This is a genomic window from Cellulomonas olei, from assembly GCF_039548315.1.
Lineage (GTDB): Bacteria > Actinomycetota > Actinomycetes > Actinomycetales > Cellulomonadaceae > Cellulomonas.
In genome coordinates, this window is the sequence record NZ_JBCLVN010000041.1 from 1 (window position 1) to 57,282 (window position 57,282).

At 73.1% G+C, this 57,282-nt stretch carries 56 protein-coding genes (1 of these 56 only partly in view); 52 read left to right on the forward strand and 4 right to left on the reverse strand.

What is annotated here, in order from left to right; translation table 11 throughout:
* The first annotated feature begins 460 nt into the window (after positions 1–460).
* From rpoB to rplQ, 38 genes are all read left to right on the forward strand, one after another.
* Positions 461–3,967, forward strand: a complete 3,507-nt coding sequence (rpoB, locus tag AAHH18_RS12580) for a DNA-directed RNA polymerase subunit beta (protein WP_283319486.1) — start codon at positions 461–463, stop codon at positions 3,965–3,967.
* Between the two features lie 121 nt (positions 3,968–4,088).
* Positions 4,089–7,955, forward strand: a complete 3,867-nt coding sequence (locus AAHH18_RS12585; protein ID WP_343301861.1) for a DNA-directed RNA polymerase subunit beta' — start codon at positions 4,089–4,091, stop codon at positions 7,953–7,955.
* Between the two features lie 428 nt (positions 7,956–8,383).
* Positions 8,384–8,752 (forward strand): 30S ribosomal protein S12, encoded by a 369-nt coding sequence (rpsL, locus tag AAHH18_RS12590; RefSeq protein ID WP_147794366.1) that lies wholly within the window; start codon positions 8,384–8,386, stop codon positions 8,750–8,752.
* 4 nt (positions 8,753–8,756) lie between these two features.
* Entirely contained in the window at positions 8,757–9,227 is a 471-nt protein-coding gene (gene rpsG / locus AAHH18_RS12595) for a 30S ribosomal protein S7 (RefSeq protein WP_222170253.1), read from the forward strand.
* A 42-nt stretch (positions 9,228–9,269) separates the two neighbouring features.
* Positions 9,270–11,387: an elongation factor G gene (fusA, locus tag AAHH18_RS12600; RefSeq protein WP_283319487.1), complete on the forward strand. Its 2,118-nt coding sequence runs from the start codon at positions 9,270–9,272 to the stop codon at positions 11,385–11,387.
* A gap of 119 nt (positions 11,388–11,506) precedes the next feature.
* Positions 11,507–12,697: an elongation factor Tu gene (tuf, locus tag AAHH18_RS12605; protein ID WP_222170252.1), complete on the forward strand. Its 1,191-nt coding sequence runs from the start codon at positions 11,507–11,509 to the stop codon at positions 12,695–12,697.
* Between the two features lie 303 nt (positions 12,698–13,000).
* Positions 13,001–13,954 (forward strand): type IV toxin-antitoxin system AbiEi family antitoxin domain-containing protein, encoded by a 954-nt coding sequence (locus AAHH18_RS12610; protein WP_343301862.1) that lies wholly within the window; start codon positions 13,001–13,003, stop codon positions 13,952–13,954.
* A gap of 467 nt (positions 13,955–14,421) precedes the next feature.
* The gene (gene rpsJ, locus AAHH18_RS12615; RefSeq protein ID WP_012867945.1) at positions 14,422–14,730 is read left to right on the forward strand and encodes a 30S ribosomal protein S10; all 309 of its coding nucleotides are present in this window, start codon (positions 14,422–14,424) and stop codon (positions 14,728–14,730) included.
* Between the two features lie 22 nt (positions 14,731–14,752).
* On the forward strand, positions 14,753–15,412 hold the full coding sequence (gene rplC, locus AAHH18_RS12620) for a 50S ribosomal protein L3 (RefSeq protein WP_343301863.1): 660 nt from the start codon (positions 14,753–14,755) through the stop codon (positions 15,410–15,412).
* Between the two features lie 5 nt (positions 15,413–15,417).
* The gene (gene rplD, locus AAHH18_RS12625) at positions 15,418–16,110 is read left to right on the forward strand and encodes a 50S ribosomal protein L4 (protein ID WP_343301886.1); all 693 of its coding nucleotides are present in this window, start codon (positions 15,418–15,420) and stop codon (positions 16,108–16,110) included.
* Entirely contained in the window at positions 16,107–16,409 is a 303-nt protein-coding gene (gene rplW / locus AAHH18_RS12630; protein ID WP_222170249.1) for a 50S ribosomal protein L23, read from the forward strand. Before rplD ends, rplW begins: the two co-directional genes overlap by 4 nt.
* A gap of 33 nt (positions 16,410–16,442) precedes the next feature.
* Complete coding sequence (gene rplB / locus AAHH18_RS12635; protein WP_222170248.1) at positions 16,443–17,279, forward strand: 50S ribosomal protein L2; 837 nt, start codon at positions 16,443–16,445, stop codon at positions 17,277–17,279.
* 15 nt (positions 17,280–17,294) lie between these two features.
* Complete coding sequence (rpsS, locus tag AAHH18_RS12640) at positions 17,295–17,576, forward strand: 30S ribosomal protein S19 (protein WP_146838615.1); 282 nt, start codon at positions 17,295–17,297, stop codon at positions 17,574–17,576.
* A gap of 56 nt (positions 17,577–17,632) precedes the next feature.
* Positions 17,633–17,998, forward strand: a complete 366-nt coding sequence (gene rplV / locus AAHH18_RS12645; RefSeq protein ID WP_146838613.1) for a 50S ribosomal protein L22 — start codon at positions 17,633–17,635, stop codon at positions 17,996–17,998.
* A gap of 1 nt (position 17,999) precedes the next feature.
* Entirely contained in the window at positions 18,000–18,833 is an 834-nt protein-coding gene (gene rpsC / locus AAHH18_RS12650; RefSeq protein WP_222170247.1) for a 30S ribosomal protein S3, read from the forward strand.
* A gap of 3 nt (positions 18,834–18,836) precedes the next feature.
* The gene (rplP, locus tag AAHH18_RS12655) at positions 18,837–19,253 is read left to right on the forward strand and encodes a 50S ribosomal protein L16 (RefSeq protein ID WP_154728249.1); all 417 of its coding nucleotides are present in this window, start codon (positions 18,837–18,839) and stop codon (positions 19,251–19,253) included.
* A gap of 1 nt (position 19,254) precedes the next feature.
* Positions 19,255–19,494, forward strand: coding sequence for a 50S ribosomal protein L29 (gene rpmC / locus AAHH18_RS12660; RefSeq protein WP_109130752.1), 240 nt, complete (start codon positions 19,255–19,257; stop codon positions 19,492–19,494).
* 7 nt (positions 19,495–19,501) lie between these two features.
* Positions 19,502–19,795, forward strand: coding sequence for a 30S ribosomal protein S17 (rpsQ, locus tag AAHH18_RS12665; protein WP_343301864.1), 294 nt, complete (start codon positions 19,502–19,504; stop codon positions 19,793–19,795).
* Between the two features lie 78 nt (positions 19,796–19,873).
* Positions 19,874–20,242, forward strand: coding sequence for a 50S ribosomal protein L14 (rplN, locus tag AAHH18_RS12670; protein ID WP_213281382.1), 369 nt, complete (start codon positions 19,874–19,876; stop codon positions 20,240–20,242).
* Positions 20,243–20,244: 2 nt separating this feature from the next.
* Positions 20,245–20,592, forward strand: coding sequence for a 50S ribosomal protein L24 (rplX, locus tag AAHH18_RS12675; RefSeq protein WP_146838603.1), 348 nt, complete (start codon positions 20,245–20,247; stop codon positions 20,590–20,592).
* Positions 20,592–21,170: a 50S ribosomal protein L5 gene (gene rplE, locus AAHH18_RS12680; RefSeq protein ID WP_283319490.1), complete on the forward strand. Its 579-nt coding sequence runs from the start codon at positions 20,592–20,594 to the stop codon at positions 21,168–21,170. The genes rplX and rplE overlap by 1 nt, the downstream gene beginning before the upstream one ends.
* Before the next feature lies 1 nt (position 21,171).
* Complete coding sequence (locus AAHH18_RS12685; RefSeq protein ID WP_122147680.1) at positions 21,172–21,357, forward strand: type Z 30S ribosomal protein S14; 186 nt, start codon at positions 21,172–21,174, stop codon at positions 21,355–21,357.
* A gap of 79 nt (positions 21,358–21,436) precedes the next feature.
* Positions 21,437–21,835, forward strand: a complete 399-nt coding sequence (gene rpsH / locus AAHH18_RS12690; protein ID WP_222170245.1) for a 30S ribosomal protein S8 — start codon at positions 21,437–21,439, stop codon at positions 21,833–21,835.
* A gap of 25 nt (positions 21,836–21,860) precedes the next feature.
* Positions 21,861–22,400 carry a 50S ribosomal protein L6 gene (gene rplF, locus AAHH18_RS12695; RefSeq protein WP_283319491.1) on the forward strand — a complete coding sequence of 180 codons (540 nt, stop codon included), beginning with the start codon at positions 21,861–21,863 and terminating at the stop codon, positions 22,398–22,400.
* Between the two features lie 3 nt (positions 22,401–22,403).
* Positions 22,404–22,775: a 50S ribosomal protein L18 gene (gene rplR / locus AAHH18_RS12700; protein ID WP_222170243.1), complete on the forward strand. Its 372-nt coding sequence runs from the start codon at positions 22,404–22,406 to the stop codon at positions 22,773–22,775.
* A 37-nt stretch (positions 22,776–22,812) separates the two neighbouring features.
* Positions 22,813–23,451 carry a 30S ribosomal protein S5 gene (gene rpsE / locus AAHH18_RS12705; protein WP_283319492.1) on the forward strand — a complete coding sequence of 213 codons (639 nt, stop codon included), beginning with the start codon at positions 22,813–22,815 and terminating at the stop codon, positions 23,449–23,451.
* Entirely contained in the window at positions 23,451–23,633 is a 183-nt protein-coding gene (rpmD, locus tag AAHH18_RS12710) for a 50S ribosomal protein L30 (RefSeq protein WP_013117860.1), read from the forward strand. The genes rpsE and rpmD overlap by 1 nt, the downstream gene beginning before the upstream one ends.
* A gap of 2 nt (positions 23,634–23,635) precedes the next feature.
* Positions 23,636–24,337, forward strand: a complete 702-nt coding sequence (rplO, locus tag AAHH18_RS12715) for a 50S ribosomal protein L15 (RefSeq protein WP_283319493.1) — start codon at positions 23,636–23,638, stop codon at positions 24,335–24,337.
* A 214-nt stretch (positions 24,338–24,551) separates the two neighbouring features.
* Positions 24,552–25,850 carry a preprotein translocase subunit SecY gene (secY, locus tag AAHH18_RS12720; RefSeq protein ID WP_343301865.1) on the forward strand — a complete coding sequence of 433 codons (1,299 nt, stop codon included), beginning with the start codon at positions 24,552–24,554 and terminating at the stop codon, positions 25,848–25,850.
* Positions 25,847–26,425: an adenylate kinase gene (locus AAHH18_RS12725; RefSeq protein ID WP_283319495.1), complete on the forward strand. Its 579-nt coding sequence runs from the start codon at positions 25,847–25,849 to the stop codon at positions 26,423–26,425. The genes secY and AAHH18_RS12725 overlap by 4 nt, the downstream gene beginning before the upstream one ends.
* 14 nt (positions 26,426–26,439) lie before the next feature.
* On the forward strand, positions 26,440–27,273 hold the full coding sequence (map, locus tag AAHH18_RS12730) for a type I methionyl aminopeptidase (RefSeq protein WP_343301866.1): 834 nt from the start codon (positions 26,440–26,442) through the stop codon (positions 27,271–27,273).
* A gap of 164 nt (positions 27,274–27,437) precedes the next feature.
* Positions 27,438–35,795, forward strand: a complete 8,358-nt coding sequence (locus tag AAHH18_RS12735; protein ID WP_343301867.1) for an SdrD B-like domain-containing protein — start codon at positions 27,438–27,440, stop codon at positions 35,793–35,795.
* 606 nt (positions 35,796–36,401) lie between these two features.
* Positions 36,402–36,623 (forward strand): translation initiation factor IF-1, encoded by a 222-nt coding sequence (gene infA, locus AAHH18_RS12740; protein ID WP_146838576.1) that lies wholly within the window; start codon positions 36,402–36,404, stop codon positions 36,621–36,623.
* 86 nt (positions 36,624–36,709) lie between these two features.
* Positions 36,710–36,823, forward strand: a complete 114-nt coding sequence (gene rpmJ, locus AAHH18_RS12745) for a 50S ribosomal protein L36 (RefSeq protein ID WP_013117849.1) — start codon at positions 36,710–36,712, stop codon at positions 36,821–36,823.
* 192 nt (positions 36,824–37,015) lie between these two features.
* Positions 37,016–37,396, forward strand: a complete 381-nt coding sequence (gene rpsM, locus AAHH18_RS12750; protein ID WP_122147671.1) for a 30S ribosomal protein S13 — start codon at positions 37,016–37,018, stop codon at positions 37,394–37,396.
* Between the two features lie 93 nt (positions 37,397–37,489).
* On the forward strand, positions 37,490–37,891 hold the full coding sequence (gene rpsK, locus AAHH18_RS12755) for a 30S ribosomal protein S11 (protein WP_222170235.1): 402 nt from the start codon (positions 37,490–37,492) through the stop codon (positions 37,889–37,891).
* 141 nt (positions 37,892–38,032) lie between these two features.
* Positions 38,033–39,043, forward strand: a complete 1,011-nt coding sequence (locus AAHH18_RS12760; protein ID WP_222170234.1) for a DNA-directed RNA polymerase subunit alpha — start codon at positions 38,033–38,035, stop codon at positions 39,041–39,043.
* Between the two features lie 67 nt (positions 39,044–39,110).
* Complete coding sequence (gene rplQ, locus AAHH18_RS12765; RefSeq protein ID WP_222170233.1) at positions 39,111–39,641, forward strand: 50S ribosomal protein L17; 531 nt, start codon at positions 39,111–39,113, stop codon at positions 39,639–39,641.
* An 82-nt stretch (positions 39,642–39,723) separates the two neighbouring features.
* On the opposite strand, the gene AAHH18_RS12770 is transcribed toward rplQ, so the two are convergent.
* The gene (locus AAHH18_RS12770) at positions 39,724–40,809 is read right to left on the reverse strand and encodes a J domain-containing protein (RefSeq protein WP_343301868.1); all 1,086 of its coding nucleotides are present in this window, start codon (positions 40,807–40,809) and stop codon (positions 39,724–39,726) included.
* On the reverse strand, positions 40,797–41,618 hold the full coding sequence (locus AAHH18_RS12775) for a hypothetical protein (protein WP_343301869.1): 822 nt from the start codon (positions 41,616–41,618) through the stop codon (positions 40,797–40,799). The genes AAHH18_RS12770 and AAHH18_RS12775 overlap by 13 nt, the downstream gene beginning before the upstream one ends.
* Positions 41,619–41,796: 178 nt before the next feature.
* On the opposite strand from AAHH18_RS12775, the gene AAHH18_RS12780 reads away from it, so the two are divergent.
* From AAHH18_RS12780 to AAHH18_RS12835, 12 genes are all read left to right on the forward strand, one after another.
* Positions 41,797–42,534, forward strand: a complete 738-nt coding sequence (locus AAHH18_RS12780; protein WP_343301870.1) for an alpha/beta fold hydrolase — start codon at positions 41,797–41,799, stop codon at positions 42,532–42,534.
* Positions 42,535–42,706: 172 nt separating this feature from the next.
* Entirely contained in the window at positions 42,707–43,534 is an 828-nt protein-coding gene (locus AAHH18_RS12785) for a GntR family transcriptional regulator (protein ID WP_283319500.1), read from the forward strand.
* The gene (locus AAHH18_RS12790) at positions 43,467–44,540 is read left to right on the forward strand and encodes a BMP family lipoprotein (protein ID WP_283319501.1); all 1,074 of its coding nucleotides are present in this window, start codon (positions 43,467–43,469) and stop codon (positions 44,538–44,540) included. Before AAHH18_RS12785 ends, AAHH18_RS12790 begins: the two co-directional genes overlap by 68 nt.
* A gap of 96 nt (positions 44,541–44,636) precedes the next feature.
* Positions 44,637–46,157, forward strand: coding sequence for an ABC transporter ATP-binding protein (locus tag AAHH18_RS12795; RefSeq protein ID WP_343301871.1), 1,521 nt, complete (start codon positions 44,637–44,639; stop codon positions 46,155–46,157).
* Positions 46,154–47,227 carry an ABC transporter permease gene (locus AAHH18_RS12800; RefSeq protein ID WP_343301872.1) on the forward strand — a complete coding sequence of 358 codons (1,074 nt, stop codon included), beginning with the start codon at positions 46,154–46,156 and terminating at the stop codon, positions 47,225–47,227. Before AAHH18_RS12795 ends, AAHH18_RS12800 begins: the two co-directional genes overlap by 4 nt.
* Positions 47,224–48,126 (forward strand): ABC transporter permease, encoded by a 903-nt coding sequence (locus AAHH18_RS12805; RefSeq protein ID WP_283319504.1) that lies wholly within the window; start codon positions 47,224–47,226, stop codon positions 48,124–48,126. Before AAHH18_RS12800 ends, AAHH18_RS12805 begins: the two co-directional genes overlap by 4 nt.
* On the forward strand, positions 48,123–48,770 hold the full coding sequence (locus tag AAHH18_RS12810) for a cysteine hydrolase family protein (protein ID WP_343301873.1): 648 nt from the start codon (positions 48,123–48,125) through the stop codon (positions 48,768–48,770). The genes AAHH18_RS12805 and AAHH18_RS12810 overlap by 4 nt, the downstream gene beginning before the upstream one ends.
* Positions 48,767–49,684, forward strand: coding sequence for a carbohydrate kinase family protein (locus tag AAHH18_RS12815; protein WP_343301874.1), 918 nt, complete (start codon positions 48,767–48,769; stop codon positions 49,682–49,684). The genes AAHH18_RS12810 and AAHH18_RS12815 overlap by 4 nt, the downstream gene beginning before the upstream one ends.
* A 4-nt stretch (positions 49,685–49,688) precedes the next feature.
* The gene (locus tag AAHH18_RS12820) at positions 49,689–50,423 is read left to right on the forward strand and encodes a nucleoside phosphorylase (protein WP_343301875.1); all 735 of its coding nucleotides are present in this window, start codon (positions 49,689–49,691) and stop codon (positions 50,421–50,423) included.
* A 28-nt stretch (positions 50,424–50,451) separates the two neighbouring features.
* On the forward strand, positions 50,452–51,306 hold the full coding sequence (locus tag AAHH18_RS12825) for an SIS domain-containing protein (RefSeq protein WP_283319508.1): 855 nt from the start codon (positions 50,452–50,454) through the stop codon (positions 51,304–51,306).
* Complete coding sequence (locus AAHH18_RS12830; RefSeq protein WP_343301876.1) at positions 51,303–52,772, forward strand: aldehyde dehydrogenase family protein; 1,470 nt, start codon at positions 51,303–51,305, stop codon at positions 52,770–52,772. Before AAHH18_RS12825 ends, AAHH18_RS12830 begins: the two co-directional genes overlap by 4 nt.
* Positions 52,772–53,809, forward strand: a complete 1,038-nt coding sequence (locus tag AAHH18_RS12835) for a zinc-binding dehydrogenase (protein ID WP_343301877.1) — start codon at positions 52,772–52,774, stop codon at positions 53,807–53,809. Before AAHH18_RS12830 ends, AAHH18_RS12835 begins: the two co-directional genes overlap by 1 nt.
* A 30-nt stretch (positions 53,810–53,839) precedes the next feature.
* On the opposite strand, the gene AAHH18_RS12840 is transcribed toward AAHH18_RS12835, so the two are convergent.
* The gene (locus tag AAHH18_RS12840) at positions 53,840–54,607 is read right to left on the reverse strand and encodes an ROK family protein (RefSeq protein WP_343301878.1); all 768 of its coding nucleotides are present in this window, start codon (positions 54,605–54,607) and stop codon (positions 53,840–53,842) included.
* 43 nt (positions 54,608–54,650) lie between these two features.
* Here AAHH18_RS12840 and AAHH18_RS12845 point away from each other — a divergent pair, with 43 nt between their 5' ends.
* Both AAHH18_RS12845 and truA read left to right on the forward strand, forming a co-directional pair.
* Positions 54,651–56,024 (forward strand): ADP-ribosylglycohydrolase family protein, encoded by a 1,374-nt coding sequence (locus AAHH18_RS12845; RefSeq protein ID WP_343301879.1) that lies wholly within the window; start codon positions 54,651–54,653, stop codon positions 56,022–56,024.
* Positions 56,021–56,998: a tRNA pseudouridine(38-40) synthase TruA gene (gene truA, locus AAHH18_RS12850; RefSeq protein WP_343301880.1), complete on the forward strand. Its 978-nt coding sequence runs from the start codon at positions 56,021–56,023 to the stop codon at positions 56,996–56,998. The genes AAHH18_RS12845 and truA overlap by 4 nt, the downstream gene beginning before the upstream one ends.
* Positions 56,999–57,071: 73 nt before the next feature.
* Here the strand turns inward: truA and AAHH18_RS12855 are convergent, their stop codons facing one another.
* Positions 57,072–57,282, reverse strand: partial view of a DUF5709 domain-containing protein gene (locus AAHH18_RS12855; protein ID WP_283319515.1) — the 3' portion only. The gene runs 209 nt beyond the window's last position; 211 of the gene's 420 nt are visible here — the last part of the coding sequence; its start codon lies beyond the right edge, outside the window; the stop codon is at positions 57,072–57,074.

Below are 57,282 nucleotides of genomic sequence, written 5' to 3' on the forward strand. Positions count from 1 at the left end.
ATGTGGGCGGGCGCCGGCAGAGCCGGACGGGTGGATGTGCGCGTGAAGGGGCAGGGGAGGGGGCGCCGGGCGGTGCCCCTTCGGAGGCTCCGAACGCGCTCGGAGGTCGGCGCGCGGGATCGTGGTGCTCCGCGGACCACCTCGATCACCCGTCGGAGCCTCCGACGGCGCGGAAGCGGGGGAGGGGAGGGGAAGCGGAGGAGGGGAGCGGGAAGCGGGGCGCGCGCCGGGGTGGGGCGCGCGGCGGGCGACGGCGGCGGTGCCGCGCCCATACCACGGACAGTGGACAGAGCGCCAGGTCTGTACTACGCTAGCGCTTTGCGCTGGCCTGTGCCCGCGATCCCGTATAACCCGCGCCCACCAGGCATCGTAGTACGCGATGCCCTGGGGGCCCGAGGCCGGGGGACCGCGAACCGCCGGGCCCGTCGCAGGGAACTCGATCTGCTGGGAAGGACCCCTCTTGGCTGCCTCGCGCACCTCCTCCGCACCGTCCGAAGCCATCGCGAACCGCACCGCATCCCGCCGCCTCTCCTTCGCCCGGATCGACGAGCCGCTGGAGGTCCCGGACCTCCTCGGGCTCCAGACCGAGAGCTTCGACTGGCTGCTCGGCAACGAGAAGTGGCAGGCCCGGGTCGCCGCCGCTCTCGAGGCCGGCCGCACCGACGTCCCGGAGACCGCTGGTCTGGAGGAGATCTTCGAGGAGATCTCCCCGATCGAGGACTTCGGCGGCACCATGTCGCTGTCGTTCCGCGAGCACCGTTTCGAGCCGCCGAAGTACACGGCCGACGAGTGCAAGGAGAAGGACTTCACCTACGCGGCCCCGCTGTTCGTCACCGCGGAGTTCGTCAACTACACCACCGGTGAGATCAAGAGCCAGACCGTCTTCATGGGCGACTTCCCGCTCATGAGCGAGCGCGGCACGTTCATCATCAACGGCACCGAGCGCGTCGTCGTGTCGCAGCTCGTGCGGTCGCCGGGCGTGTACTTCGAGCGCGCCGCCGACAAGACGTCCGACAAGGACATCTTCACGGTCAAGATCATCCCGAGCCGTGGTGCGTGGCTCGAGTTCGAGATCGACAAGCGCGACAACGTCGGCGTCCGCGTCGACCGCAAGCGCAAGCAGAACGCCACGGTGCTGCTCAAGGCGCTCGGCATGACGGAGTCGGAGATCCGCGAGGAGTTCGCGCAGTTCCCGGCCGTCATCGACACCCTGGAGAAGGACCACGTCCAGACCCAGGACGAGGCGCTGCTCGACCTGTACCGCAAGATCCGCCCGGGCGAGCCGCCCACCGTCGAGGCCGGTCGCGCGCTGATCGAGAACTTCTACTTCAACCCCAAGCGCTACGACCTGGCGAAGGTCGGCCGCTACAAGCTGAACAAGAAGCTCGGCATCGACGTGCCGCTCGCCGACTCGGTGCTGTCGAAGGACGACATCGTCGCGGCGATCAAGTACATGGCCGCGCTGCACGCCGACGTGGCGACCCTCCCGGGCCGCCGGGGCGGCGAGGCGATCGAGGTCCGCGTCGAGACCGACGACATCGACCACTTCGGCAACCGCCGCATCCGCGCGGTCGGCGAGCTCATCCAGAACCAGGTCCGCACGGGCCTGTCCCGGATGGAGCGCGTCGTGCGCGAGCGCATGACGACGCAGGACGTCGAGGCGATCACGCCGCAGACCCTGATCAACATCCGCCCGGTGGTGGCGTCGATCAAGGAGTTCTTCGGCACGTCGCAGCTGTCGCAGTTCATGGACCAGAACAACCCGCTCGCGGGCCTGACGCACAAGCGGCGTCTGTCGGCCCTCGGCCCGGGTGGTCTGTCCCGCGACCGCGCCGGCATGGAGGTCCGTGACGTCCACCCGTCGCACTACGGCCGCATGTGCCCGATCGAGACCCCTGAGGGCCCGAACATCGGCCTCATCGGCTCGCTCGCGACGTTCGGGCGCATCAACCCGTTCGGCTTCGTCGAGACGCCGTACCGCAAGGTCGAGTTCGGCCGCGTGACGGACGAGGTGCACTACCTCACCGCCGACGACGAGGACCGCTACGTCATCGCCCAGGCCAACGCGGTCGTGGACGCCGACGGCAAGTTCGCCGACGAGACCGTCCTGGTCCGCGTCAAGGGCGGCGACACCGAGGACGTCCCTGCCGAGACGGTCGACTACATGGACGTCTCGCCGCGCCAGATGGTGTCGGTCGCGACGGCGCTCATCCCGTTCCTCGAGCACGACGACGCGAACCGCGCGCTCATGGGCGCGAACATGCAGCGCCAGGCCGTGCCGCTGGTCCGCTCCGAGGCGCCGCTGGTCGGCACCGGCATGGAGTGGCGTGCGGCGGTCGACGGCGGCGACCTCATCGTCGCGAGCAAGGCCGGTGTGGTCACCGAGGTGTCGGCGGACCTCATCACGGTCGCGAACGACGACGCCACCACGACGACCTACCGCGTCGCGAAGTTCCGTCGCGCCAACCAGGGCACGAGCTACAACCAGCGCGTGCTGGTCGACGCCGGCCAGCGGGTCGAGGTCGGCTCCGTGCTGGCCGACGGCCCGGCGTCCGACGAGGGCGAGCTGTCCCTCGGTCGGAACCTGCTGGTCGCGTTCATGTCGTGGGAGGGCCACAACTACGAGGACGCGATCATCCTGTCGCAGCGCCTCGTCCAGGACGACGTGCTGTCCTCGATCCACATCGAGGAGCACGAGGTCGACGCGCGCGACACCAAGCTCGGCCCGGAGGAGATCACGCGGGACATCCCGAACGTCTCCGAGGACGTGCTGGCGGACCTCGACGAGCGCGGCATCATCCGCATCGGCGCCGAGGTCTCCGCGGGCGACGTGCTGGTCGGCAAGGTCACCCCGAAGGGCGAGACCGAGCTCACCCCGGAGGAGCGCCTGCTGCGCGCGATCTTCGGCGAGAAGGCCCGTGAGGTCCGCGACACGTCGCTGAAGGTCCCGCACGGCGAGTCCGGCACGGTCATCGAGGTGCGCACGTTCAACCGCGAGGACGGCGACGAGCTGCCCGCCGGCGTGAACGAGCTGGTCCGGGTGTACATCGCCCAGCGCCGCAAGATCACGGACGGCGACAAGCTCGCCGGCCGCCACGGCAACAAGGGCGTCATCTCGAAGATCCTGCCCGTCGAGGACATGCCGTTCCTCCCGGACGGCACCCCGGTGGACATCGTCCTCAACCCGATGGGTGTCCCGGGCCGCATGAACGTCGGCCAGGTGCTGGAGGTCCACCTCGGGTGGATCGCCAAGCAGGGCTGGGACGTGAAGCTGGCCGAGGGCGACCTGTCGTGGATCGACGAGGTCCCCGAGATCGCGAAGTCCTCGGAGCCGGGCACCCCGGTCGCCACGCCGGTGTTCGACGGTGTGCCGGAGGAGACCCTGACCGGTCTGCTCGGCGCCACGTTGCCGAACCGTGACGGCGAGCGGATGGTCGGCGTGGACGGCAAGGCGCGGCTGTTCGACGGCCGCTCCGGCGAGCCGTTCCCGGACCCGGTGTCCGTCGGCTACATGTACATCCTCAAGCTGCACCACCTGGTGGACGACAAGATCCACGCCCGGTCGACCGGCCCGTACTCGATGATCACGCAGCAGCCGCTGGGTGGGAAGGCGCAGTTCGGCGGCCAGCGGTTCGGCGAGATGGAGGTGTGGGCCCTCGAGGCGTACGGCGCGGCCTACACGCTGCAGGAGCTCCTGACCATCAAGTCGGACGACATCCCGGGCCGCGTGAAGGTGTACGAGGCCATCGTCAAGGGCGAGAACATCCCCGACTCGGGCATCCCGGAGTCCTTCAAGGTGCTCCTCAAGGAGATGCAGTCGCTCTGCCTGAACGTCGAGGTGCTGTCGTCCGACGGCGTCTCGATCGACATGCGCGAGAACGACGACGAGGTGTACCGCGCCGCCGAGGAGCTGGGCATCGACCTGTCCCGGCGCCCGAACGCCGCGAGCAGCATCGACGAGATCTGACGCCGAGCGTCCGCCGGCCCCTGGGAGACCAGGGGTCGGCGGGCCGCCCGCACCCCTTGCACCATTCCGTCCGCCGGACCGCGACCACCGCGGGGCCGGCAAGCGAAGGAAGTAGGACCCCTTGCTCGACGTCAACGTCTTCGACGAGCTGCGCATCGGCCTGGCCACGGCCGACGACATCCGTGCCTGGTCGCACGGCGAGGTGAAGAAGCCCGAGACCATCAACTACCGGACCCTGAAGCCGGAGAAGGACGGGCTCTTCTGCGAGAAGATCTTCGGTCCCACCCGGGACTGGGAGTGCTACTGCGGCAAGTACAAGCGCGTGCGCTTCAAGGGCATCATCTGCGAGCGCTGCGGCGTCGAGGTGACCCGCTCGAAGGTCCGCCGTGAGCGCATGGGCCACATCGAGCTGGCCGCGCCCGTCACGCACATCTGGTTCTTCAAGGGCGTGCCCTCGCGCCTCGGCTACCTGCTGGACCTGGCGCCGAAGGACCTGGAGAAGGTCATCTACTTCGCGGCCTACATGATCACGTGGGTCGACGAGGAGGGCCGTCACGAGGACCTCCCGAACCTCCAGAACGAGATCGACCTGGAGAAGAAGGAGATCGCGGACCGCCGCGACAACGACATCAACACCCGCGCGCAGAAGCTCGAGGCCGACCTGGCCGAGCTCGAGGCCGAGGGTGCGAAGGCGGACGCCCGCCGCAAGGTCCGCGACTCCGCGGACCGCGAGATGGCGCAGATCCGCAAGCGCGCGGACGCCGAGATCGAGCGGCTCGACACGATCTGGGACAAGTTCAAGAACCTCAAGGTCGCGGACCTCGAGGGCGACGAGCTGCTGTACCGCCAGCTCCAGGACCGCTACGGCAACTACTTCGAGGGCTCGATGGGCGCCGCGGCGATCCAGAAGCGCCTCGAGGCGTTCGACCTGGACGCCGAGGCCGAGTCGCTGCGCGAGATCATCCGCACCGGCAAGGGCCAGCGCAAGACCCGTGCCCTCAAGCGCCTCAAGGTCGTCAACGCGTTCCTCACCACGACGAACTCGCCGACCGGCATGGTGCTGGACGCCGTCCCGGTCATCCCGCCGGACCTGCGCCCGATGGTGCAGCTCGACGGCGGCCGGTTCGCCACGTCGGACCTGAACGACCTGTACCGCCGCGTCATCAACCGGAACAACCGCCTCAAGCGGCTCCTGGACCTGGGCGCGCCGGAGATCATCGTCAACAACGAGAAGCGGATGCTCCAGGAGGCCGTGGACTCGCTGTTCGACAACGGCCGCCGCGGCCGCCCGGTCACGGGCCCCGGCAACCGTCCGCTGAAGTCGATCTCCGACATGCTCAAGGGCAAGCAGGGCCGGTTCCGCCAGAACCTGCTCGGCAAGCGCGTCGACTACTCGGGCCGTTCGGTCATCGTCGTCGGCCCGCAGCTCAAGCTGCACCAGTGCGGTCTGCCCAAGCAGATGGCGCTCGAGCTGTTCAAGCCGTTCGTGATGAAGCGCCTGGTCGACCTGAACCACGCGCAGAACATCAAGTCGGCGAAGCGCATGGTCGAGCGCGCGCGCCCGGTCGTGTGGGACGTGCTCGAGGAGGTCATCACCGAGCACCCGGTGCTGCTGAACCGTGCGCCCACGCTGCACCGTCTCGGCATCCAGGCGTTCGAGCCGCAGCTCGTCGAGGGCAAGGCGATCCACCTGCACCCGCTCGTCTGCGGCGCGTTCAACGCCGACTTCGACGGTGACCAGATGGCCGTCCACCTGCCCCTGAGCGCGGAGGCGCAGGCCGAGGCCCGCATCCTCATGCTCTCGAGCAACAACATCCTGAAGCCGTCCGACGGCCGCCCCGTGACCATGCCCTCGCAGGACATGATCATCGGCCTGTTCCACCTGACCTCCGACAAGGAGGAGCCGGTGGGCGCCGGCCGGGCGTTCAGCTCGGTCGCCGAGGCGATCATGGCGTTCGACCAGGGTTCGCTGGACCTCAACGCGGTCGTGAAGATCCGCATGGACGGCCTGGTGTTCGCGCCGGGCACCGAGCCCGAGGGCTTCGTCGCGGACCAGCCGTTCCTGTTCGAGACCACGCTGGGCCGGGCGCTGTTCAACGAGCTGCTGCCGGTCGACTACCCGTACGAGAACGGCGTGGTCGACAAGAAGCGGCTGTCCGTGATCGTCAACGACCTGGCGGAGCGGTACCCGAAGGTCGAGGTCGCCGCGTCGCTGGACGCCCTGAAGGAGGCCGGCTTCCGCTGGGCCACCCGCTCGGGCGTGACCATCGCGATCTCGGACGTCGCGGCGCCGACGGCCAAGGCGGAGATCCTCACGGAGCACGAGGCGCGCGCGGCGAAGGTGCAGGGTCAGTACGACAAGGGCCTCATCACCGACGACGAGCGTCGCCAGGAGCTCATCGAGATCTGGACGCAGGCCACCGACAAGGTCGCCAAGGCCATGCAGGAGAACTTCTCCGCCCGGAACACCGTGTTCCGCATGGTCGGATCGGGTGCGCGTGGTAACTGGATGCAGGTCCGTCAGATCGCCGGTATGCGCGGCCTCGTGGCGAACCCGAAGGGCGAGATCATCCCCCGCCCGATCAAGTCCAACTACCGCGAGGGCCTGTCGGTCCTGGAGTACTTCATCGCGACGCACGGCGCCCGCAAGGGTCTGGCGGACACCGCGCTGCGGACCGCCGACTCGGGCTACCTGACCCGTCGTCTGGTGGACGTCTCCCAGGACGTCATCGTCCGCGAGGACGACTGCGGCACCGAGCGCGGCCTCACGCTGCCGATCGCCGTCGAGGTGGGCGGCTCGTTCCGCCGGCACGACAAGGTGGAGACCAGCGTGTACGCCCGGACCCTGGCGGTCGACGTCGAGATCGACGGCGAGGTCGTGGGCCGTGCGGGCGAGGACGTCGGCGACGTGCTGCTGGACCGCCTCGTGGCGGCCGGCGTCACCGAGCTGAAGGTCCGCTCCGTGCTGACCTGCGAGTCCCGCGTCGGCACCTGCGCGAAGTGCTACGGCCGTTCGCTGGCCACCGGCAAGCTCGTCGACATCGGCGAGGCCGTCGGCATCATCGCGGCGCAGTCGATCGGTGAGCCCGGCACCCAGCTGACGATGCGGACGTTCCACACCGGTGGTGTGGCCTCCGCGGAGGACATCACGCAGGGTCTGCCGCGTGTCCAGGAGCTCTTCGAGGCCCGCACCCCCAAGGGTGAGAGCCCCATCGCGGAGTTCTCGGGCCGCATCACCATCGACGAGGCCGACCGCACCCGCCGGATCGTCCTCACCCCGGACGACGGCTCCGAGGAGATCGCCTACCCGATCACCAAGCGCTCGCGCCTGCTGGTCTCGGACGGCGACCACGTCGAGGTCGGCACCCAGCTCGTCCAGGGCGCCGTGGACCCGAAGAAGGTCCTGCGCATCCTCGGCCCGCGTGCGACGCAGAAGCACCTGGTCGACGAGGTGCAGGAGGTCTACAACTCCCAGGGCGTGGACATCCACGACAAGCACATCGAGGTCATCGTGCGGCAGATGCTGCGGCGCGTGACCGTGCTCGACTCGGGTGACACGGACCTGCTGCCGGGCGAGCTGGCCGAGCGCGGCCGGTTCGAGGACGCGAACCGCCGGGCGGTCGCCGAGGGCGGTCAGCCGGCCTCGGGTCGTCCGGAGCTCATGGGCATCACGAAGGCGTCGCTCGCGACGGACTCGTGGCTGTCGGCGGCGTCCTTCCAGGAGACGACGCGCGTCCTCACCGAGGCCGCGATGTCGGGCCGTTCCGACCCGCTGCTGGGCCTGAAGGAGAACGTCATCCTCGGCAAGCTGATCCCCGCCGGCACCGGGCTGCCCCGGTACCACGAGGTGACGGTCGAGCCCACCGAGGAGGCGAAGGCCGAGCTGTACCCGTCCTTCGGCTACGACGAGATCGACTTCCCCGCCCTGGGCCTCGGCTCGGGCGAGGCGATCCCGCTCGAGGACATCGACTTCGGCGACTTCCGCTGACGTCACCGCGGTCCGAGGGGGTCCGTCGCGCGCACGCGCGGCGGGCCCCCTCGGCCGTCCCGGCCGGCCCGGGGAACACCGGCCGGGGGAGCGGTGTTGGACCCGTCGTGACCCGCCTGGGGACCACCACCACCTGCTTTGACGGTGCGTGGACCGGCGAGTAACGTTGGACACCGTGCCCGCGCCGTCGGGCTCTCGCGCGCGCTCGTCCGTGAGCGCAGGGTGGCCGCCCCCACCGCACCTCGTCCCCGGAGTCCCGGGACCGGCGTGCGGAGCAGGACGGGGACGACACGCCCGGGCGCGGGGGTCGGTTCGGGACGCAAGACCAGCGGGGTAGTCGCGCGACGGGCGACGATCCGCACACGATGCCGGCCGTCCAGGGTGACGGGTGCCGGTCAGACCAGACCATCCGAACAGACGGAGACGTAGTGCCTACGATCCAGCAGCTGGTCCGCAAGGGCCGGCAGGCGAAGACGAACAAGTCGAAGACGCCTGCCCTCAAGGGCAGCCCGCAGCGGCGCGGTGTCTGCACCCGCGTGTACACGACCACCCCGAAGAAGCCGAACTCGGCTCTGCGGAAGGTCGCGCGCGTCAAGCTCTCCTCGGGCATCGAGGTGACGGCGTACATCCCCGGCGAGGGGCACAACCTGCAGGAGCACTCGATCGTGCTCGTGCGCGGCGGCCGTGTGAAGGACCTCCCCGGCGTCCGCTACAAGATCATCCGTGGCGCGCTGGACACCCAGGGCGTGAAGAACCGTAAGCAGGCGCGCAGCCGCTACGGCGCGAAGAAGGGCTGAACCGATGCCTCGCAAGGGTCCGGCCCCTCGTCGGCCGCTCATCGTCGACCCGGTCTACGGATCGCCGGTCGTCACCCAGCTGATCAACAAGGTGCTGCTCGACGGCAAGAAGTCCGTCGCGGAGGCCATCGTCTACGGCGCCCTCGAGGGCGTCCGTGAGAAGACGCAGAGCGACCCGGTGGTCGTCCTCAAGCGCGCGCTGGACAACGTCCGCCCGTCGCTCGAGGTCCGCTCCCGCCGCGTCGGTGGCGCCACCTACCAGGTGCCGGTCGAGGTCCGCCCCGTCCGCCAGACCACCCTCGCGCTGCGCTGGCTCACGGACTACTCCCGCGCCCGCCGCGAGAAGACCATGACCGAGCGCCTCATGAACGAGATCCTCGACGCCAGCAACGGCCTGGGCGCAGCGGTCAAGCGCCGCGAGGACATGCACAAGATGGCCGAGTCCAACAAGGCGTTCGCCCACTACCGCTGGTGACCCCAGCTGTAGCGCGGACCCCACTACCGAGGGGCTGAACCTGTGGCACTGGACGTGCTCACGGACCTGAACAAGGTCCGGAACATCGGCATCATGGCGCACATCGATGCCGGGAAGACCACGACGACCGAGCGGATCCTGTACTACACGGGCGTCAACTACAAGATCGGCGAGACCCACGACGGCGCGTCGACCACGGACTGGATGGAGCAGGAGCAGGAGCGTGGCATCACGATCACGTCCGCTGCTGTGACCGCCTTCTGGAACAAGGGCAAGCCGAACGAGACGCAGATCAACGTCATCGACACGCCCGGTCACGTCGACTTCACCGTCGAGGTGGAGCGCTCGCTGCGCGTGCTCGACGGCGCGGTCGCGGTGTTCGACGGCAAGGAGGGCGTGGAGCCCCAGTCGGAGACCGTGTGGCGCCAGGCCGACAAGTACGAGGTCCCCCGCATCTGCTTCGTCAACAAGATGGACAAGCTGGGCGCGGACTTCTACTTCACGGTCGACACCATCGTGAACCGCCTCAAGGCCAAGCCGCTGGTCATCCAGCTGCCGATCGGCGCCGAGAACGACTTCGTCGGCGTCGTGGACCTGGTCGAGATGCGCGCGCTCGTGTGGCGCGGCGAGACCGAGATGGGCGCGAAGTACGAGATCGAGGGGATCCCCGCCGACCTCCAGGAGCGGGCCGAGCAGTTCCGCAGCGAGCTGCTCGAGGCCGTCGCCGAGACCGACGACGACCTGCTCGAGAAGTTCCTGGGCGGTGAGGAGCTGACGGTCGCCGAGATCAAGGCCGGCATCCGCAAGCTCACCATCGCCGGCGAGGCGTTCCCGGTCCTGTGCGGGTCGGCGTTCAAGAACAAGGGCGTCCAGCCCATGCTCGACGCCGTCGTCGACTACCTCCCGTCGCCCCTCGACGTCCCGGCCATCCAGGGCCACGACGTCAAGGACCCGGAGGTCGTCATCGAGCGGCACCCGGACGCCGACGAGCCGTTCTCGGCCCTGGCGTTCAAGATCGCCGCGCACCCGTTCTTCGGCAAGCTCACCTTCATCCGCGTGTACTCGGGGAAGGTCGTGCAGGGCGCCCAGGTCATGAACTCGACCAAGGGCAAGAAGGAGCGCATCGGGAAGATCTTCCAGATGCACGCCAACAAGGAGAACCCTGTCGACGAGGCCACGGCCGGCCACATCTACGCGTTCATCGGCCTCAAGGACGTCACCACCGGTGACACCCTGTCGGACATGAACTCGCAGGTCATCCTCGAGTCGATGACGTTCCCCGAGCCGGTCATCGACGTGGCCATCGAGCCCAAGACGAAGGCCGACCAGGAGAAGCTCTCCACGGCGATCCAGAAGCTCGCCGAGGAGGACCCGACCTTCCGCGTCCGCCTGGACGAGGAGACCGGCCAGACCGTCATCGGCGGCATGGGCGAGCTCCACCTCGACATCCTCGTCGACCGCATGCGGCGCGAGTTCAAGGTCGAGGCGAACGTCGGCAAGCCGCAGGTGGCGTACCGCGAGACGATCCGCCGCACGGTGGAGAAGATCGACTACACGCACAAGAAGCAGACGGGTGGCTCCGGCCAGTTCGCCAAGGTCCAGATGACCTTCGAGCCGCTGGTCTCCGAGGACGGCGCGACGTACGAGTTCGTCAACGCCGTCACCGGTGGTCGCGTCCCGCGCGAGTACATCCCGTCGGTCGACCAGGGCATCCAGAGCGCGATGCAGCTGGGCGTGCTGGCCGGCTTCCCGCTGGTCGGCATCAAGGCGACGCTCCTCGACGGGGCGGCGCACGACGTCGACTCGTCCGAGATGGCGTTCAAGATCGCGGGGTCGATGGTCCTCAAGGAGGCCGTCCGCAAGGCGGACCCGGTCCTCCTCGAGCCCGTCATGGCCGTCGAGGTGCGCACGCCCGAGGACTACATGGGCGACGTCATCGGCGACATCAACTCGCGGCGCGGCATGATCCAGTCCATGGAGGACGCGACGGGCGTGAAGGTGATCCGCGCCCTGGTTCCTCTCTCCGAGATGTTCGGGTACGTCGGTGACCTGCGGTCGAAGACCCAGGGTCGTGCGGTGTACTCGATGCAGTTCGACAGCTACGCCGAGGTGCCTCGGAATGTTGCCGACGAGATCATCAAGAAGACCCGGGGCGAGTAGTCCCACAGGTCGAACCGAGTACGACCAATCAACCCGACCCGTAGGACCGCACGTCCGCGAGGGTGACCAGCCCCCGCATCGTTCGGCAATCTCTACACCAGAGTCCTGAGGAGGACCCAGTGGGCAAGGCGAAGTTCGAGCGGACCAAGCCGCACGTCAACATCGGGACCATCGGTCACGTCGACCACGGCAAGACGACGCTGACCGCTGCCATCTCGAAGGTGCTGCACGACAAGTACCCCGACCTGAACCCCTTCACGCCGTTCGACGAGATCGACAAGGCGCCGGAGGAGAAGCAGCGCGGTATCACCATCAACATCGCGCACGTCGAGTACCAGACGGAGAAGCGTCACTACGCTCACGTCGACGCGCCGGGTCACGCCGACTACATCAAGAACATGATCACGGGTGCGGCGCAGATGGACGGCGCCATCCTCGTGGTCGCCGCCACCGACGGCCCGATGGCCCAGACGCGTGAGCACGTCCTGCTCGCCCGTCAGGTCGGCGTGCCCTACCTGCTCGTGGCGCTCAACAAGTCCGACATGGTCGACGACGAGGAGATCCTCGAGCTCGTCGAGATGGAGGTCCGCGAGCTGCTGTCGTCGCAGGGCTTCGACGGCGACAACGCGCCCGTCATCCGCGTCTCCGGCCTGAAGGCCCTCGAGGGCGACCCGCAGTGGGTCAAGTCCGTCGAGGACCTGCTGGACGCCGTGGACGAGTCCGTGCCGGAGCCGGTGCGTGACATGGACAAGCCGTTCCTCATGCCGATCGAGGACGTCTTCACGATCACCGGTCGTGGCACCGTCGTCACCGGCAAGGTCGACCGCGGCAAGCTCGCGATCAACTCCGAGGTCGAGATCGTCGGCATCCGCCCGGCGCAGAAGACCACGGTCACCGGCATCGAGATGTTCCACAAGCAGATGGACGAGGCGTGGGCCGGCGAGAACTGCGGCCTCCTGCTCCGCGGCACCAAGCGCGAGGACGTCGAGCGCGGCCAGGTCGTCGTGAAGCCGGGCTCCATCACCCCGCACACCGAGTTCGAGGGCCAGGTCTACATCCTCGCCAAGGACGAGGGCGGGCGTCACAACCCGTTCTACTCGAACTACCGTCCGCAGTTCTACTTCCGGACCACGGACGTCACCGGCGTCATCACGCTGCCCGAGGGCACCGAGATGGTCATGCCCGGCGACAACACCGAGATCTCGGTGCAGCTGATCCAGCCCATCGCCATGGAGGAGGGCCTCGGCTTCGCCATCCGCGAGGGTGGCCGCACCGTCGGCTCGGGCCGCGTCACCAAGATCATCAAGTGATCTGACCCCCTCGGGGGACCAGCACCACTCGGGAGGGCCCGGGCGCTACGGCGCCCGGGCCCTCTCGCGTCCCCACCCCCGCGCCACCCCCCACCCCCCACCCCCACCCTCGGACGCACCCTCCCCCTCCGTTCGGAGGCTCCCACCGCGTTCGGAGGGTGCCGCGCGTCGTCGTGGTGGTCCGCGGAGCCCTCCGATGATCCGTAGGAGCCTCCGACCCGGATCGGCGGTGTGCGTCGCAGGTGTGTGAGGTCGGTTGTGGACGACCGCCGTGCTTGGCTCCGGGGCTGCCAGGGTGGGGCGATGGACCCTCGAACCGTGCAGGTGCTGAGCGGCCTCGCCGCCCGTGACCGCGTGATCACGACCCGGGACGCCGAGCGGGCCGGGGTGTCCGGCGACGAGCTGCGCGCGGCCTGCGCACGCGGTGACCTCGTGCGCGTGCGGGTCGACGCCTACACGACGGCAGACCGGTGGCAGGGGCTCGAGGACGCGGAACGGCACCGGCTGCGGGTGATCGCCGCAGCGCGCCGCCTGCACCGGCCGGTGTTCACCCACGACTCGGCCGCGGCGCTCTGGCGTCTCCCGCGCATCGGCCGGTGGCCGGAGTCGGTGCACGTCTCGCTGCCGCACGGCGTCGGCAACCGGTCGTCGGCCGGCGTCCGCCGCCACGCGACGCCCGGACCGGTCGGCCACGTCGCGACGGTCGAGGGCGTGCGTGTGACCGGGGTGGCGCGCACCGTCGTCGACGTCGCCCGCACCTGGGAACTCGCGGCCGCTGTGGCCGCGGCGGACCACGCCCTGCACCGCGGGTGGACGACACCGGCACGACTCGCGACCGAGCTCGAGGCGGCGGGCACCGGGCGGGGCGTGCGCCGGGCCCGTCGCGTCGTCGAGGCGGCCTCTGGGCTCTCCGAGTCCGTCGGGGAGTCGCTGAGCCGCGCGCGGATGATCGAGCTCGGGCTGCCGCTGCCGGAGCTGCAGCACGTGGTGGAGGACGACGCCGGCGTCGTGGGCCGGGTCGACTTCTGGTGGCCGGAGCTCGGGCTCGTGGGGGAGTTTGACGGGCGCCTGAAGTACCGCGCCGGCGGTGTGCCGGACGGGCGGCAGCCCGAGGACAGGGTCTGGGCGGAGAAGCGCCGCGAGGACCGCCTGCGCGCACTGGGCCTGCAGGTCGTGCGTTGGACCTGGGACACGGCCCTGTCCCCGGACGCCCTCGGCGCCGTCCTCGCGGCGTCCGGTGTGCACCCCCGCGCCTGACCGCAGCGCCGTCGGAGGCTCCGACGTGACATCGTGGTGCTCCGCGGACCACCACGATGTCGCGCGGCACCCTCCGAACGCGTTCGGAGCCTCCGAGGGGGACCGAGGAGGACAGGGGGCGGGCGGGGGTCGCGGGGCGCTCGGCCGCGTGATCGTGCGGGTGTGACGGAGGTCCGGTTGGACCTTTCGGGCCCCGGCTGGCACACTAGACAAGTTGCCCGACGACGGGGGTGCCTGCGCGCGTGCGTGCGGAGCGCCCCGGACGAGCGGGCAGGGACGCGTTGAGAGTCCGAAGGAAGCCCGGGGTCACCCGGCGCGGGACTCCATCACACCAACGACCTCGTCCCCGCCGGCGTGCGCCCCGCGTGCCGGATGGGACCGGCGCAGAGGTACGTCGCGGAAAGCGACACGCCCGAGTGCGGGGGTCGGACACCAGGCAGTTCGAAGAGAGAGAAGTAGACGACGCCATGGCGGGACAGAAGATCCGCATCCGGCTCAAGTCCTACGACCACGAGGTCATCGACAGCTCGGCGCGCAAGATCGTCGACACGGTGACCCGCGCTGGTGCGACGGTCGTGGGTCCGGTGCCGCTGCCGACGGAGAAGAACGTCTTCTGCGTCATCCGGTCGCCTCACAAGTACAAGGACAGCCGCGAGCACTTCGAGATGCGCACGCACAAGCGGCTCATCGACATCATCGACCCCACGCCGAAGGCCGTCGACTCGCTCATGCGACTCGACCTGCCCGCGGACGTGAACATCGAGATCAAGCTCTGACGCTGGGAAGGAACTGATCTTCATGATTACCCAGCAGAACGCGCGCCCCGTCACGGCGGTGCTCGGCACGAAGCTCGGAATGACGCAGGTCTGGGACGCCGATGGCCGTCTCGTCCCCGTCACCGTGGTCGAGGTCGGCACGAACGTCGTCACCCAGGTGCGCTCCGCTGAGGCCGACGGCTACGCCGCGGTGCAGCTGGCCTACGGCCAGGTGGACCCGCGCAAGGTCACGAAGCCGCTGAAGGGCCACTTCGAGAAGGCGGGGGTCACCCCCCGTCGGCACGTGGCCGAGATCCGCACGTCGGACGCCTCCGAGTTCACGCTCGGTCAGGAGATCACCGCGGCGGCCTTCGAGGCCGGCGCGCTCGTCGACGTGATCGGCACCACCAAGGGCAAGGGCACCGCCGGTGTCATGAAGCGGCACGGGTTCGCCGGTGTCTCCGCCTCGCACGGTTCGCACCGCAACCACCGCAAGCCGGGCTCGATCGGCGGGGCCTCGACCCCGTCGCGCGTGTTCAAGGGCCTGCGGATGGCCGGCCGGATGGGCAACGCCCGCCAGACCACCCAGAACCTGACCGTCCACGCGGTCGACGCCGAGAAGGGTCTGCTGCTGCTCAAGGGCGCGGTTCCGGGCCCGAAGCGCGGTGTCGTCGTCGTGCGTACCGCCGTGAAGGGGGCATGAGCCTCATGTCCGAGACGCTGACCGTCGACGTGCTCGACGCCCAGGGCAAGAAGGCCGGCACGGCCGACCTGCCCGGTGAGGTGTTCGACGCGCAGACGAACATCCCGCTGATCCACCAGGTCGTCGTCGCCCAGCTCGCCGCCGCGCGGCAGGGCACGCACGACACGAAGACCCGTGGTGAGGTCTCCGGTGGCGGCAAGAAGCCGTACAAGCAGAAGGGCACCGGCCGCGCCCGCCAGGGTTCGACCCGTGCGCCGCAGTTCGCCGGCGGTGGCACCGTCCACGGCCCGACCCCGCGCGACTACTCCCAGCGGACCCCGAAGAAGATGAAGGCCGCGGCGCTCCGCGGTGCTCTCTCGGACCGCGCCCGCGCCGGCCGCGTCCACGTCGTCACCGGCTTCGGTGTCGACCAGGCGCCGTCGACCAAGGCCGCGCTGCAGGTCCTGGACACGCTGTCCGGCCGCAAGCACGTCCTCGTGGTCGTGGAGCGCGCGGACGAGCTGGCCTGGAAGTCGCTGCGCAACGTCGAGCGGGTCCACCTGCTCGTCGCCGACCAGCTCAACACCTACGACGTGCTCGTCTCCGACGACGTCGTGTTCACCCAGGGCGCGCTCGACACGTTCCTCGCCGGTCCCGTCAAGGGCCGCGGCGCGACCGCCGTCGCGACGTCGTCCGAGGCCGAGGAGGACGCCAAGTGACCACCGTCGCCAAGGACCCCCGCGACATCCTGATCGCGCCGGTCGTCTCCGAGAAGAGCTACGGGCTGCTCGACGAGGGCAAGTACACCTTCATCGTCGACCCGCGTGCCAACAAGACCGAGATCAAGATCGCCGTCGAGCAGGTCTTCTCGGTCAAGGTCGAGTCCGTGAACACGATCAACCGCAAGGGCAAGTCGCGGCGGACCAAGTTCGGGATGGGCAAGCGCAAGGACACGAAGCGCGCGATCGTCACCCTCCGCGAGGGCACGATCGACATCTTCGGCGGACCGGTCGGCTGACCGGGCCTGAGAGCAGATTGAGGACAGATCCCCATGGGAATCCGTAAGTACAAGCCGACGACGCCGGGCCGCCGCGGCGCGAGCGTCGCCGACTTCGTCGAGATCACGCGCTCGGAGCCGGAGAAGTCGCTGGTCCGTCCGCTGCACAAGACCGGTGGTCGCAACTCGACCGGCCGCGTCACGATGCGGCACCAGGGCGGCGGGCACAAGCGCGCCTACCGCGTGATCGACTTCCGTCGTCACGACAAGGACGGCGTGCCGGCCAAGGTCGCGCACATCGAGTACGACCCGAACCGCACGGCGCGCATCGCGCTGCTGCACTACGCGGACGGCGAGAAGCGCTACATCATCGCGCCGAACAAGCTGCGTCAGGGCGACGTCGTCGAGAACGGCGCCGGTGCCGACATCAAGCCGGGCAACAACCTGCCGCTGCGCAACATCCCGACCGGTACGGTCATCCACGCCATCGAGCTGAAGCCCGGTGGCGGCGCGAAGATCGCCCGCTCGGCCGGTGCGTCCGTGCAGCTCGTCGCGAAGGACGGCCCGTACGCCCAGCTGCGCATGCCGTCCGGCGAGATCCGGAACGTCGACCTGCGCTGCCGCGCGACGATCGGCGAGGTCGGCAACGCCGAGCAGTCGAACATCAACTGGGGCAAGGCCGGCCGCATGCGCTGGAAGGGCAAGCGCCCCTCGGTCCGCGGTGTCGCGATGAACCCGATCGACCACCCGCACGGTGGTGGTGAGGGCAAGACGTCCGGTGGTCGTCACCCGGTGAGCCCCTGGGGCCAGCCGGAGGGCCGCACGCGCCGTCCGAACAAGCCGAGCGACAAGCTCATCGTCCGTCGCCGCCGCACCGGCAAGAAGCGCTGATAGGGAGCCGGGAGAATGCCTCGCAGCCTGAAGAAGGGGCCCTTCGTCGACGGGCACCTGCAGAAGAAGGTCGACGCGCAGAACGCGGCCGGCACCAAGAACGTCATCAAGACCTGGTCGCGGCGCTCGATGATCACGCCCGACTTCCTGGGTCACACGTTCGCGGTGCACGACGGCCGCAAGCACACGCCGGTGTTCGTGACGGAGTCGATGGTCGGGCACAAGCTCGGCGAGTTCGCCCCGACGCGGACGTTCCGCGGCCACGAGAAGGACGACCGGAAGGGCCGTCGCCGCTGACCCGCGGGTCGGCGCAGCGACTGCCCTGACGGCAGAGACAAGAAGGCAGGACAGCAATGGAAGCCAAGGCGAAGGCGCGGTTCGTCCGCGTCACGCCCCAGAAGGCCCGGCGCGTCGTGGACCTCATCCGTGGCAAGCAGGCCGGCGAGGCCGTGTCGACGCTGAAGTTCGCGCCGCAGGCCGCGGGTGAGACGGTCCTCAAGGTCGTCGAGTCCGCGATCGCGAACGCCCGCGAGGGCGCCAAGCGTGCCGGTGAGCGCTTCGACGAGACCAACCTGTACGTCGCCGAGGCGTACGTCGACGAGGGTCCGACCCTCAAGCGGTTCCGCCCCCGGGCGCAGGGCCGCGCGAGCCAGATCCTCAAGCGCACGAGCCACATCACGGTGGTCGTCGCCGAGCGTGAGACGAAGGGAAGGGCCTGACGTGGGACAGAAGGTCAACCCGCTCGGGTACCGCCTGGGCATCACCACCGACCACCGGTCGCGCTGGTTCGCCGACTCGACCAAGCCGGGTCAGCGCTACCGCGACTACGTCCGCGAGGACGTGCAGATCCGCAAGCTCATGGGCACCGGCCTGGAGCGGGCGGGCATCGCCAAGGTGGAGATCGAGCGCACGCGTGACCGCGTCCGCGTCGACATCCACACGGCGCGCCCGGGCATCGTCATCGGCCGCCGCGGCGCCGAGGCGGACCGCATCCGCGGCGAGCTCGAGAAGCTCACCGGCAAGCAGGTCCAGCTGAACATCCTCGAGGTCAAGAACGCCGAGATCGAGGCCCAGCTGGTCGCGCAGGGCATCGCGGAGCAGCTCGCCTCGCGTGTGTCGTTCCGTCGTGCGATGCGCAAGGGCATGCAGTCCGCGCAGCGCGCCGGCGCCAAGGGCATCCGCGTGCAGGTCTCCGGTCGCCTCGGCGGCGCGGAGATGAGCCGCACGGAGTTCTACCGCGAGGGCCGGGTGCCGCTGCACACGCTCCGCGCGAACATCGACTACGGCTTCTTCGAGGCCCGCACGACCTTCGGCCGCATCGGCGTGAAGGTCTGGGTCTACAAGGGCGACATGACCGAGCGTGACTTCGCGCGCGAGCAGGCCACGCAGGCCCCGCGTCAGTCCCGCGGCCCCCGTGGGGACCGTGGCGACCGCGGTGACCGTGGCCCGCGCGGCGGTGGCCGTCGTCCGGAGCGCACCGAGGCCCCCGCGGCCGAGGCCGCCCCGGCCGCCGCTGCTGCCGAGTCGGCTCCTGAGACCGGAACGGAGGCCTGAGCCGTGCTGATCCCGCGCCGGCTGAAGCACCGCAAGCAGCACCACCCCGGGCGCTCCGGCGCCGCGACGGGTGGCACCTCGATCGCGTTCGGCGAGTACGGCATCCAGGCCCTGGAGCCCGCCTACGTGACGAACCGGCAGATCGAGGCTGCTCGTATCGCCATGACCCGCCACATCAAGCGTGGCGGCAAGGTCTGGATCAACATCTACCCGGACCGGCCGCTCACCAAGAAGCCCGCCGAGACCCGCATGGGTTCCGGCAAGGGCTCGCCCGAGTGGTGGATCGCCAACGTCAAGCCCGGCCGAGTGATGTTCGAGCTCGCCGGCGTCCCGGAGCCGCTGGCTCGCGAGGCCATGCGCCGCGCGCAGCACAAGCTCCCGATGAAGACCCGTTTCGTGGTTCGCGAGGGTGGTAACTGAGATGGCTATCGGCACCAAGGACCTGGCTCCCACCGAGCTGGACGCCTTCGACGACGAGCGTCTCGTGGCCGAGCTGAAGAAGGCCAAGGAGGAGCTGTTCAACCTGCGCTTCCAGTCGGCCACCGGTCAGCTCGAGAGCCACGGCCGCCTCAAGGCCGTGCGTCGTGACATCGCCCGGATCTACACGATCCTGCGCGAGCGCGAGCTCGGCATCCGGACCGCCCCGAGTGCGAGCGAGTGAGGACTCGATGAGCGAGAACAGCAACGAGACCACCACCGCTGTCGCGGAGGCGCGTCCCTACCGCAAGACGCGGCGCGGCTACGTGGTCAGCGACAAGATGCAGAAGACCGTCGTGGTCGAGGTCGAGGACCGGGTCAAGCACCCGCTCTACGGCAAGGTCATCCGGCGGACCAGCAAGGTCAAGGTCCACGACGAGGCCGGCACCGCCGGCGTCGGCGACCTGGTCCTCATCATGGAGACCCGCCCCCTGTCCGCCACCAAGCGGTGGCGCCTGGTGGAGATCCTCGAGAAGGCGAAGTAAGTCCGCCCTCCTCACCACATATCCGTTCGGCCAGGCTCGCCAGTGCGCGAGAACCGGCAGACGACAGGAGTTCTGTAGATGATTCAGCAGGAGTCGCGACTTCGGGTCGCCGACAACACGGGTGCGAAGGAGATCCTCTGCATCCGCGTTCTCGGTGGGTCCGGCCGTCGCTACGCCGGTATCGGTGACGTCATCGTCGCCACCGTCAAGGACGCGATCCCGGGCGGCAACGTCAAGAAGGGCGACGTCGTCAAGGCGGTCGTCGTGCGCACCCGCAAGGAGCGCCGGCGCGTCGACGGGTCGTACATCAAGTTCGACGAGAACGCCGCGGTGATCCTCCGCAACGACGGCGAGCCGCGCGGGACCCGCATCTTCGGTCCCGTGGGCCGCGAGCTGCGCGACAAGAAGTTCATGAAGATCATCTCGCTGGCTCCGGAGGTGCTCTGACCATGGCGAAGATCAAGAAGGGCGACCTGGTGGTCGTCATCTCCGGCTCCCGCAAGGACCGGGGCAAGCAGGGCCGGGTGCTCGAGGTGCTCACCGACCGCGACCGCGTCGTCGTCGAGGGCATCCACCGGGTCACCAAGCACACCAAGGTCGGCCAGAGCCAGCGTGGCTCCCGCACCGGCGGCATCGAGACCGTCGAGGCCCCGATCCACATCAGCAACGTGATGCTGGTGGACCCGGAGACCAAGCGCGGCACCCGGGTCGGCTACCGCACCGAGCAGGTCGAGCGCGACGGCCGCACCCGCACCGTCCGGGTCCGCGTCGCCAAGCGCTCCGGTAAGGACATCTGATGACCGCCATCGACGAGACCACCCGGGCGTACCCGGTGCCGCGCCTGAAGGTGCGGTACAACGAGGCGATCCGTCCCGCGCTCCGCGAGGAGTTCCAGCACGAGAACGTGAACCAGGTCGCGCGCCTGGTGAAGGTCGTCGTGAACATGGGCGTCGGCGACGCGGCGAAGGACTCGAAGCTGATCGAGGGCGCCATCCGCGACCTCCAGCAGATCACGGGTCAGAAGCCGCAGGTCACCAAGGCCCGCAAGTCCATCGCGCAGTTCAAGCTGCGTGAGGGCATGCCGATCGGCGCGCACGTCACGCTGCGCGGCGACCGTGCCTGGGAGTTCCTGGACCGCCTGCTGTCGACCGCGCTGCCGCGCATCCGCGACTTCCGCGGCCTGTCGGCCAAGCAGTTCGACGGCCACGGCAACTACACCTTCGGCCTGACCGAGCAGTCGATGTTCCACGAGATCGACCAGGACAAGATCGACCGGGTCCGCGGCATGGACATCACGGTGGTCACCACCGCCACCACCGACGCGGAGGGCCGGGCGCTCCTGAAGCACCTCGGCTTCCCCTTCAAGGAGGACTGACATGGCGAAGACCGCCCTGATCAACAAGGCCGCGGGCAAGCAGAAGTTCGCCGTGCGCGCCTACACCCGGTGCCAGCGGTGCGGCCGTCCGCACTCGGTGTACCGCAAGTTCGGCCTGTGCCGGATCTGCGTGCGCGAGATGGCCCACGCGGGCCAGCTCCCGGGCGTGACCAAGAGCAGCTGGTAACAACGACGTCGTAGGTCCGCGGCGGCCCGCCCACGGGCGGCTCCGCGGAAACCACGGCGAGGAAGGGCAGAACGCCCCCATGACGATGACCGACCCGATCGCAGACTTCCTCACGCGTCTGCGTAACGCGAACTCGGCTCACCACGACACGGTGAGCATCCCGTACTCGAAGCTGAAGTCGCACATCGCGGAGATCCTTCAGGCCGAGGGCTACATCTCCGGCTGGACCGTCGAGGACGCCCGTGTGGGCAAGAACCTCGTGGTCGAGCTGAAGTACGGCCCGAGCCGCGAGCGTGCGCTCGCCGGCATCAAGCGTGTGTCCAAGCCCGGTCTGCGGGTCTACGCGAAGTCCACCAACCTGCCGAAGGTCCTCGGCGGCCTGGGCGTGGCGATCCTGTCCACGTCCTCGGGTCTCCTGACGGACAAGCAGGCCGCCAAGAAGGGCGTGGGTGGGGAAGTCCTCGCCTACGTCTGGTAAGTCCGAGACGGAAAGGAGCTAGCCAATGTCTCGTATCGGCAGAATCCCCGTCCCGGTCCCGGCCGGCGTGGATGTCGACATCAACGGCGCCGTGGTGACGGTGAAGGGCCCCAAGGGCACCCTCACGCACACCGTGGCGTCCCCCATCGAGGTCGCGCGCGACGGCGAGGGGGCCCTCGTGGTCACCCGTCCGAACGACGAGCGCCTCTCGCGGTCGCTGCACGGCCTCACGCGCACCCTGCTGGCGAACCTCGTCACCGGCGTCACCGCCGGCTACGAGAAGAAGCTGGAGATCGTCGGCACCGGTTACCGCGTGACGGCCAAGGGTGACGCGCTCGAGTTCGCGCTCGGCTTCAGCCACCCGGTGTCCGTGACGCCGCCCGCCGGCATCACCTTCGCCGTCGAGTCCCCGACCAAGTTCTCGGTCGCGGGCATCGACAAGCAGCAGGTGGGCGAGGTCGCCGCGAACATCCGCAAGATCCGCAAGCCCGAGCCGTACAAGGGCAAGGGTGTGCGCTACGCGGGCGAGAACGTCCGCCGCAAGGTCGGAAAGGCTGGTAAGTGAGCCATGGCGATCACCATCATCGGTAAGGGCAAGTTCAAGGCCCGTCGGCGCCGCCACCTCCGGCTGCGCAAGAAGGTCGCCGGCACCGCCGCGCGTCCGCGCCTGGTCGTCACCCGGTCGAACCGCAACCTCGTCGCGCAGGTCGTCGACGACGCCGTGGGTCGCACGCTGGTCTCCGCCTCGACGCTCGAGGCGGACCTGCGGGGCGCCGAGGGCGACAAGACGGCCAAGGCCCGCAAGGTCGGCGAGCTGATCGCCGAGCGCGCGAAGGCCGCCGGCATCGACGCGGTGGTCTTCGACCGCGGCGGCAACAAGTACCACGGTCGGGTGGCCGCGGTCGCCGACGCCGCTCGCGAAGGCGGCCTGGCGCTGTGACGACGACCATTCCCGCATCGAAGAAGAGGATCCACTGATGGCTGCTCCTCAGCGCAGCAACACGGGCGCTCCCCAGGGCGGCGGTGACCGCCGCGACGGTGGTCGTCGCGACGGCCGTCGCGGGGACGCCGCCGAGAAGAGCGCGTTCCTCGAGCGCGTCGTGTCCATCAACCGCGTCGCCAAGGTCGTCAAGGGCGGCCGCCGCTTCAGCTTCACGGCCCTCGTGGTCGTGGGTGACGGCGACGGCACGGTCGGCGTCGGCTACGGCAAGGCCAAGGAGGTGCCCGCGGCGATCGCCAAGGGTGTCGAGGAGGCGAAGAAGAACTTCTTCCGCGTCCCGCGCATCCAGGGCACCATCACCCACCCCATCCAGGGTGAGGCCGCCGCCGGTGTCGTCTTCCTGCGTCCCGCGTCGCCGGGTACCGGTGTGATCGCCGGTGGTCCGGTGCGCGCGGTGCTCGAGTGCGCCGGCGTGCACGACATCCTGTCGAAGTCCCTCGGCTCCTCCAACGCCATCAACATCGTGCACGCCACGGTCGCGGCGCTGAAGGGTCTCGAGGAGCCGGCTGCCGTCGCCGCCCGTCGTGGTCTGTCGCTCGAGCACGTCGCCCCGGCGCCGATGCTCAAGGCGCAGGCTGCGGGGCGCGCGGCCAAGACCGAGAAGGTGGGTGCGTGATGGCCCGCCTCAAGGTGACCCAGACCAGGTCCGCCATCGGCGGCAAGCAGAACCAGCGCGACACGCTGCGCACCCTGGGCCTGAAGCGGATCGGCGACGTCGTCGTCAAGGAGGACCGCCCTGAGATCCGCGGCATGGTCAAGACGGTGACGCACCTCGTCGCGGTCGAGGAGGTGGAGTGACGATGGCGGAGAAGGAGACCGAGAAGGTCGAGAAGGACGCTGCCGCGGCTCCCAAGGCCACGCGCGCCAAGAAGGCGACGGCGACCGAGTCGGCCGCCGCCGAGAAGCCGGCCGCCAAGAAGCCCGCTGCCCGCACCACCAAGGCCAAGGCCGAGGCGGCTGCGGCGGAGGAGAAGCCGGCCGCCAAGGCCAAGGCCGCTCCGGCGAAGGCCCCGAAGGCCGCCGCCAAGGCCGAGAAGCCCGCCGAGGAGGTGGGCGCGGGCGGCACCCTCAAGGTGCACCACCTGCGTCCGGCTCCGGGCGCCAAGACCGCCAAGACCCGCGTGGGTCGTGGTGAGGCGTCCAAGGGCAAGACCGCCGGTCGCGGTACCAAGGGCACCAAGGCCCGGTACCAGGTGCCGGACCGCTTCGAGGGTGGGCAGATGCCGCTGCACATGCGGCTGCCCAAGCTCCGCGGCTTCAAGAACCCGTTCCGGGTCGAGTACCAGGTCGTGAACCTGGACAAGCTGTCGGCGCTGTACCCGCAGGGCGGCGACGTCACCGTCGCCGACCTGGTCGCGAAGGGTGCCGTCCGCAAGGGCGCCCCGGTCAAGGTGCTCGGCACCGGCGAGCTCACGGTCAAGCTGTCCGTGGCCGTCGACGCGTACTCCGGTTCGGCCAAGGAGAAGATCCTGGCTGCCGGCGGCAGCGTCGCGCAGGACTGATCCCAGCGAACGGGGTCGGCGGAGGCACCATGCCCCTGCCGGCCCCGTTCGGCTTCCCGCCCCGGGCGCGGTGACGTCCGGGCATGCCGGATCCCCGACGGAAGTCCGTTAGGGTGCGGCAGGGCGGCGAGCGGCGACGCTCGCCCGACGTGGTCGCCTCACCCGCAGGCCGGCCGGTTTCACGACATCCCGCTTCGGCGGAGCAGGAGGACACGTGCTCAGCGCATTCGTGCGGGCGTTCAGGACACCCGACCTGCGGCGCAAGCTGCTGTTCACGATCGGGATCATGGTCGTCTTCCGTCTCGGCTCGTTCCTGCCGACGCCGGGCGTGTCCTACCCCAACGTGCAGGTCTGCATCGACCAGGTCGGCGAGGACAACACGCTGCTCGGTCTGGTGAACCTGTTCAGCGGCGGTGCGCTGCTGCAGCTGTCGGTGTTCGCGCTGGGGATCATGCCGTACATCACGGCGAGCATCATCATCCAGCTGCTGCGCGTGGTCATCCCGCACTTCGAGGCCCTGCACAAGGAGGGCCAGTCCGGCACCGCGAAGCTCACGCAGTACACGCGCTACCTGACGATCGGCCTGGCGGTCCTGCAGTCGACGACCGTCATCATCACGGCGCGCAACGGCCAGCTCTTCCCGGGCTGCACCGTCGACGTGATCCCGGACGGCGGCATCGTCACGACGCTCATCATGATCATCACGATGACCGCGGGTACCGGCCTCATCATGTGGCTGGGCGAGCTCATCACCGAGCGCGGCGTCGGCAACGGCATGTCCCTGCTGATCTTCACCTCGATCGCCGCGTCCTTCCCGGGCGCCATGTGGTCGATCGCGGGCGGCTCCGGCGGCATCGGCGCGTTCCTCGTCGTGATGGCGATCATCGTGCTGGTCATCGCGCTGGTCGTCTTCGTCGAGCAGTCGCAGCGCCGCGTGCCGGTGCAGTACGCCAAGCGCATGGTCGGCCGCCGCATGTACGGCGGGTCCTCCACGTACATCCCGATCAAGATCAACATGGCCGGCGTCATCCCGGTGATCTTCGCGTCGTCGCTGCTGCAGGTGCCGGCGCTGCTGGCCGGGTTCGGCGACCAGACCGCGGGCTGGAAGCAGTGGGTGGCGAACAACCTCGCGGCCACGGACGCCCCGCTGCACATCGCGCTGTACGTCCTGCTGATCATCTTCTTCTGCTACTTCTACACGGCGATCACGTTCAACCCGGACGAGGTCGCGGACAACATGAAGCGGTACGGCGGGTTCATCCCCGGCATCCGCGCCGGCCGCCCGACGGCCGAGTACCTGGACTACGTCATCACCCGCATCACGGCGCCCGGGTCGATCTACCTCGCGCTCGTCGCGCTCATCCCCACGATCGCGTTCATCGTGCTCGGCGTCGGGACGAACATCCCGTTCGGCGGCTCGTCGATCCTCATCGTGGTGGGCGTCGGCCTCGAGACCGTGAAGCAGATCGAGTCGCAGCTCCAGCAGCGGCACTACGAAGGGTTCCTCCGATGAGCGCTCGCCTCGTCCTCCTGGGTCCGCCCGGGGCCGGCAAGGGCACGCAGGCCGTCCGCCTCGCCGAGCGGCTGGGCGTCCCGGCCATCTCGACCGGCGACATCTTCCGCGCGAACATCAAGGGCGGCACCGAGCTGGGCCGCACCGCGCAGGAGTACACCGCGCGCGGCGCCCTGGTGCCGGACTCGGTGACGAACGCGATGGTGCGGGACCGGCTCGCGCAGCCGGACGCCGCGCAGGGCTTCCTGCTCGACGGCTACCCCCGCAACGTGGCGCAGGTCGCGGAGCTCGACGCCGTGCTGGCGGACCAGGGCCTGACGCTGGACGCCGCGCTGGAGATCACCGCGGACGCCGACGTCGTGGTGGAGCGCCTGCTGAAGCGCGCGCAGATCGAGGGCCGCGCGGACGACACGGAGCCGGTCATCCGGCACCGGCTGGACGTGTACGCCGAGCAGACCGCGCCGATCTCGGGCGTGTACGCCGAGCGCGGCCTGCTGCTGCAGGTCGACGGCATCGGCGAGGTCGACGAGGTCACCGGGCGCCTGGTCGAGGCCCTGGCGACCCGCGTCGGCTGACGGCGGGGTTCGTCGTGTTCGGACGTGAGCGGATCGAGCTGAAGACGCCGGAGCAGGTGCTGCTCATGCGGCGTGCGGGCCTGGTGGTCGCGGACGCCCTGGCGGCGGCGCGGGCCGCGGCGCGGCCCGGCGTGACGACCGCGGACCTGGACGCCGCTGCGGCGGCGGTCATCGCGGACGCCGGCGCGGAGCCGTCGTTCCTCGGGTACTACGACTACCCGGCGACCATCTGCGTGTCGGTGAACGACGAGGTGGTGCACGGCATCCCGTCGGGCCGCGTGCTGGAGCCCGGCGACGTGGTGTCCATCGACTGCGGCGCGATCGTCGAGGGCTGGCACGGCGACTCGGCCCTGACGCTCGTGCTCCCCGAGGCGGACCCGGCGGACGCCGAGCTCGCGGCGGTGACCGAGCGCGCCATGTGGGACGGCATCGCCGCGCTCGCGTCCGGGGACACGGTGGCCGATCGGCTCGGCGTGGTCGGCGACGCCGTGGAGCGCTGCCTGGAGGCCACGGGCGGGACGTTCGGGATCGTGCAGGACTACGTCGGGCACGGGATCGGGTCGGCGATGCACCAGCCGCCCGACGTGCCGAACTACCGCACCCGCGACCGCGGGCCGCGGCTGCGCCCCGGGATGTGCCTGGCGATCGAGCCGATGGTCACGCGTGGCGGGTCGGGCACCGAGGTGCTCGAGGACGACTGGACCGTGGTGACGGTCGACGGGTCGCGGGCCGCGCACTGGGAGCACACCGTCGCGCTGCTCGACGGCGGGATCTGGGTGCTGACGGCGGTGGACGGCGGGGCGGCGGAGCTCGCCGCCCGCGGGGTCACGGTCGCGCCGCTGGCCTGACGCCGCACGTCCGCCACCCCACCGGGTGACGCGGATCACCCGGGTGATAGCACCCAAGCCGGGCCAAAGGTGGCTCAACCGGACACGGTTGCCTGCCGAATCAGGGACGTCAGCGCGTGTGCGGTCCCCCGGCCGGACGCGCCCCTGCGTCCCCCCGGATGGTCATGGCTCAGCAGCCTCTCCCCGCCCCTCGTCACGGCTCCGTCGCGCCCGCGCCGGTGCGTCGGCCGCGCCCGGCGCGCGCCCGCCACCGCGCCGCCGGTCCCGCCGCGCGCCTGGTCCGCTCGGCCGTCGGTCGTGCCCTGGCCGCGGCGCTCGTCGTGGTGCTGTCGGGGCTCGCCGTGGGTGCGGCGGGGACCGCCGCCCTCGCCGCGGGGGACGACGCGTTCACGCTGACGCTCGCGGACGGCAGCCCGGCGGTCGTCGCCGGCGCGGGGACGACGCCGCTGGCGGCCGCGGGGGAGCGGTACACGCTGCCCGCCGCGCAGGCCGGCGACGCGGTGCGGTTCTCGTTCGTGGCGAACTGCGTGCTCGAGGACGAGGCCTGCCAGGACGCGACGGCCACGCTCGAGCTCGACCGGCTGCGGCTCGCCGCCCCGATCGCCCCGTCGGCCCCGGTCGCGAACGGCGTCGGCTACGCGGTGACGTACCTCGACGGGTCCGGGGCGGACCTCGGGGACCCGTCCGCGTCGCTCGACGCCGTCCGGGCGGTGCGGCTGTCGTTCGTGTCCTACGGCCCCGACAGCGCCCCGCTGCCGCTGGCGGGCGGCAGCATCCTGGAGGTCGCGCTCGACGCGACGCTCGTGCCCCCGACCGGCGGAGGGGAGCAGGTCGGGACGATGACGGTCCGGCCGGCGGTCGGCGGCGTCGAGCAGAGCACGTCCACGGTGGCGGTGGTCACGACCGTGGTGCCGGTGCTCGCCACGACCACCACCAAGACGTGGGCGCCGGAGGACCCGTACCTGTCCGGCGCGGCCGACACCGCACGGACGGCCACGGTGACGTTCACGAACACCGGTGACACCGCGACCTCCCTGGTCGTCGACGAGCCCGCCGACCCGACGGCGGTGCCGCAGGGCGCCGACGCGTTCAACCTGCTGCGCGCGACCGGCCTCTCGCTCACCGCCTGGCCGGCCGGGGCGAGCCAGGTGGCGATCAGCACGTGGCACGACGGCGTGGCCGGCCCCTCCACCACCGCCGCCGACCTCACGACCGCGCAGGCGTGGCTCGCGGCGCTGCCGGGCACCGAGCTCGACCGGCTGACCGGCGTGCGTCTCGCGTTCACGGGCACGTTCGCCGCCGGCGCCTCCGGCACGCTCGAGGTCGCGACGGCGCAGCTCGCCGGCGGTGCCGCCACCCCGGGCGCGGTGACCGGCCGTCACGGCTCCGTGGCGTACGAGGAGACCGGCACCGTGCCCAGCGCCTCCGCGTCGTCGGACTTCCACACGGTGCGGGTCACGAACACGGCCGGCACCACGGCGTCGTCCACGGTGCCCGGGGCCGCGCCCGCGACGTCCACCGGCTCGGCGGACTTCCGCATCTGGGACCCGGACCCGTACGCGGGCACCACCAAGCGCTTCGTGCGCCCCGGCACCACCACGGACCTGACGCAGGTCTACCCCGGCACCTTCGCGGTCGTGCAGGTCACCGGGACGAGCTGGACCCGCCGCGTGGTCGACGCCCTCGTGCTCGCCGACCAGCCCGACACCGGGGACGCGGCGGTCGCCGCGGCGGTGCAGGGCGTGCGCGCCGGCGGGCTCGACGCCGACATGTTCGCCGCCTCCGGCCTGGTGATGGCCGGCTTCGGGTCGGACGTCGTGGCCGGCGCCGGCGACGGCCAGGGCCTGGTGTGGCCCGAGGGCGCCACCGGCCTGGACCTCGTGCTCCGCGCCGGCGGGGAGACCGGCACCTGGCACGGCGACGTCGGCAGCGCCCTGCCGACGTCGACCGGCGCGTTCACGGGCTTCACCACCGCACCGGCCTGGTCGGCCGTCACCGGCTTCGAGGCCCGGTTCACCGGCGCGGTCGCGATGGGAGCCTCCGCCACGGTGCCGTACGTCGTCACCACCGGCGCCGCCTCGACCCCGGGCACCGTCGTGGACAACCTCGCGCTGACCCGGGCGACGGTGGGCGGGCTGACGTCCGCGCCGACGCCGCGCACCCCCGGCAGCGGCAACAAGCCGGTCGCGGCCGACCAGGTGACGATCGCCGAGCCGTACGGCGCCGCGACGATCACCAAGACCATCCCCGAGCCGTTCGTCGACGTGCGGGGCGGCGACGTCACCGCCGTGCTGCGGGCCGCCGCGGCGCAGGGCACCGACCTGCCGACGACGATCATCCTCGACGACACCCGCGTGACCGGGTCCGGCTCGGCCTGGTGGGCCCGGTTCGCGCCCACCGACATCGACGTGACCGCCGAGGGCGACGTGGACGCCGTCGTCCAGTACGCGACCAACTCGGGCGCGACGAACTGGTCGGCCGCCCCGGCCGCGCCGTGGTCGGCGGAGACCACGAAGGCGTGGACCGGCGTGCGCGTCGTCGCCGCCAAGCCCGTGCCGTACGACGCCGGCGAGGTCGTGCAGGCGGTGGTCCGGTTCGCGGTCGCCGTCGACGCCGGCTCCACCTTCACCGACAACCAGTCGGTCTCGAACTGCGCCGTCGCCCGGGCCGTGCTCGACTACGGCGGCCCGCAGACCTCGGAGCGGGTCACCGCGGCGTCCTGCGACGCGGTCCGCGGCTACGACCTCGGCGGCGACGGCTCCGGCCCGGCCGCGCTGGTCAAGGAGCTGCGCACCTCCGTGGTGGAGGGCGCCACCGGCTCCGGCGCGACCCGCGAGGCGACGCTGACGTGGGGCACCGCCGGCCGGGACGACCTCACCAGCGTGACCGTCGCGGACGCGAGCACCACGTCCGGCGGGGCCGTGCTGGAGGGTCGCCGCGACAGCTTCTGGGACACGTTCGACCTCGTCGGCCTGCCGGCCATCTCCTCGGGCAGCACCCGGTCCGGCTCCGACGCCTACGACCCGTCGCTGCTGCTCGACCAGGTCTCCGACGTCGAGGTCTACGACGTCGAGGACGACGCCTGGGTGTCGCTCGCCGGGAGCCAGTGGGACGACGCCACGGACGCGTGGGTGCCCGTGGGGCCGTCCCGCGCCGACGTCACGTTCGGCGGGGCGACCGTCGCGGCGTTCCCGTACCGCGGCACCGTCGCGCAGCCGCGGGTGTTCCCAGGCATGACCGTCGTGAGCGACGAGCTGCGGGAGCGCATCGGCGGCGTGCGGGTGGTCGTCACCCCGCTGCCCGCCGGGGTGCGCGCCGGCGTCGTCGCGGCGCTCACCGACTGGCGGGTCCCGACGCTGACCGCCGGCCTGGTCCCGGACGCGGTCGCCGGCACGGACGGCCCGACCCGCGAGGTGAAGGTGTCGGTGCGGCTGCGCACCACGTCCCGTGCGGACCACCACCTCGTCGTCAACGACGCCGCGCTCTACAACCACCCCGACGTCGACGGCTCCCCGGTGCCGCGCCTCGTGGTGGACGACGGCCGCGTCGACGGCCTCGGAGGGGGCTCGCCGTTCAGCCTGACGGCGGCGGACCGGATCGAGCACCGCACCGTCACGCTCACGCCCACCACGGTGACCGCCTCGGCGACGAAGCGGTGGACCCGGTCGTCGGACAACCCGCAGGACATCACGTCCGACGCGGAGCACGTGCACGTGGTGCCGCTGCCCGCCCCGGGCGGCGACGACGCGGCCGCCGCGCTGCGCGTCACCGGCGGCAACGCCTCGGGCGTGCCCGTCGACTCGCTGACGATCACGGAGCCGGCGGGGGTGGAGGACCTCGAGGGCACGACCGCCGGCGACGCCGGGGGCCTGTCCGCGGACGCGCCGTTCGCGTGGTTCGCGCTCGACGCGGTCACGGAGCTCACCGCGCCGGCCCAGATGCCCGGGGCGACCTCGCTCGGCCTGACCGCGTACGTCCTGGGGTCCGACGACGTCGTGGACGCGGTGGACGTCCCCGTCACGGACGCGGGCGCCGCGGGCCTCGCGGACGACCTGCCCGCGGCCCTCGCCGCGGCGGGCGTCGACGCCGACGCGGTCGTCGGCCTTCGCCTGGCGTACACCGGCCGGATCGCACCCGGAGCGGTCGCCGCCCTGGCGGCGCGCACCACCCTGCGCGCCGCGAACCTCGTGGACGGCACGACACCGCAGGACGCGGTCGACGAGGCCGACTCGCTGCGGGTCGACAACACCGTGCGCGTCACGGTCGCCGACCAGCTCGTCTGCTCCGGCTCGCCCGAGACCTACCCGGACGCGGGGGACTGCACGACCGCACCGAGCAGCACCACGCGCACGGACCACGTGAGCGTGCAGGCGCCGGACGTGCTGGCGTTCGCGAGCAAGCGGTTCACGTCGCCCTCGACCGTCACCCGTGACGCGGGCACCACCATCACCGCGGTCCTCGACGTGCAGAGCTTCGGCAACTCCGAGCCCGACTCCCTCACGCTGACCGACGCCGACCCGACGTTCTTCGACGCCGTCGGCCTCACCGGCGTGCGGCTGACGGCCCTGCCGACCGGCGCGGCCTCCGCGCGGCTCGACGTCCTGCTGCGCGGAGGCGTCGACGTCGGGGCGGACGGCGCCTACACCGCGCCGGTCACCGACGCGGCGTGGACGACCGTCGGCACGCGCACGTCGACCGGCGCCTGGTCGGCGCCCGCCGTGGGCTGGGGCCAGGTCGTGGGGGTGCGCGTCGTGTTCGCGGCGCCCGAGGGCAGCCGGCTGCCCACGCCCGGCACGCAGGTCGGCACCGTGACGGTGACCGGCGTCCTGCGCGACCTGCTGCTGTCCGGCGGCCTGCCGGCGGCCACCGGCGCCGACCCGGCGTGGGGCGAGCCCGCCCGCAACCCGGGGGAGTCCGCCGACGCCACCGTCGCCAACACCGTCGCCGCCGTCGCCACCCGCGACGGCGCGTCCTCGACGCCGAAGACGGCCACCGCGTCGTTCCAGGTCGCGGCCGGTACGCAGCGGCTGACCGTCGCCAAGACGTCCGCGGCGGCGCCGTCGGGCGGCTGGATGCCCGGCAGCACCGTCCCGTACACGATCACGGTGACGAACAGCGGCACCGCCGACGTGATCGGCCTGGTCGTCACCGACCGCCTGCCGGCCGACGAGACGCTGGGGTGGGGCGGCGACCCGGTCATCACCTCGTCCGACACGGCGCTCGGCGCCCCCACGGGCGTGGTCCACGACGCGGAGGCCGGCACCATCACGGCGACCTGGCCGGCGACGGCCCGGCTCGCCCCGGGCGGCGTGGTCACCGTGCAGCTCCCGCTCACCATCGCGGCGGCGCCGTCGACGCTGACGATCGTCAACTCCGTGGCCGTCTCCGCGACGGGACGCCCGGTCGTGCAGCTGCCCGCGGGCAACGGCGCCTCGGCCGCCTGCGTCACCGGCACGTTCCAGGCGCTCGACGGTCGCGAGGGCGCGTGCGTGGTCACCGCCGGGGCCCTGTCGATGAACGCCTCCACGGTGTTCGTGTCGGAGAAGTGGGTGAGCACGGGCACCAGCACCGCGACGTCCACGACCTCGGCCACCACGTGCGCGCCGCGCGGCTCGGGGGCGGACGGCACGTGGTTCCGGTACCCGTGCGTGGTCGACGCGCAGCCGGGCGGGAAGATCGACTGGCAGGTGCAGGTCCGCAGCATGGCGGACGCGCCGTCGCCGACCGTGACCGTGGTGGACATGCTGCCGCGGCCCGACGACTACCAGGCGATGAAGACGACCGGCCGCGGCAGCCAGTGGCAGCCGATCTGGGACGGCACCCTGCCCGTCGTGCGCCCCGTGACCGGGGTGCCCGGGGCGGTGTCCCGCACCGACGGCGTCGCCCGGTACTTCGTGACGACGGCCGACTACACGACGACCACCGCGACGGCGTCGACGTCCTACGACCCGCTGCCGGCGGAGGCGTGGACGGAGGTCACCGGTGCGCTGACGGCCGCCGAGGCGGCCCGCGTCACCGGTCTGAAGGTCGTGCTCGACTACTCGGGCGTCGGCGGGTTCACCAAGAACAGCGCGGTCCGGCTGCAGTGGAGCCAGCGCGCTCCGCTCACCGCCTCCGACGGCGCGGTGGCGTGGGGCTCGTTCGCGTTCCAGGTCGAGCCCGAGAGCCGCGCGGCCCTCGCGTCGGTGCCGCTGAAGGCCGGCGTCCGGTACGCCGTGCCGAGCACGCTGTTCGCCGTCGGCGACCGCGTCTGGCACGACACCGTGGCCGACGGCCGGCAGGGTGCCGGCGAGCCCGGCGTGCCGGGGGTGACCGTGTCCCTGCTCGACCAGGACGGCACGGTGCTCGGCACGACCGAGACCGACGATGACGGGCGGTACCTGTTCGACGGCCTGCCCGCCGGGAGCTACGCGCTCGGCTTCGCCCTCACCGGCGACGAGGCGGCGCGGTACCGCTGGACGACCCCGCTGGCCGGGGACGCCGCGTCCGACTCGGACGCCGCCCCGGTGGACGGGTCGCGGTTCGTGGCCCGCACCGCGGTGTTCACGCTGGACGAGGACGAGCCGGGCGTCACCGAGGTCACCGATGGCTCGCTCGCGGCCCGCTACGTCGACCGCACGCGCGACGGCGGCCTCGTCGACGCCCCGCTCGCCCTCGGCGACCGGGTGTGGCTCGACTCCGACCACGACGGCGTCCAGGGCCCGGCGGAGCCCGGGGTCGCGGGTGTCGCGGTGCGGGTGCACGCAGCCTCCGACGACCGGCTCGTCGCGTCGACCACGACGGACGCCGACGGCTGGTACGCCGTGGGCGACCTGCCGGAGGGCGACTACGTCGTGGAGTTCGGGCTCCCCTCGGGGTACCGGTTCTCCCGCCCGCTGCAGGGCGGCGACGCCGCGGCGGACTCGGACGCCGCGCGGGCCACCGGCCGCACCGGCGTGGTCCACCTGGCGTTCGACGCCGACCGGGTGCGTGCCACCACGGACGCCGAGCGCGCCCGGCTCGGCACGGGCGACGCCGGCGTGATCGACCCGACGGTCGACGCGGGCGTATTCGCGCTCGCGGTCGCCGGTCCCGTCACGGACGTCACCGTCCGCAAGGACGTCGACACCGCGGGCCCCGTCCAGGGCGGCGACGTCCTGACGTACACGCTGACCGCGTCGACGACCGGGGGCGTGGCCGCCGAGGACGTGGAGCTCACGGACGTGGTGCCCGCGGAGCTCGCGGTCACGGCCGTGACCCCGGCGGACGGCGACCCGGCGTGGACCTGCGACCTCACGGGGCAGGACGCCCGCGGCTACGGCGGCACGGTGCACTGCACCCTGGGCGACGACCTGCTGCCCGGCACGTCGGCCCCGGCCGTCGTCGTCACGGCCGCGGTCGACCCGCTGGTCGCGGTGGACGCCGTGGTCAACACGGTCACCGTCGGAGCCTCCAACGAGGACCCGGGGCTCACCGGGGACGACACCGCGTCCGCCACGACGCCGGTGAAGTGGATCGCCGTGACCGCGACCCCGCGCTGCGAGCTCGACGCGCCGTGGCTGGACTACACGGTCGAGGCGCACCAGGTGGACGCCGCGGCGCTGCCGATCACGCTGACCTGGTACGCCGACCTGGACCGCGACGGCGTCGCCGATGGCCCGGCGGTCGCCACCCGCACGCTGCCTGCCGGCTCCCCGCTGACCGGGTCGGTGCTGTGGCCCGGGGCCGCCGTGGACGCCGACGGCCGCGGGACGCAGTGGCCCGGCTGGCGCGTGGTCCGAGCCGGGGAGACCCCGGAGTGGGAGAACCGGGTGCTCGACCCTGGCCTGCCGGAGTACGCGCTGCGCGGCGCCTCGCTGGTGCAGGTCGCGGTCAACCCGGAGCGGACCGTCACGGTCGCCTACCCGCAGAGCACGGACGGCTGCGAGGTCGGCGGCGCGCCCGAGCTGGTGCTGAGCAAGACCGCCGACCACGACGAGGTCCAGCCCGGCGACGCGGTCGACTACACGCTCGCCGTGCGCGCCACGGGCCCCGGCGCGACGGACGACGCCGTGCTGACGGACGTCGTGCCGCCCGAGCTGAAGGTGGTCGCGGTGAGCGTGCTGCCGCGCACCTCGCCGGACGAGCCCACGTGGACGGACTGCCGGGTCACCGGCCGGGACGCCCGCGGCTACGGCGGCACCGTCACGTGCACCCTCGACGGCTGGGTCGGCCAGGGGCAGGAGCTGCCCCCGGTGGTCATCGAGACCCGGGTGTCCCCCGACGCGGAGGGCGTGACCCGCAACGTCGCGCACGTGACGTGGGGCGACCCGGACACGGGTGAGGAGCACACCGGCGAGTCCGAGTCCGGTGCCGACGTGGACGTGCGGTCCGAGGTGCTCGCGGAGGGCGGCGGGTCGCCGGCCGCCGTCGTCGGCGGGCTGCTCGCCCGGACGGGCGTCTCCGCCGGCGGCCTGGCCGGCGTGGCCGTGCTGCTGGTCCTGGCCGGGGCGGCGGCGTCGGCCGTGCGGCTGCGGCGCCGGGACCGGGACGCGGCCGCCTGACGGGCGGTGCGCCGGGGTCCGCGCGACCCCGGCGCACCGCACCGCGTCACCGCACCCCGCCACCGCAGCCGTCGCCGCACCCCTCGCGCGGCCGCGCTCCTGCGGCGAGAGTCCAGGACACGCCGGCCGCGCGTCGTGATCCCGGGCGTGTCCTGGACTCTCGGTGCGGGTTGGCTGCGGGTGGGGTGCGGTCTGGGGGCGGTCTGCGCGCGGGTGGCGGGTGGGGTGCGGGTGGGATGCGGGGTCGGGTGCGGGGCCCGCGCGAGCTGCGCGCGGGGTCGGGCGCGGCGGGAGGGGCGGACCGGGCGCTCGTCCGGCGTGTCGGGCCGGCGCGTCGTCGCGGCGTGGTCGGAGCGGGGTGGTGGTATCGTCCCCCGTTTCGCCGAGGCGGACCGATGGCGTATGATCGTCCGTTGGGTGTGCGCCCAGGCGCTGCCGCACGTCCCGCCCGAGCCCGGCCGTCCCTCCTCGTGAGGGGTGGGTGGTCGCGCACGCGCGGGGAGTCGGCGGCAGACGGGCACCAGGCACGTCCGGCCACGTCACCGCCCGGTCGCCACCGGCGCGAGAGCGTGGAACGGCAGTTCAGGACAAGAGTTAGCGGAGGACATGGCGAAGAAGGACGGTGTCATCGAGATCGAGGGCAGCGTGATCGAGGCTCTGCCGAACGCGATGTTCCGCGTGGAGCTGACCAACGGTCACAAGGTGCTCGCCCACATCTCGGGCAAGATGCGCCAGCACTACATCCGGATCCTCCCGGAGGACCGGGTGGTGGTCGAGCTGAGCCCGTACGACCTGTCCCGCGGGCGCATCGTCTACCGCTACAAGTAACCGACCGAACGAGCATCGCCGTCGGCCGTGCCCGCCACGCACACACGCGTGGAGGGACCGGCGCACCGGCGGCGGAGGAACAGGCCATGAAGGTCAAGCCCAGCGTCAAGAAGATCTGCGACAAGTGCAAGGTGATCCGCCGGCACGGTCGCGTCCAGGTGATCTGCGAGAACCTGCGCCACAAGCAGCGCCAGGGCTGATGCCCTGACGCCCGGCGCACGCCGAGCAGCACCACCCGCCGGACCCGTCCGGCACCAGCGCACCGCCGCACCGCCCGCAGCCCCCGCGAGGGGAACCGGGCGGTGAACCCCTGGCTCGGAGGCCGGGGCCCGCAGCCACGCGGGAGGACGGTGCGGCAGACCTCCGAGTGAAGTACAGGAGCCGGAAGGCACATGGCACGTCTTGTCGGCGTCGACCTCCCCCGCGAGAAGCGGCTCGAGATCGCGCTCACCTACATCTACGGGGTCGGCCGGACCCGCGCGCAGCAGACGCTGGCGGCGACCGGTATCAGCCCTGACGTCCGCGTCAAGGACCTCGACGACGCCCAGCTCGTCACCCTCCGCGACTACCTCGAGGGCAACTTCAAGCTCGAGGGTGACCTGCGCCGCGAGGTCGCCGCGGACATCCGCCGCAAGGTCGAGATCGGCAGCTACGAGGGTCTGCGTCACCGCCGCGGGCTCCCGGTGCGTGGTCAGCGCACCAAGACCAACGCGCGTACCCGCAAGGGCCCGAAGCGCACCGTCGCCGGCAAGAAGAAGGCCGGCCGGAAGTAACGCCCGCGCGGCCCGCCGGGCCTGTCGCACGACAGCAGCCCGCGCCGCGTCGGAGCACCGACTCACCGACCCGCAGCGAGAGAGAACGAGCGAATGCCTCCCAAGACCCGCAGTGCCGTGCGCAAGCCGCGCCGCAAGGAGAAGAAGAACGTCTCCCACGGCCAGGCGCACATCAAGAGCACCTTCAACAACACCATCGTCTCCATCACCGACCCGTCCGGCGCGGTGATCTCCTGGGCCTCCGGCGGCGACGTCGGCTTCAAGGGCTCGCGCAAGTCGACGCCGTACGCCGCGGGCATGGCCGCCGAGGCCGCCGCGCGCAAGGCGCAGGAGCACGGCATGAAGAAGGTCGACGTCTTCGTCAAGGGCCCCGGCTCGGGCCGCGAGACCGCGATCCGGTCCCTGCAGTCCGCCGGCCTCGAGGTCGGCTCGATCCAGGACGTGACGCCGCAGGCGCACAACGGCTGCCGCCCGCCGAAGCGCCGCCGCGTCTGATCCGTCGCCGGTCCGCCGCGGGCGGGGTGCAGACCCCGTCCGCGGCGGCGCCGGCCGGTCGCGCGGGTGGACCGAGACCCCCGCGGCCCTGCGTACCTGCGGTGCGTCATATGGCGGACGCACGCTGAGAGGAACCCAGAAGTGCTCATCGCACAGCGCCCCACCCTGACCGAAGAGGTCATCTCGGAGTACCGCTCGCGGTTCTCCATCGAGCCGCTCGAGCCGGGCTTCGGCTACACGCTCGGCAACTCCCTGCGCCGCACGCTGCTGTCGTCCATCCCGGGCGCCGCGGTGACGAGCATCCGGATCGACGGCGTGCTGCACGAGTTCAGCACCGTCCCGGGCGTCAAGGAGGATGTCACCGAGATCATCCTCAACATCAAGAACCTCGTCGTGTCCTCCGAGAACGACGAGCCGGTCGTGATGTACCTGCGCAAGCAGGGTGCCGGTGAGGTCACCGCGGCGGACATCGTCCCGCCGGCGGGTGTCGAGGTGCACAACCCCGACCTGCACCTGGCCACGCTGAACGAGAAGGGCAAGCTCGAGATCGAGCTGACCGTCGAGCGCGGTCGCGGCTACGTGTCGGCGAACCAGAACAAGTCGTACGAGGCGGAGATCGGCCGGATCCCGGTCGACTCGATCTACTCGCCGGTCCTCAAGGTGACCTACAAGGTCGAGGCCACGCGTGTCGAGCAGCGCACCGACTTCGACAAGCTCGTCGTGGACGTCGAGACCAAGCCGGCGATCTCGCCGCGGGACGCGCTGGCCTCGGCCGGCAAGACCCTGGTCGAGCTGTTCGGTCTCGCCCGCGAGCTGAACGTCGAGGCCGAGGGCATCGAGATCGGCCCGTCGCCGACGGACGCGGCGCTGGCAGCGGACCTGGCGCTGCCGATCGAGGACCTGCAGCTGACCATCCGGTCGTACAACTGCCTCAAGCGCGAGGGCATCCACACGGTGGGCGAGCTCGTGGCGCGGTCGGAGGCCGACCTGCTCGACATCCGCAACTTCGGTGCGAAGTCGATCACCGAGGTCAAGGAGAAGCTGGCCGAGCTGAACCTGTCCCTCAAGGACAGCCCGCTCGACTTCGACCCGAGCGCCGCCGCGTACTACGACGGCGACGAGGGCGACTTCACCGAGGACGAGCAGTACTGACGCCGGGGAGGCGGCGTCCCGCTGACGGGCGCCGCCGGCCCATCACCAGAACCAAGGAGTAAAGACCATGCCCACGCCCACCAAGGGTCCCCGGCTCGGTGGCGGCCCGGCGCACGAGCGGCTGATCCTGGCCAACCTGGCCACGTCGCTGTTCGAGCACAAGCGCATCACGACCACCGAGGCCAAGGCCAAGCGCCTGCGCCCGCTGGCCGAGCGCCTCGTCACCTTCGCGAAGCGCGGCGACCTGCACGCCCGCCGGCGCGTCCTGACCGTCGTCAAGGACAAGTCGGTCGTGCACGAGCTGTTCGTGGAGATCGCCCCGCAGATGGCCGAGCGCCAGGGCGGCTACACGCGCATCACGAAGATCGGCCCCCGCAAGGGCGACAACGCCCCCATGGCCGTGATCGAGCTCGTGCTGGAGCCCGTCTCGCCGAAGCAGGCCGTCGTCCGCGAGGCCACGAAGGCCGCCGCGAAGGCCGCGCCGAAGGCGGAGGAGCCGAAGGCCGAGGAGACCGTCGAGGACACCACCGAGGCTCCGGCCGAGGAGGTCACCGAGGCTCCCGCCGAGGAGACGACGGACGAGGCCGACAAGGCCTGACCGTCCGGTCCACGCACGACGGAAGCCCCGGGATCGACTGCGATCCCGGGGCTTCGTCGTCCCCGCGCGGGGACGGGGTGCGTCAGACCGGCGCGGCAGCGGGCACGGGCAGGACGTCCACGCCCTGCTCGCGCAGCACGTGCACCCAGGACCGTACGGCGTTCGCGGGCGCCCGGACGAGCACGGTGCCCGACCCGTCCGCGACCAGCAGCCAGGCCGCGCGCCCGCGGACGGTGCCTCGCTCGAGGTGGGCCGCGCCGTGCTGCTGCTGCAGGTCGAGCACGTGGTTCCAGCGGTGCGCGAGCAGGAGACGCCGGTACGCGACCCGGTCGAGGCGTTCGCGTGCCCGGGTGCGCCGGATGCGGCGCCCGGACTCGACCGCGAGCCCCGCCGTGGCCAGCCAGGACACGCCGGCCACCGCGACGTCGCCGGGCGGCACGTGCTCGAACGCCACGGTGCCGGCGGCCATGAACAGCTGGAACGCCAGCGAGCCCCAGATCAGCACCGCGGCCAGCGCCCGCGTCCCGAATCCCGCGCGGTGCGCGGTGGCGCGCAGCCAGAGCCCCGCGCCGAACACCGTGAGGAACGCCAGCGTCGTCACGAACGAGGTCTGGGCCGCCTCGGAGGCGGCGAGCGACGGGACCGCGATCACCACGGCGACGGTGAGCAGGACGGCGCCGCCGCACGCGAGCACCGGCCGGCGGAACTCGGCGCCGAGCGGGTCGCGCATCCCGGTCGGGCGGGCGCGGGTCGGCAGCCGGACCGGACCGGAGGTCAGCGGGTCGACGGGGCCGGAGGCCGGTGCCGGGAGCCCGCGCGGCCCCGGGTCGCCGACCCCGTCCGCGCCGGGGTCCTCCGGCCGCGGACCCGGTGCGGGTCGGGGTGCCGGTCGTGGTGGCGGCGCCGGCCGGCGCGGCTGGTCGTCCCACGCGAGGTCCTCGCCCCAGAGGTCCTCGTCCTGGTCCTCGTCCACGCCGGCGTCGTACCGGGCGCGCCGGGAGGCGTCCGAGAGCGTCCACCAGGCCAGTGCGACGGCGGCGAACGCGGCGTCGTCGCCGCCCGTGTCGGGGTGCGTCTCCCGGGCGAGGCCGCGGTAGGCCGCCCGGATCTCGTCCCGCCCGGCGTCGGGCGCGACGCCGAGCACCTCGTAGAGGTTCAGCTCATCCACGACGGCATCTCCCGGCTCGCCTCCAGCCGCTGGGGCTGGGTCGTCGCCAGCACGACCTGCTCCACCTGCCAGTCCGTCGCCGCCAGCCGGACGGTGCGTTCTTCCGCCGTCCCGCGGGCGAGCGCGGGCAGCTCGCGCTCTGCCCGGATCACGACGGCGTGCTCGTCGTCCCGGCGCAGCACCGTCAGCGTCTGGGCGAACGGCTTGCGGCCGACGGACTGCTGCACGAGCTCGCCGAGCCAGTCCTCGGGCACCGGGACCGCGCGCTCGGCGCCGGAACGCACGGCGGGCGGCAGGTAGCCCCAGGCGTGGGCGGCGGCGGAGTGCCACGGGGCGGTCGACGGCACGGGCCCGGCGGTGTTCCCGGGGGCGTGCGGGCCCCCGGCGCGAGTGGCGGGCGGGACCGCGGACGCCGGGACGGCGCCGACCCGACGGCGCGGCGGGCCGGCGGCGTCCCACCGGCGGAGCCCGGCCGGCTCCCACGGCCCGGTCTCCCGGACCTGGTGGCCGTCGACGCGGACGGGCCGGATCGCGACGGCCACGTACAACCGGTCGCGGTGGGCGCGCCATCCGCGTATCACCTGCGCCAGCGAGCCGTCGGCCTTCCGGTAGAGCCCCGCGTCGGCGACGGCCCCGTCCGCCACGACCGGGGAGCTGTGGCGGGCCGCCCGGCGGGTCGCGGCGGGCAGGTCGCCCCAGCGGAGCGACCGGCCGTCGAAGGCGACGGTGGCCGTGCTGCGCGCGACTCCTCCGGCGCGGACGAGCGCGTGGTCTCTGCGGACGAGGTCGCCCGAGCCGGACGGGCTCACGAGCCGAGCCGGGCGCGGCGGGTGCGACGCGGGGCGAGGCGGTACGGGTCGGGCACGGGCGCTCCTCCGGGTCTGCGAACGACCGCACGCTACTGCCGACCGGGGTGCGGAGGTGCCCGTTCGCGGGTCCGGCCTCGTGCCGTCCCCCGGATGCCGCCGCGGCGCTACCGTCGTGCCCGTGAGCGTTCCCGTGGTGCTGGTGCACGGCCTGCGCACGTCGCGCACCATGTGGCGGGTGCAGGTCGAGGCGCTGCAGGCGTACGGCTGCCCGGTGGTCGCGGTGGACCTGCCGGGGCACGGGACGCGCCGCGGCGAGGCGTTCACGCTCGACGGCGCGGTGCAGACCGTCGCGGACGCGGTGGACGGGCTGGGCGGGCGCGCGCTGGTGGTGGGGCTGTCGCTCGGCGGCTACACGGCGATCGCGCACGCGGCGCGGCACCCCGGCCAGGTGGCGGGCCTCGTCGCGGCGGCGTGCTCGACCCGGCCGCTGGTGGCGCTGGTGGGCGCGTGGGCGCTGCTCGCCCGGGGCATCGCGCGGCTGCCCGACGCGGGCGAGGGGCTGAACCAGGGCCTGGTGAGCCGGGTGCTGCCGGTGGAGGCCGCCCGGGACGCCGCGGCGGGCGGGTTCGCGCTGGAGGTCATGGACGACGTGCTGCGCGAGATGCGCGCGGCGACGCCGGTGGCGGACCTGGCGCGCGTCGAGGCGCCCGTGTGGCTGGTGAACGGGCGGTTCGACCACTTCCGCGGGGAGGAGCGGCGGTTCCTGCGGGCGTGCCGCGAGGGGCGGCTGGTGGTGATCCCCGGCGCGACGCACCTGGTGTCGCTGACGGCGCCGGTGCCGTTCACGCGCGCGGTCCTGGACGCGGTCGACGTCGTGGCGGCGCGCGGGTCGGGGGGCGCGGCCGCGCCGCTGTGACGTGCGCCGGGCGCGGGTGCCGCGGACCGGGGCACCCCCGGGCGTCCCGTGTTCCCGGCGTGTAAACCGTGCGTGAAACGTCTGTTGCCCCTGTTCCCCCGGGGGCCGGCGTTCCCTAGCGTCTCCACTTGACCGGACAACCGGTCATCCGGAGGACGCGGAGGAGACGGCCATGCACCTCGACCTGGACCACGCGCGGGGAGGTGCCCCGCTCTACCTCCAGCTCGCGAACGCGCTGGGGGACGTCATCGTCCGGGAGCGCCTGCGCCCCGGCGACCAGCTCCCGAGCGAGACCGTGCTCGCCGCCGACAACCGGCTGTCCCGGGCCACCGTCATCAAGGCGTACGACCTGCTGGTCGAGCGCGGCCAGGTGGTGCGCCGGCAGGGCAAGGGCACGTTCGTCACGCCCCGCCCGATGGCCCGCCACCTGCCGGAGCTCACGAGCTTCTCCGAGCACGTGCACGGCCTCGGGCTGACGCCGTCCAGCAGCCTACTGAGCTTCGAGACGCACGCGGTCGGCGCCCCCGGGCGGCCCGCGTCGCCGTTCGAGGACGCCGGCGTGGTCGTCGTCGAGCGCCTCCGGAGCGTCGACGGCTCCCCGGTCGGCATCCACCGCGTGGTCGTCCCGGAGGACGTGGCCGACGCCATCGACCTCACCGAGGAGACGGCCGCCGCCGAGCGCTTCTCCCTGTACTCGGCCCTGCAGCGCCACGGCATCGAGCTCACGAGCGCCGAGGAGTCCATGCAGGCCGTCAACGCCGGTCCCGACGACGCCGAGCTGCTGGGCGTCGAGCCGGGCACCGCGCTCATCGAGGTGGTCCGCGAGTCGCGGGACGCCTCCGGGCGGCTCATCGAGCACGTCCGCGCCCGCTACCTGGGCAGCACGTACATCTACCGCATCTCCTTCGCCCCCACGTCCCACGGAGAGAACCATGACCGCACGCGTCACGAAGCTGCTCGTCCCTCTCGCCGCCTCGGCGCTGCTGCTGACCGCCTGTAGCGGCGGCGACCAGCCGTCCGGCGAGGGCTCCGGCCCGTCCGGGGGCGCGGGGTCCGCGGCCCTCGTCGTCGCCCAGGGCGGCCTCGGCGACGAGTCGTTCAACGACCTCGCCTACGCCGGGTTCACCCGCGGCGTGGAGGCGGCCGGCATGACGGGCACGCCCATCGAGTCCGCCGACATCGTGGGGCAGGGCGAGCAGATCCTGCGCCGCGCCGCGCAGACCGACGCCGGCCTGGTGATCGACCTGGAGTACTCGCACAACGAGCTGCTGCCCGCGGTGGCCGCCGACTTCCCGGACACGAGCTGGGTGCTGGTGAACGCCGAGGCCGCGGGGGAGAACGTCGCCTCGGTGCTGTTCCAGGAGCAGGAGGGCTCGTACCTGGCCGGGGCGCTCGCCGCGATGGTCACGCAGGACCCCGACAACCCGCACGTGAACCCGGACAAGGTCATCGGCGTCATCGGCGGCACGGAGTCGGTCGGCATCGACAAGTTCATCGTCGGGTTCATCCAGGGCGCGCACGACGTCGACCCGGACGTGCAGGTGCTCACGGCCTACTCGAACGACTTCGCCGACCCGGCCAAGGGGCAGCAGCTCGCGCAGTCGATGTACGACCAGGGGGCGGACATCGTCTACGCGGTGGCCGGCGGGACGGGCGCGGGCGTGATCCAGGCCGCCGTCGACAACGACCGCTACGCGATCGGGGTGGACGACGACCAGGACGGCGTGGCACCCGGCAACGTGCTGACCAGCGTGCTCAAGCGGACCGACGTCGCGATGGAGGACGTCGTCGCGCGGTACGCGGCCGGGGAGTTCCCGGGCGGGGAGACCGTGACGTACGGCCTCGCGGACGGCGGCGTCGGCCTGACCGACTACGAGTACACGAAGGACGACATCGGCCAGGACACGATCGACGCCGTCGACGCGCTCGCCGACCAGATCGTCTCCGGCGACATCACCGTGTGGAACGCCGTCACGCAGGGCTACCCGGACTTCTACGGGAACTGATCGATGACGTCGTCCGCCACACCTCCCGCCGGCGGGGCCCCCACCGGGCCCCGCTGCCGGATCGGGGCCCGCGGGGTCAGCCGCTCCTTCGGGCCCGTGCGCGCCGCCGTGGACGTGGACCTGTCCGTCGCCCCGGGCACCGTCCACGCCCTGATCGGCGAGAACGGCGCCGGCAAGAGCACGCTCATGCGCATCCTGTACGGCCTGGACCGGCCCGACTCCGGCACGGTCGTGATCGACGACCAGCCGGTGGTCATGGGCTCCGTGCGCGAGGCCATCGGCCGCGGCATCGGCCTCGTCCAGCAGGAGCTCGCGATCATCCCGGAGCTGACGCTCCTGGAGAACCTCGTGCTCGGCGACGAGCCGCACCGCGGCCCGGTGATCGACCGGGCGGCCGCCCTGCGCCGGGCCGAGGAGCTCGCGCGGACGGTGACGGTCGACGTGGACTGGTCGGCCCGCGCCGGCCACACCTCGATCGCGATCCAGCAGCAGGTGGAGATCCTGCGGCTGCTGCACCGGGGGGCCCGCACCCTGATCCTCGACGAGCCGACCGCGGTGCTGGCGCCCGCGCAGGCCGACGAGCTGCTGCGCCTCCTGACGGGCCTGGCCGCCCAGGGGCACACCGTGCTGTTCATCAGCCACAAGCTCGACGAGGTCGTGACCGTCGCCGACGAGATCACGGTGCTGCGCTCGGGGCGCACGGTCGCCCACCACCGCCGCGGCGAGATCGACCGCGACGGGCTGGCCCGCGCGATCATCGGCGACGGCGACGTGGCGCCCGACCGCACCGAGCCCGGCACACCCGGCGACGTGGTGCTGGACGTGCAGGGCGTCCGCGCGTGCGACGACCTCGGCGCGCCGCGCCTCGACGGCGTGTCGTTCCGGCTGCGCTCCGGCGAGATCCTCGGGGTCGCGGCGGTCGCCGGCAACGGGCAGGAGGAGCTCGCCGAGGCGCTGGCCGGTGTCCGCGCGACCACCGGCGGGACCGTCGCGCTGCACACCCCCGACGGGGCGCGGGACCTCACCGCGGCCGGGGTGCGCGAGCGGCGCCGGCAGGGGATCGCGTACATCAGCGCGGACCGCAAGCACGAGGGCCTGTCGGTGACCAGCTCGCTGGCGGACAACGCGCTGGCCGGGCCGCGGCTCGGGGCGATCAGCCGCCTCGGCGTGCTGCGGCGAGCCGCGGTGCGGGAGCGGGTCGACGCCGTCCTGAGCCGGGCGAGCGTCCGGTTCGGGTCGACCGCGGACCCGGCGTCGAGCCTGTCCGGCGGCAACCAGCAGCGCCTCGTCGTCGGCCGCGAGACCCTCGACCGCCCGCGCGCGGTCGTCGCCAGCCAGCCGACGCGCGGCGTCGACATCCGGGGCATCGGGCACATCCACGAGCTGCTGCGCCGCTCCCGTGACGACGGCGCGGGCATCGTCCTGTTCTCCGAGGAGATCGACGAGCTGCGCGCGCTGAGCGACCGGATCCTCGTGCTGCACCGCGGGGCCGTGGCCGGCGAGCTGCCGGGCACCGCGACCCGGGCGGAGATCGGGGCGCTGATGGTCGGCGCCCCGCCGGCGGCCCACGACGCGGAGCGCGGGCAGCGGCCCGCGGGGACGGAGCAGGACGCATGAGCGCACCCCACCTCGACCGGTGGCGCCCGGTCGCGACCGGCGTCGGGCGCGCCCTCGTGCCCGTGCTGCTGGCGTTCGTGGTCGGCGGCGTCGTGCTCGCCGTGACCGGGCAGAACCCGCTGGAGATCTACCGGCTGCTGCTGGTGGAGGCGTTCGGCGGCCCGTCCCGGGTGGACGCGACGCTGGCCGCGACGACGCCGCTGCTGTTCACCGCGGTCGCGGCGGCGTTCGCGTACCGCGCCGGGGTGTTCACGATCGGCGCCGAGGGGTCGTTCACGCTCGGCGGCCTCGCCGCGGCGGTGGTCGGCGCCCACGTCGGCGGTCTGCCCGCGGTCGCCGCCGTCACCGCGAGCCTGCTCGCGGCCTGCGCGGCGGGAGTCCTCGTCGCGGTCGTCCCGGCGGTGCTGCGCGCCCGCTGGCAGGTCGACGAGGTCGTGACGACGCTGATGTTCAACTTCATCGTCGCCGGCGTCGCGGGCTGGGCGGTGCAGGCGTTCTTCCAGGAGCGGGGGCAGGCGAACTCGGCCACGGCGTACGTGGCCGACTCCGCGCGGCTGGAGCCGTTCTTCCCGCCCGACCTCACCAACGCCGGCCTGGTGATCGCGCTGCTGCTCGTCGCCGGGTACACGTTCTGGTTCCGCCGCACGGCGCTCGGGTTCGAGTTCCGGGCCGTCGGCGCGACGCCGCGGTTCGCGGTCGCCCAGGGCCTGCGGACCCGGACGGTCGTCGTCGTGGCGCTGCTCGGCGCCGGCCTGGCGGCGGGCCTCGGCGGCGGGGCGCACGCGCTCGGCATCGTGCACCGCTACACCGGCGGCTTCTCGGCCAGCTTCGGCTTCACCGGCATCGCCATCGCGCTGCTCGCCCGGTTCAACCCGGTGGGCATGGTCGTCGGGGCCGTGCTGTTCGGTGCGCTGAACGCCGCGGGGTCGACGATCCAGCTCTTCGTGAACCTCCCCATCCAGCTCGTCGACATCCTCCAGGGCACCGTGATGATCTTCGCCGTCGTGCAGTTCGTGCTGCCCCGGCTGCCGTCCCGGCAGCGGGTCGTCCCCGAGGCGGTGGTCGCGTGATCGACCAGGTGATCGCCGCGGCGCTGACGCTGTCCGTGCCGCTCGTCCTCGCCGCGCTGGGCGGCGCCGTGCACCGGCAGGCCGGGGTCGTGAACATCGGCCTCGAGGGGCAGATGCTCGTCGGGGCGCTGCTCGGCGCCCTGGTCAGCGGCGCCACCCGGAGCTGGGAGCTCGGCGTGCTCGCCGGGGCCGGCGCGGGTGGCGCGGTCGGCTGGCTGATGAGCGTGACCATCACCCGGCTGCGGGCCAACGAGATCATCGCGGGGCTCGGCTTCAACACCGTGGTGCTCGGCGTCATCGGGTACTGGCTGCGGGCCTCGCAGGACGTCTCCGGGACGCTGCAGGTGGAGGGGCTCGAGCGGCTCCCCACCTGGGTGGTGCCCGGCGTCGCGGACGTGCCGGTGCTCGGCGCGCTGGTGTCGGGCAAGAGCCCGCTGTTCTGGCTCGCCGTCGTGCTCGTGGGGGCCTGCGCCTGGACGCTCGACGGCACCCGCTGGGGCCTGCGGGTCCGGGCGGTCGGGGCCTCCCCGGTGGCGAGCGCCTCGCTCGGGCTGCGCACGCGTGGGCTCCAGGACTCCGCGGGGACCGTCGCGGGCGTGCTCGCCGGGCTCGGGGGAGCGTCGCTGAGCCTCGGGGCCGTCGGGCTGTTCAACGAGAACATGACGGCCGGCCGCGGCTTCGTCGCCATGGCGGCGTTCTACTTCGGCCGCGCCCGGCCGCTGCCGACCGCGCTCGCGTGCCTGCTGTTCGGCACGTTCGACGCGATCCAGGCCCGCCTGCAGATCGGCGGCGGGTACTCCGCGTCGCTCATCCAGACGCTGCCGTACGTGGCCGTCGTCGTGGTGCTCGCGCTGACCGGCGTCCGGTCGAGCCGCCGGCGCGCGAGGGCCGCCGCGTGACCGTCCCGCCCGGCGGGCCGGTCCGGCCCGGCCCGTCCGCCCCGCCCGTCCCGCCCGTCCCCGCCCCGGAGGTCCCCGTGCCCGCCGACCGCCCGGTCACCGCGCTCGTCCTGGTGGACGTGATCGCCTCGTTCTTCGACCCCGCCCAGCCCAACCACTACCCGGGCGTGGAGCAGGTGCTCGCCCCGATGGCGGCGCTGCTGGCCCGGGCCCGCGAGCGGGGCAGCCTCGTCGTGCACGCCGTCGAGCGGCACCACCCCGGGCTCGCGGACTTCGAGTTCGGCAAGCTGCCCCGCCACCACCAGGCCGGCGAGCCGGACGCGCAGTACGTGCCGGGCTTCGAGCCCCTGCCCGGCGGCTACGAGGTGGAGGTCACCAAGCGCCGGTTCTCCGCGTTCTACGCCACGGACCTCGACCTGCTGCTCCGGGAGCAGGGCGTCCGCCGCGTCGTGATCGCGGGCGTCAAGACCAACGTGTGTATCCGGGCCACCGCGCAGGACGCGTTCGCGGGCGGGTTCGAGCCCGTCGTCCCGCGGGAGGCGACGAGCTCCAACCGGGAGCACCTCGCCGCCGCCAGCCTCGAGGACATCGACCGCTACATGGGCCGGGTCGTCGACCTGGGCACCGCGCTGGAGCTGCTGTGACGGGCGTGGCCGTGCTGGGCTACGCGAGCCTGGACCACGCGATGCAGCTCGCGGCGTTCCACGGCCCGGACGCCACGAGCGTGGTGACCGGCCGGCTGAGCGACGAGTGGCCGCGGCCGGGCGGCATCGCGCACCACGTCCGTGCGCTGCGCGCCGCCGGGGCGGACGAGGTCCTCCCCGTGAGCTGGGTCGGCCCCGACGCGGGCGGCGACGCCTGGACGGCCGCGCTGGTCGCCGCCGGCGCGGCCACCGCGGGCGTGCGCGTCTGCGGCACCCGCACCCCCTCCTCGTACCTCATGTACGCGGGCGACGGCGGCGCGGTGTGCGTCTTCGACCCCGCGGACTGCCACGGCGACGCCGGGGCGCTGACGCCCGCCCAGCAGGACGCCGTCCGGTCGGCGGGCTGGTGCCTGCTGGCGGTCGCGCCGCAGCAGGCGACGCGTGACGCGCTCGCGCTGCTCCCGGACGGCGCCCGGCTGGTGTGGGCGGTGAAGCACGACGCCCAGGCCTACCCGCCCGACCTCGTCGAGGCGCTGCTGGCCCGGGCGGACGTCGTGAGCCTGTCCGCGGGGGAGCGGCCGTTCCTGGACCGGCCCGGTCGCACGCTCGAGGAGCGCGTGCGCCCCGGGACGCTCGTGGTCGAGACCCGCGGGGCCGCGGGCGTGCACGCCCGCCTCGGCGGCGAGGCGGACGACGTCCCCGTGACGCCCGTGACCGCGGTCGACACCACCGGGGCCGGCGACACGTTCGTCGGCACCCTCGTCGCCGGGCTGCTCGCCCTGCCCGCACGCCTGAGCCTGGCCACCGCGCGGCCCGCCCTCGTGGCCGCCGCCGCGGCGGCCACCGACCTGATCGCCTCGCGCGGCGCCCGGCGGACGACGCCCGGCCCGCGCACCGCACCCACCGAGGAGTAGCACTGTGTCGACAACGAACGCCTGGTACCTGCGATGCGGGCGGGAGGACGTCGCGGAGCGCGCGGTGCTCGTCGGGGACCGCGGCCGGGTGGCCCTCGCGGCGGAGCTCATGCAGGACGTGCGCGTGCTCGGCGAGGACCGCGGGCTCACGACCGCCACCGGCACCTACCGCGGGACGCGCCTGACGGTGAGCGCGTTCGGGATGGGCGCGCCGATCGCCGCCGTGGTGATGCACGAGCTGGCCGACCTGGGGGTGCGGGAGTTCCTGCGCCTCGGCACCGTGATGACGGTCGGGGACACCCGGCTCGGGGAGCTCGTCGTGGCGCACGGCGCCGTGCGGGGCGAGTCCACCTCGGCCACCTACCTGCCCGTCGAGTACCCGGCCGTGCCCGACCTGCCGCTGACCGCCCGCGTCGAGTCGGCCGCGCGCGCCGGGGCGCGGCCCGTCCGGACGGGGATCTACGGCACGTTCGACGGCTTCTACACCCAGATGACCGACTCCGAGCCCGGCGTCGCGAAGGTGCGGCGCGGGCGCGACGAGCTCGCCCGCCGGGGCGTCGTCGCCACCGACATGGAGACCAGCGCGCTGCTCGTCGTGGCCCGGGCCCTGGGCGTCGCCGCGGCGTCCCTGTGCCTCGCGTCCGTGGACGGCGCCGACCAGAGCCGCATGGAGGGCGACGACCGCACCGCCGCCGAGGCCGACCTGCTGCGCGCCGGGTTCGACGCGCTCGCGGCCTAGACCCCGACCCCCACCGAGAGGAACCACCGTGTCCGAGCAGCAGCCCGTCCAGGTCACCTACCTCGACGACCTCATCGCCAAGATCGCGTGGGTGCGCGACACCCAGTCCGACGCCATCGCCGAGGCCGGGCGCGTGTGCGCCGACGCCATCGCCGGCGACGGCCTCGTCTTCACGTTCGGCACCGGGCACGGCGGGTTCGCCGCGCTGGAGTCGTTCCCGCGCACCGGCGGCGTCACGGGCTTCCGCCCGATCGTCGAGAGCTCGATCGCCCTCATGCACCACGTGCTCGGCGACCAGGGCACCGCGCAGTACCGGTTCCTGCACACCCGCGAGGGCTACGGCCGGGCGATCCTGCGCTCGCACCAGATCAAGGACGGGGACGCGCTGATCCTGTTCTCGCACTCCGGGATCAACGCCGTGATCCTCGACATGGCCGTGGAGTTCCAGGAGCGCGGGCTCAAGGTCGTCGCCGTGACGTCGGTGCCGCACTCGTCCCAGGTCGCCTCCCGGCACTCCTGCGGCAAGCGCCTGTACGAGATCGCGGACGTCGTCATCGACACCGGGATCCCGCTCGAGGACGCCTCGCAGCACATCGACGGCCTGGAGTACCCGGTGGGCCCCACCTCGACGTCCGTGGCCGTGGCCATGACCCACGCGATCAACGCCGCGACCGCCGCCGACCTCGTCGCCCGGGGCGTGCAGCCGATGATCATGGTGAACACCAACTCGAACCGCACCACCGAGGCGCACCAGCAGAACGACCGCAACTACGCGGAGCTGTGGCGCCGGCTGCGGTCCCGCGAGTTCTCCGCCCCGCCGGTCACGGCGGCGACGACGGTGCCCGGTGCCGCGCCGGGTGCGACCGCCCCGGAGGCCCGGTGAGCGCCCGGCACGAGCGGCTGCTGTACCTCGACGGCGGCTGGCGGGCGTCGCGCGGCGGCGTGACGACCGACGTGCGCGACCCCGCGACCGGCGCCGTGGTCGGCACCACGCCGGTCGCGACCGCGGCCGACGTGGACGACGCGGTGGCCGCGGCGGCGCGGGCGTTCCCGGCGTGGGCGCGGACCGGCGCGGACGACCGGGGGGCGCTGCTGCGCCGCGCCGCCGACCTGGTGGACGAGCGCATCGACGACATCGCGGACGCGCTGACCCGCGAGCAGGGCAAGCCGCTGCTGGACAGCGTCAAGGAGATCGCGTACTGCGCCACCGTGCTGCGCTACTACGCCGAGGAGGGCCCGCGCCTGGGCGGCACGCTGCGGCCGAGCGCCCGGGCGGACATCCGGTCGATCGTCACCCACGAGCCGCTGGGCGTCGTCGGCGCGATCGTCCCGTGGAACTACCCGGTGGACCTGTACGCCTGGAAGATCGGCCCGGCGCTCGCGGCGGGGAACACCGTCGTGGTGAAGCCGCCCGTGGAGACCCCGCTCGCGGTCGCCCTGCTCGTGCAGTGCCTGCACGACGCGGGGTTCCCGGCGGGCGTCGTCGCCGACCTTCCCGGCGCGGTGGAGGCCGGGCAGGCGCTGGCGGCGCACCCCGGCGTCGCGATGATCACCGCGACCGCGTCGACCCGCACCGGCCAGGCGCTCATGCGCACCGCCGCCGACACCATGAAGCGGCTGTCCCTGGAGCTCGGCGGGCAGTGCCCGTTCGTCGTGCTCGACGACGCCGACGTGGCGGAGGCCGCGGCGGCCGCCGCACGGCGCTCGTTCTCGAACACCGGCCAGATCTGCATCGCGGTCAACCGGGTGCTCGTCGCGGAGGCCGTGGCCGACGACTTCGTGGCGGCGCTCGCCGAGCACGCCCGGGCGATCACGCTCGGGCACGGGGTGGAGGCCGGCGTCACGAGCGGACCGGCGACGACCGCGGGCGTGGTCGACACGACGCGCGCGCACGTCGCGGACGCGCTCGCGCGGGGCGCGCGGACCGTCGCGGGCGGCGGGCCGGTGGACCTGCCCGGGCTGGTGCCCGGCGCGTTCTTCGCGCCGACGGTGCTGGACCGGGTACCCGCCGACGCGCTCGCGATGACCGAGGAGACCTTCGGCCCCGCGGTCGCGGTGCACCGGGTCGCCGGTGGCGACGACGAGGCGGTGCGGCTCGCGAACGCCACCCCGTACGGCCTCGCGGCGTACGTGTTCGGCGGGGACCTCGACCGGGCGTGGGGTGTCGCGGAGCGGCTGCACGCAGGCGGGGTCGGCGTGAACATCAACGACATCACCGAGCTCCAGGCGCCGTTCGGGGGCTGGAAGATGTCGGGGTTCGGGCGCGAGCTCGGCACCGAGGGGCTGCTCGGCTTCACGCAGCCGCGCCACCTGCGGCTGCGGCGCCGGTCGCCGGGGACCTCGGCCTGATGCGGGCGGCCGTCTTCGAGGGGCCGGGCAGCATCGTGGTCGTCGACCGGCCCGACCCGGTGGTCGTCGACCCCGGCGACGCGGTGGTGCGGGTGACCGCGACCTGCGTGTGCGGCTCCGACCTCTGGTACTACCGCGGGCAGTCGCCGCGCGCGCACGGCCAGACCATCGGGCACGAGCTGGTCGGCGTGGTCGAGGAGGTCGGGGCGGACGTCCGCACGCTCCGGCCGGGGACCACGGTCGTGGCCCCGTTCCGCTGGAACGACGGCGACTGCCCGCACTGCCGGTGGGGCGCCCCGGTCGCGTGCCTGCGCGGCGGCATCTGGGGGCAGCCCGGGGCGGACGGCGCCCAGGGCGAGGCCGTCCGGGTGCCGTTCGCGGACGCCACGCTGGTGGCCGTCCCCGACGGCGCGGCGACGCCCGCGCTGGTGCCCTCGCTGCTGGCGCTGAGCGACGTCATGGGCACCGGGCACCACGCGGCGGTCGCCGCCGGGGTCCGGCCCGGGTCCACCGTGGTGGTGGTCGGCGACGGCGCCGTCGGCCTGTGCGCCGTCCTCGCCGCGCACCGCCTCGGCGCCGAGCGGGTGGTCGCCTGCTCCCGCCGGCCCGACCGGCAGGCGCTGGCCCGGCGGTTCGGAGCCTCCGACGTGGTCGCCGGGCGGGGTGACGACGCCGTGGCCGAGGTCCTCGACCTCACCGGCGGCGTCGGCGCGGACCACGTGCTGGAGTGCGTCGGCACCGCCGAGTCGATGCGGACGGCGCTCGCGGCCGTCCGGCCCTACGGCGGCGTCGGGTACGTCGGCCTGCCGCACGGCGTCGAGCTGCCGGTCGGCACGCTGTTCGGCCGGGGTCTGACCGTCGGCGGCGGGATCGCGCCGGCGCGGCGGTACCTGCCGGAGCTGCTGGCCGACGTCCTCGCCGGCACCATCGAGCCGGGCCTCGTCTTCGACCACCGCGTCGGCCTCGAGCAGATCGCGGACGGGTACCGGGCGATGGACGGGCGGCAGGCGGTCAAGAGCCTCTGCCTGCTGGGCTGACGCCCCGGGGCCGGGCCCCGAGCCGAGCGGTCAGACCCCGAGCTGCCAGGCGCGCACGCCGCCGACGATGCCCGCCTGGTTCGGCACGACCACCACGTCGTCGCCGAGCCGGGCGAGCACCTGCGGGGTGATCTGCCGGGAGTTGCCGCCGCCCAGGTACAGCCGGTCCCAGAGCACGACGGGCCGCAGCCCCTCGACGACCTGCCGCACCCGCCGGGACCAGAGGCCGTCGCCGAGCCGCGCGCGCTGGATCTGCCCGATGTACTCGTCGTAGGTGGTCATCCGGCGCACCGGGGCGTGCGACCACTCCAGGTGCGGGGCCAGCCGGCCGCCGTCGAACAGCGCGGAGCCGAGCCCCGTGCCGAGGGTGAGGACCAGCTCGACCCCGGTGCCGGAGACCACGCCGGCGCCGTGCACCTCGGCGTCGTTGAGCACCAGCGCCGGGACCCCGAGCCGGGCCTCGACGGCGGCCCGCATGTCGTAGCCCGACCAGGCCTCCACGAGCTCCGGGTCGACGCGGGTGTGCGGCCCGGAGCGGGTGACGTAGTGCGGGGTGGCGACGACGACGCCGTGCCGGATCATCCCGGGCATGCCGACGGTCGCCCGCTGGAACGCCGGGAGCCGTCCGGCGATGTCGGCGACGGTGTCGACGAGCCGCGACGGCGGCAGGGGGTAGGGCGTCGGCACGCGGACGGCGGGGGCGTGCAGGGTGCCCGAGGCGTCGAGGACGGAGGCCTTGATGCCCCCGCCCCCGCAGTCGACGGCGAGCGTGTACGGCGCGGGGTCGGGCGTGGGCACCCGACCACGGTAGAGCAGCCGCCCGGCCCGTACCCTCGGGTGCGTGCCCGACCAGCCTCTCCGCACGGACCCCGCCGGGGCGGACCCCGCCCCCCGACCGCTCGACCGCGGCGTGCTCGAGCGCGCCTCCGGCGTGCTGCTCGCCCAGGCCGCGGGCGACGCGCTCGGGGTGCCGTACGAGTTCGCGGAGCCGCCGGGCGCGGACGAGCTGCCGGTGATGCGCGGCGGCGGGCTCGGCCCGTACGCGCCGGGCGAGTGGAGCGACGACACGCAGATGTCGGTGGTGGTGGCCCGGGTGGCCGCGCGCGGCGGCGGCCTGCGGTCGGAGGCGGAGCTGGACGAGGTAGCCGCGGGGTTCGAGGCGTGGCGCGCGGGCGGCGCGAGCGACGTCGGCACGCAGACCGCCGCGGTGCTCGCGGGCGCGGGGTCCGCGGAGCACCGGGACGCGGGCGGGCCGGCCGCGCGGCTGCGGGCGGCCGCGGCGCAGCTGCACGCGGCGACGGGCCGCACGGCGGGCAACGGCGCGCTCATGCGCACCGGCGTCGTGGGCCTCGTGGCGCTGGACGACCGCGCCGCGACGGCGGCAGCGGCGCGCGCGGTCGCGGATCTGACGCACCCGGACCCGCTGGCAGGCGACTCGTGCGTGCTGTGGTCGGAGGCGGTACGGCTCGCGGTGGTGGCTGCCCGGCTCGACGTGCACGCCGGGCTGGACCTGCTGCCGCCGGGGCGCCGCGACGCGTGGCGGGCGTGGCTGGACGACGCGGCGTCCCCGCACCCCGCGGCGGACCTGCGCGCGAACGGGTTCACGGTGACGGCGCTCCAGGCGGCCTGGCACGCGATCACCCGGTCGGTCCCGCCGCTGCCCGAGGGGGTCGAGGTGCCCGGCCACGTGCACCTGCCGCTGGCGCTCGCCGCGGCGGTGCGGATCGGCGGCGACACGGACACGGTCGCGGCGGTCGCCGGCGCGCTGCTCGGCGCGCGGTACGGGGCGGGGGCGGTCCCGGACGGGTGGGCGTGGGCGGTGCACGGCTGGCCCGGGCTCGCGGGGCGGCGCCTCGGGGCGCTCGGCCGGGCGACCGCCCAGGGCGGACCCGCGGAGCCGGGGGAGCCGGAGCAGCAGGTCTGCCCGCTGTGCGGCACGCGCGAGCCCTGGTCCGCGCGGTACGCCGGTCACATCTGCGCCTGGTGCGCGCGGTGGGCGACCGACGCCGCGGGCCGGCCGGTGCGGCTGTTCAACGCGTCGCTGACGGGCGGCTTCACGGCGCAGTACCCGGACGGGACGACGGCGTCCGCGGAGGTGCTCGCGGGCACGGTCTGGGTCGACGGCCGGCCGCTGCGCGCCGGGGAGGCCCGGTTCGGCGGGACGGTGGTGCAGCTCCCCGCGGGCGAGGCGCCGGACGCGGCGGTGGTCCCGTGACGGCGCCGGCAGCGGGACCGACGCCGGCGGCGGCACGCGCGTCGGTTCCGGCGACCGGCGCGCACCCGGTCCCGGACGCGCCCCCCGTCCGCGTCCGCGTCGACCTCGCGTACGACGGCACCGGCTTCGCCGGCTGGGCACGGCAGCCCGGGCTGCGCACGGTGCAGGGTGTGGTCGAGGACGGCCTGGCGCTCGTGCTGCGGGCGGAGCACCGGGGGGACCCGCCGCCGCGCGTGACGGTCGCGGGGCGCACCGACGCCGGCGTGCACGCGCGCGGCCAGGTGCTGCACGTGGACGTCCCCGCGGACGCGTGGGCGGCGGTCCCGGGCCGCTCGGACCGCACGCCGGCGCGGTCGCTGCTCACGCGGCTCGGCGGCGTGCTGCCGGACGACGTCGTCGCGACCGCCGTGCGCGAGGCCCCCGACGGGTTCGACGCCCGGTTCTCGGCCGTGGCACGCCGCTACGTCTACCGGGTGTGCGACGACCCGGCCCTGCGCGACCCGCTGCGCCGGCACCACGTGCTGTGGACGCGCCGCCCGCTCGACGTCGACGCGATGCACGCCGCCGCGCAGCAGGTGCTCGGGCGGCACGACTTCGCGGCGTACTGCAAGCCGCGCCCGGGCGCGACGACCATCCGCACCCTCGACGAGCTCACGTGGGAGCGGCCGCTCGAGGGACCGGACGCGGGCCTGGTGGTCGCGACCGTGCGCGCCGACGCGTTCTGCCACTCGATGGTGCGGGCGCTGGTCGGCGCGAGCCTGGCCGTCGGGGAGGGGCGGCGCCCGGTCGGCTGGCCGGCGGAGCTGCTCGTCGGCGGCCGCCGTGACCCGGGCGGTGCGGTCGTCGCGGCCCACGGCCTCACGCTGGAGGAGGTCGTCTACCCGCCGGACGACGAGCTGGCCGCCCGGCAGCTCCGGACGCGCGCCCCGCGCTCGGCGGACGACGTCGACCGGCACCCGCTGCGCCGGGACTGACACCGCCGGGGGGCTGGACGCCGGGGCGCCACCACGCGCCGCCGGCCGCGCGACCGGCCGGGCGGTGCGGAGGTCAGTCCTCCTCGTCGACCACGTGGACCGCGGCCTCCTCGGCGCTCGCCGCGCCGCCGCTCACGCCCGCGTCGATCGCGAACTGGTCGTTGCCGCCGGACTCCACGGCGTCGTCGTCCTCCAGCAGGCGGCCGGCGCGGTCGGGCTCGCGCGAGGGGTCCGGCGCCCGGTCGGGGTCGTCCCACACGTCGGGCTCCTCCTGCGCGACGCGC

Bases quoted from the DNA above. Each gene is read 5' to 3' on its own strand.
- rpsG (WP_222170253.1), top strand. From the start codon at position 8,757: ATGCCTCGCAAGGGTCCGGCCCCTCGTCGGCCGCTCATCGTCGACCCG.
- AAHH18_RS12610 (WP_343301862.1), top strand. From the start codon at position 13,001: ATGGACCCTCGAACCGTGCAGGTGCTGAGCGGCCTCGCCGCCCGTGAC.
- rpsJ (WP_012867945.1), top strand. From the start codon at position 14,422: ATGGCGGGACAGAAGATCCGCATCCGGCTCAAGTCCTACGACCACGAG.
- rplC (WP_343301863.1), top strand. From the start codon at position 14,753: ATGATTACCCAGCAGAACGCGCGCCCCGTCACGGCGGTGCTCGGCACG.
- rplD (WP_343301886.1), top strand. From the start codon at position 15,418: ATGTCCGAGACGCTGACCGTCGACGTGCTCGACGCCCAGGGCAAGAAG.
- rplB (WP_222170248.1), top strand. From the start codon at position 16,443: ATGGGAATCCGTAAGTACAAGCCGACGACGCCGGGCCGCCGCGGCGCG.
- rpsS (WP_146838615.1), top strand. From the start codon at position 17,295: ATGCCTCGCAGCCTGAAGAAGGGGCCCTTCGTCGACGGGCACCTGCAG.
- rplV (WP_146838613.1), top strand. From the start codon at position 17,633: ATGGAAGCCAAGGCGAAGGCGCGGTTCGTCCGCGTCACGCCCCAGAAG.
- rpmC (WP_109130752.1), top strand. From the start codon at position 19,255: ATGGCTATCGGCACCAAGGACCTGGCTCCCACCGAGCTGGACGCCTTC.
- rpsQ (WP_343301864.1), top strand. From the start codon at position 19,502: ATGAGCGAGAACAGCAACGAGACCACCACCGCTGTCGCGGAGGCGCGT.
- rplN (WP_213281382.1), top strand. From the start codon at position 19,874: ATGATTCAGCAGGAGTCGCGACTTCGGGTCGCCGACAACACGGGTGCG.
- rplX (WP_146838603.1), top strand. From the start codon at position 20,245: ATGGCGAAGATCAAGAAGGGCGACCTGGTGGTCGTCATCTCCGGCTCC.
- rplE (WP_283319490.1), top strand. From the start codon at position 20,592: ATGACCGCCATCGACGAGACCACCCGGGCGTACCCGGTGCCGCGCCTG.
- AAHH18_RS12685 (WP_122147680.1), top strand. From the start codon at position 21,172: ATGGCGAAGACCGCCCTGATCAACAAGGCCGCGGGCAAGCAGAAGTTC.
- rpsH (WP_222170245.1), top strand. From the start codon at position 21,437: ATGACGATGACCGACCCGATCGCAGACTTCCTCACGCGTCTGCGTAAC.
- rplF (WP_283319491.1), top strand. From the start codon at position 21,861: ATGTCTCGTATCGGCAGAATCCCCGTCCCGGTCCCGGCCGGCGTGGAT.
- rplR (WP_222170243.1), top strand. From the start codon at position 22,404: ATGGCGATCACCATCATCGGTAAGGGCAAGTTCAAGGCCCGTCGGCGC.
- rpsE (WP_283319492.1), top strand. From the start codon at position 22,813: ATGGCTGCTCCTCAGCGCAGCAACACGGGCGCTCCCCAGGGCGGCGGT.
- rpmD (WP_013117860.1), top strand. From the start codon at position 23,451: ATGGCCCGCCTCAAGGTGACCCAGACCAGGTCCGCCATCGGCGGCAAG.
- rplO (WP_283319493.1), top strand. From the start codon at position 23,636: ATGGCGGAGAAGGAGACCGAGAAGGTCGAGAAGGACGCTGCCGCGGCT.
- AAHH18_RS12725 (WP_283319495.1), top strand. From the start codon at position 25,847: ATGAGCGCTCGCCTCGTCCTCCTGGGTCCGCCCGGGGCCGGCAAGGGC.
- AAHH18_RS12735 (WP_343301867.1), top strand. From the start codon at position 27,438: ATGGCTCAGCAGCCTCTCCCCGCCCCTCGTCACGGCTCCGTCGCGCCC.
- infA (WP_146838576.1), top strand. From the start codon at position 36,402: ATGGCGAAGAAGGACGGTGTCATCGAGATCGAGGGCAGCGTGATCGAG.
- rpmJ (WP_013117849.1), top strand. From the start codon at position 36,710: ATGAAGGTCAAGCCCAGCGTCAAGAAGATCTGCGACAAGTGCAAGGTG.
- rpsM (WP_122147671.1), top strand. From the start codon at position 37,016: ATGGCACGTCTTGTCGGCGTCGACCTCCCCCGCGAGAAGCGGCTCGAG.
- rpsK (WP_222170235.1), top strand. From the start codon at position 37,490: ATGCCTCCCAAGACCCGCAGTGCCGTGCGCAAGCCGCGCCGCAAGGAG.
- rplQ (WP_222170233.1), top strand. From the start codon at position 39,111: ATGCCCACGCCCACCAAGGGTCCCCGGCTCGGTGGCGGCCCGGCGCAC.
- AAHH18_RS12785 (WP_283319500.1), top strand. From the start codon at position 42,707: ATGCACCTCGACCTGGACCACGCGCGGGGAGGTGCCCCGCTCTACCTC.
- AAHH18_RS12790 (WP_283319501.1), top strand. From the start codon at position 43,467: ATGACCGCACGCGTCACGAAGCTGCTCGTCCCTCTCGCCGCCTCGGCG.
- AAHH18_RS12800 (WP_343301872.1), top strand. From the start codon at position 46,154: ATGAGCGCACCCCACCTCGACCGGTGGCGCCCGGTCGCGACCGGCGTC.
- AAHH18_RS12835 (WP_343301877.1), top strand. From the start codon at position 52,772: ATGCGGGCGGCCGTCTTCGAGGGGCCGGGCAGCATCGTGGTCGTCGAC.